The following is a 57,671-nucleotide window of genomic DNA, read 5'->3' on the forward strand; positions in this document are numbered from 1 at the left end:
GAACTCCGCGGTGGTCGTCCAGTTGATCGTCGGCATCAACTTGTCGATGTTGGGCGTCTGGCCGGGCTTCAACGTGCAGAGCTTGGTCAGGGCCGTCTGCAGGTCGTAGACCCGGAGCGTCACCCCCGGTTCCTGGGGCGGAGGGGCAGCCGCCTGAGCGGGCGCGGCGGCGGAGAGGAACGCGGTCGTGAGCAGCGCGGTGGACGATAAGAGCGACCCGGCGGTCCGCAACCACCGGGTCTTCCGGGCAGGGGACGGCATGGCGGTGTTCTCCCTTGGATCAGCGAGTGAGCAGGGACTCGACTCGGCAAGGGGTGGGCGGAGCAGGTGCTCCAGAACCTGATGTTGTTGCGCAGGTCACATCAGCGAGCTGAACGTAAGCCCACTTTTGTACGGAGTCAACGAAAGACTGTTCAAGATAGACAAAAGTGCGCTGAATGGCGGCGCCATCTTAGGACGTTCAGCGCTGTAGCCCTGCGGGACCGGCACCCGGCACTCACGTCCACTGAGGACTTGTCGAAGACACGCGCAAGAGACCGGCATCCCGTTCGATGTCGGTCTCGTCGCAGCTCTTGCCCGGATGATCAGCCCACCGTCCAACCTCCCCTCCCGGTACCGGAACAGCCAACAGATCACTATGGCGAACGGTAAAAACCGTAACGGCGGACGTCAATCAAAAGTCGCACCGATTATGGCGACTTCCGGACATATGGACAGCTCACTCCGGTTGACTGTCGTGCTCGATCCCGAGGGCGCGTGTCGGACAGGTCGCCACGGCCTGTCGCACGGCCTCGTACTACTCCCGAGGTGGGGGTTCGGGGTGCGGGACAGGTCGAACTCGTGTGGCCGGCCGATGGCGGTCTCGAACAGCCGGGCGAGCACGTCTTCCCTGGTGTGGCCGACCAGCTCGGGGTCGTTCCAGCCGGTGCCGACCGCAGCTTCGTGGGCGGCTCGTCGTCAGGTCGGCGGCCGCGTCGAGCAGTTCCACGCGAAGCGTGGAGCGCGACCGTGCGGCGAAGCCCTGTTCCGTCGACTTCGCCCTCCGGTGCGTCGCGGTCGCGGTGACCGGCAAGTGGCCGGCACTCGACCGGGACCGGGTCGCCGTGACCGCCGAGGCGGCGATCCTGCTCGCCGTCAGCAACATGGTGCTGCCCCTGCACCCGGCGGAGCGGGTGGCGGAGCAGACCTCGGCCCTGCTGAGCAAGTTCGTCGAGCGGCCGGCCGTCGAGCGGCCGACCTGAGTCCGCCGTCGACGGCGCCCTGGTCGCGGACGAGGCCGTCCCGGGCGCCGGTGGGAGGCGCCCGGGACGGGTCGAGGCGCGGGAGCGCGCCCAAGGGGTAGGACGACGCGCTCCCGCGCGTTCGGGGTGGACCGACCGTCAGCGGCGGCCGTGTCCCAAGCCGAGGTCCAGGCCGAGGCCCAGCCCCCGGTCCAAGCCGAGGTGGCCGCCCAGGCTGGCGCGGAACGTGCCACAGGCGGCGGGTGACGTCGCTTCCAGCGGCAGGGACGGGTCCAGGTCACTGGGGGCGCTGCCGTCGTAGGCGCCGCTGCCGTTGGGGTCGATGCCGTGCACGACCAGCACCGCCTTGCCGTTGCGGATGTCGCTCGCCACGTCGGCGGTCACCGTGATGCTGCGCCGGTAGTCGTAGGAGGAGCCGTCCGGCGTCGGGAAGCGGTCGATGGCCAGGCCGCTGGCCGGGCTGGTGTCCCCGCTCGTGGTCAGCGAGGTGCCGATGTGACCGTAGAACGGGTGCCCTTCGGTGGTGTTCACGATCCCGTCACCGCTGGTGTCGGCACGCTGTGACGGGCACCGTCCCTGCGCGCCGATGTGGATGTGCTGGGCGTGCGGCGCGTTCGCCAGCACACCGCGCACCCGGAAGGCGATGTCGACCTGGTTGCCGCGCAGGACGAGAGCACCGTGCCCCCGTGCGCCGCTCTGGTTGAGCTGGCGGAGCTCCACGGTGGCCACCGTGGTCCCACCCCCGCCACCGGACCCGGTGCCGTGATCGCCTTCGTGCGCCGATGCCACGCCCGGCGCGGCGAGGGTGATACCGAGAGCGAGGAGTGGAACCGCCGCGCGTGCCGCCTTGGTCTTGAACGTCGTCATCGTTCGTTCCTTCCGGAAGGGTCGAAACGGTGTGGCCTGTACCCGCTGTTCGACGCCGTTCGCCCTCCGGATTGCCCTCTTCCGCAAGTCGTCCACCGACCCGACGCCCGTGGCCGCCACCAGACCGCCGTGTCGGATGGCACCCGCGTGGGGTCGCCGTCGAGGTTCGGCGGAGCGCCAGTCGGCCCTCAACGGCTGCCGCTGAGCACGGCGACGAGTCGTTCGTGCGGCAACGCGTGCGCGACGACTCCGTCACGACCGACCATCGTCCGGCCTGCCAGCAGCGCGTTGAGGATGGCTTCCTCGACCGCTTCCACGACCGCGTCGAACAGCGGTCCGATGTGGCCGTCCGACAGCATCCCCCCGGGCTGCTCGCGCGGCAGGTCGGCGCCGAGCCCACCGGCCTCGATCCGCTGGGCGACCCTGAAGGCGATGACCAGGTCGCCGCTGGTGGGTTCACCGGTGCCCCCGGTGCGCGCGACACCGAAGCCCGCGCGGTGCGCGATGCGGTCGCACCGGTACGGCAGCAACGGCGCGTCGGTGCCGACGACGATGATGATCGACCCGCGCCTTGCACCGGCGCGGAAGTCTCCGGCGGTCCGGGCAGCGGCACTTCGTCCGGGCCGATGAGGCGGCCGGCCGGCACGCCGTTGACACTGAGCCGTTCCCGGCGGCCGTGGTCGGCCTGCACCAGGACACCGACCGCGTGCCCGTCGACGACCCGCGACGCCGTGCCGATGCCGCCCTTGAAGCCGTGGCAGACCACGCCGGTGCCCGAACCCACGGCGCCTTCGACGACAGGACCGCCGGTCGCGGCGGCCAACGCCTCGTGCAGGTGCTCCAGTCTCACGTGGAAACCGTTGACGTCGTTGAGCAGCCCGCCCCAGGTCTCCCCGACCACCGGCAGGCACCAGTACAACTCCCCCGGCCCCCGCACCCCCCACCTCGGCGGCGACGAGGGCGTCACGCACCACCCCGACGCTGTGCGTGTTGGTCAACCCGATCGGAGCGGGCAGCGGGCGGGGCGGGCGCGTACCGACCCCCGACCGACCAGCCCCACCCCAGCCCGCCGACGACCACGGCCGCCGCACCGGCCGTCAGCAGGAACCGGCGGGAAACGCACGGGGAACCGACACCGGTGCACAGTCACATATCGAGTATCAATGTCACAGGGCGATCCGCAGCGATGGCGCGATCGACCGAAAGGGCGTTCAGGCGGCTGCCGTGGCGCGGTCACGTGGCCGCACCGAGGTCAGCGCCGCGATCCCGAGGACCAGCGCCGGCAGCACGAAGGAGATGCCCGGCCCGAGGCCGAGAACCAGCCCCCAACCCGCCATCAGCAGTGCCACCACCGTCGTGACGAACCCGACGGCACGGCCGGCGAGGTCCGCGACCGCGACCGCCGACGCGGCGACCAGCGGAACCCCGAGCAGGACGGCGGTGGCGCCGCCGCTGTCGGACCACGTCTCCGGGAGCAGGGCCACCGAGATCCCGACCGTCGCCGCGACCGCGGTCCACCGCAGCGCCCGGCCGATCGTGCCGGGAACCGCCCACCGACCGCGCAGGCGGACGAGCACGGCGGCCGTCAGGAACAGCGCGAGGCACGCGCCCGCGACGGTGGCGATCATCCCGGCACCCTCCAGTGCGACGAGTCCCGCGGGTCCGCGACCCGTGGCCCAATCCGAAGGTACGGCACCACGGCCGGAACGCCGGTGGGACGAACCGAAGCGGCTCGTCCCACCGGCGTTCGAAGAGCACCACCCGTCAGGTCACGGGTAGTTGACCAGGTTGCTGGGCACGGTGCCCGGCTGCGTCACCCCTCCCACGTCGTTGATCACGCGGTTGATGAGGCCCTGGTAGTTGAGCGAGACGGTCGCCATGTTGTGGAACTTCACGCCGGGCGTGTTGGGCACCTCGAACGCGTGGTACGAGCTCACCGAGGGGTTGACGTTGAAGAAGCAGTAGCTGCCCAACCCCCACGCCTCGTGCGTGGTGACGTTGTTGCCCACCTTGTACGCCGCGTACCCGTTGACGCCCGGCGCGCTCATCCAGGACGCCTGGTTCGGCACGTCGTAGGGCATCTCGTTCTGGTAGAAGATCGTCCTGCCGCCCTGGCCGTTCCAGATCACCTGGTGCTTCTGGTAGTGCTCGACGAACAGGCCGGTCGCCAGGACGTTGTTGCCGTTGACGATGAGGCCCGTGTCGCCCGTCGCCTCCGTCCACCCCCACGTGCCCGCGTTGCCGTGGTCGGCGCGCCAGGCCCAGATGTGGTCGATGACCACGTCGTTGCTGTTGACGATCAGGCTCGTGGTCGCCTTGCCGGCGATCGCGCCGCCGATGCGGAAGAACACGTCCTGCAGCGTCGTCGGGTTGGTCGCGTGACCGGCGTTCGAGCCCGCCGGGCCGACGGTCAGCAGCGCCGCCGAGTTGGTGGTGCCCGCGTCGAACAGGATGCCCTTGATCCGGACGCCGTCGACGTCGGCGACCTGCATGGCGTTGACCCCGTTGTCCGGGATCAGGGTCGGGTAGCCGATGCCGAGGACGACGGTGTTCGCCTTCGTCACGTTGAGCGTCTGGTTGAGGTGGTAGATGCCGGGGGTGAAGAAGAGGTTGCAGCCGGCGGCCAGCGCGGAATTGATGGACGACGCGGTGTCGCCCGCCTTCACCACGTAGAACTGGCTCATCGGCAGCGACGTGCCGGGGGTGCTGCCGTTAGCCCAGCTCGCGCCGGACGCGTTGGTGCGCAGCGAGGGCTGGAACACCCGGTACTTGCCCGCGGCGTCGAGGTAGAGGTAGGGCACGTCACGGGAGACCGGCGTGGTGGCCAGGTTGGTGTGCGGCGGGTTCGGGAACGCGGTCGGCGGGGCGCCGGTCGTGCCCGAGAACACCATGTTCCACACGCCGCCGGCCCAGCTGCCCAGGTTGCTGTCCTTGGTGTACCACTGCTGCTGCGAGACCGACGACGTCTGGCCGGAGACCTTGCTGTCGGCGATGTAGCCGCCGCTGGCGAAGCCGTAACTCGCCGGGTAGAGCTGGAGGTTGCCGCGGATGTCCATCCGGCGGAACGGGGCGGCCTGCGCCACCGCCCAGCGGTTGGAGCCGCTGCTCGGGTTGACGGCCATGTTCTCCGCCGACCGCCAGAAGTTCTGCAGCGCCACGCCCTGGTCGGACTCGTTGAACGCGTCGACCGTGATGTCACCGTTGATCACCACGTCACCGGGGTTGCGGCCCAGGCCCGCGACCGAGGTGTAGTAGCCGACGTCGTCGTGCACGCTGTAGCTGCCCGGCTTGAACAGGTGCGCCACCCGCCGGTTGGCCATCTGCGCGGTGATCGTGTCCTTCTGCGCGTTGAAGTCCGCGTCGAGCTGCGCCTGGATGGTCGCCATGGGCATGCTCGGGTCGAAGATGCGGGTGTTGGGGCCGAAGTCCGGGACGTCGGATTGGGTGGGGCACCCGGCCGAGGTGCCGATCGTGTAACTGGCACTGGCCACCGTCGAGTTCGTCAGGCCCGACTTCAGGGCGATCGCGTTCACGGTCCTGGTGGTGGGCACGCTGATCGGCCCGCTGTACGGCGTGGAGGACGCGGTGGGAGTGGAGCCGTCCACTGTGTACCGGATGGTGGCGCCCGAGGTGGCCGTGGAGATCGTCACCGTCTGCGCCGTCGAGTACGTGCCCGTCCCCGGGCTGAACGTCGGCGTGGCGACCCGGGAGCCGACGCTGCCGTGGGTGTAGCTGAAGTGCGGCGTGTCGTACTGCGGGCCGCTCTTCTCGTAGGTGAACCAGTAGTCCAGCACCGTGCCGGCCGTCAGGGAGCCGACCGTCCGCTGCCACGTCCCGGCGTTGTTCGTCATCCGGAAGTTCTGCTGGCCCGCGCCGGAGGCGATGTAGTGCACGTCGACGTAGAGCGCGGCCGTCGTCGGCCTGAAGTCGATCCGTGCCTGGGAAGCGTCGAGCTGCGTGACGCCCTGGGTGTAGTCGGCCTCTGCCGCGGCGGTGCCCACCACGGTGAGCAGGGCCGTGGACAGGGCCAGGACGAGCGCGGCCAGGCGGGTGCGCCGGCGCGACCGGCGACGTAAGGGATTGTGAGGGCTCCGGATCACTTGGTGCCACCTCCGTGCAGGGGGAACAGCCGATGACCTGCGTGAGAGCGCTCTCACAGCTCGAGACTAATACGGCAGCCCCCTGCCGGGAAGAGGTGCACCGCAGAAACAAGCCGGAATCCGGAAACCCAGGCGCAACCCGGCATTCGCCGTGCCGAACCTCGCATTCGGCCCACCGGCCCGGCGGCCCGGACGCACGTGGCCTGCTTTCGAACCGGCAACCGGGCCGCCCAGTGACCCAGGCCGACCCCGCATCGTTCGCATGCGGAAGATGCCGGAGCGCTCGGCGGTCTCGGTCGGGTAGCACCTTGCTCGCCAGGCGCGCCACGTGCATCGTGATGGCGCCGTCCGCGACGGCGAATTCCGGCCCGCCGGCTTTCCAAGGCAATAGGGAGCTTCCCGCGCACAACGGCACGAAGAACAGGTGCACGACCGGCTCGGCCAGGGTGATCCAGCAGCGTCAGAACGGTGTGCAAGCGGACCACGGGGTTCTCGCTGCGGTCCACGCGCTTCCTGTTCCGCGCGGCGTGCCGGCTCCGGCGAGTCGGGGTGGCGCGCGCTCAGCTGGAGCCGATCAACCTCCCACGAACTCAACCCGTCCACCGCGAGCACCCAGCGATGACCGATTACCGCTTGACATGGGGGATGAATTCCTTCGCACCACCAGCCTCCGACCCACCGTCGAGTGCGCTGGGCGACCGGGAGGTCCGGTCGCCCAGCGCATTCCGGTGACCACCGGTGGCAGCAGATCAGCCCACCGGTACGGGGTCAGAAGCCCCAGAGCCGCCAGGTCTGGTTGCGCGGGATCGACTGACCGGCCGGGTTGCAGGTCCACTGGTGGACCTGGGCGTGTGCCGCCGTGGAGATCTGGCTGATGTCGACGCACTTGCCGCTGTGCCGGGCGACGAGCTGGTAGTCGTGCGGATCGTTGCCCGAGTACGTGACCTTGCGCAGGGTGAACTGCTGGTTCCGCGCGCCGGAGAGGCAGGTCCACTGCTGCACCGCCGCGCCGTCAGCTCCAGACACGCCGTTGACGTCGAGGCACTTGCCGGTCTGCTGGTTGACGACCGTGTAGGTGTCGGCGACCCCGGCCACGGGCCGGAAGTCCCACAGCTGCTGGTCGCCGCCCTCGCAGTAGAACTGCTGCTGCGGGTTGCCGTCGGCGGTGCTGAGGTTCGTGTTGTCCAGGCACTGCTGCGAGTGCTGGGCGACGGCCACGGACGCGACTCCCCTGCTCGACGGCGGGAGCAGCGTGATGGTGAAGGTGTCGTCGGCGTCGGTGTGCGGCAGGTCGACCGTCGTGGCGTTGCCGGACAGCGTCACGACGGAGTTGCGGATGGTCTCGGGTCCCTGGACCGCGCCGCCGCCGTTGTACGGGATGCGCTGGACGACCACGCGCACCTGGTTGTTCTGCACGATCCCGCTCGTGGCGTCGAGTCGCTGGAGCCCGACGCCGATGTTGCCCGTGGTGCCGCCACCGCCGACCAGGATCTTCGCGCCGCCGTTCGCCTTCGTGGCGAACGCGTCGTAGGCCTGGCTGGGCGTCACGGAGACGATCTGCCCCGTCTGCGAGCCGTAGTAGCGGTAGACCCACCACTCGCCCTTGGGCAGGTGCTGTCCCGCCGAGTTGCGCGTCAGGAGGTTGGCCAGGTCGTTGTGCAGGTTCCCCGCGCTGCCCCAGTGCGCGCGCAGACCGTCGGCACCCGCGCGTTCCAGGCGGGCGATGTACCAGGATCCGTCACCGGGGTTCTGCTCGTCGGGCGCTCCGTACTCGTTGATCTGGTACGGGCGCGGGTGCGGGATGCCCCGCGCGTCGAGCGTGGCGTTCGCCGCCGCCACGTTGGCCACCGGGTCGCCGGGCAGGGAGTGCCAGCTGATGATGTCCGGGATCGTGTTGGACGAGCGGATGAAGTCGAGGTACTGGTTCCACCACGCCCCGTTGGTCGTCGGGACGCCCGCGAAGCTCGGGCCGACGATCAGCTGCTGCGGGAACGCGGCCCGGACGCGGTGGTACGTGCGCCGCCACAGCTCGAAGTACTGCGCCTGCGACCGGTTCCAGAACAGCCCCAGGTTCGGCTCGTTCCACAGGTCCCACTGCACCGGGACGCCCGTGGCCCGCACGTCGTTGATCACGCGGGTGAGGAAGTTCTCGTAGTCGGTCCAGTCGCCGTTGTCACCGGGGAAGCGGGAGATCGGGTAACTGTCCGCTCCCCACAGGTCGTGGGGCAGCAGGACGAACTCGCCGCCCAGCGAACGGGTGCGCAGGAGTTGGGCGCGGGTGGCGTTCCACCGGCGGTCGTACTCGCCCGCCACCCAGCCGCCGGGGGCGTCGAGCTGGGCGCCACCGGCACGCATGGACCGGAACTTCAGGTCGCGGTAGAAGTGGTCCGCGGGACCGGCCGCGTCCTCGGTCATGCCGTAGATCCACCCGGACGCCCGGTAGGTCGGGGAACCGCCGGCGACGGCGAAGTTGACGGAGATCGACTCGTCCCCGGCCAGAGCGACCGGTGCGGGCGCTACCACGGCCGATATCGCGGATGCGACGACGGCGATGGCCGCGACGAGACCACGGCCTCGCCGTCGTGCGGGTGTGAGGGTCATGCGTGACTCCTTCGTCGGAAGTGATGGGCGTGCGGGGGTCGGGGACTCGGCGTTGGACACCGGCGTCCCGGGATGGGCTTCGGTCGAACCGGCTCGGCTACTTCGCCGACGTGGTGGGGTGTTCCGGGGTGACGGCCGCTTCGGCCAGTCGGGCCTCGGCCTCCGCGGCGAGGAGCAGGTACGCGCTCGCGGTCCAGGTGTAGGCACGATCGCGCAGGCCTTCCCCGGTGAGCGCGTCGAAGTTCTCGGCGAAGCCGCTCTTCTCGCACACCGCCCGGAAACGGGCGCTGACCTGGTCGGCGAGTTCGACCGCGCCGCCCTGGCGGAGGCCGTCCTCGATGAGCACGGTCGACGGCGCCCACACGGGGCCTCGCCAGTAGCCATCGGCCTCGTAGTGGGGCGAGTCGGGCCGTTCGGTGGCCGGGCCGACGGCGGTCAGGTGCCGGGTGACGCCCTCGGCGAGCTTCGCGTGCACGTCCGGGGGCAGGTCGGCGCCCAGGACGACTGGCATGAGGTCGAGCAGACTGGCGGTGGTGCGTGTCGTGCCGTCGAGGGCACGGCCGGTGAACGCCGTCCCGTTCCACAGCGTCGTCAGCATTGCGTCCAGCATGGTTCCGGCTTCCAGCTCCCACCGCACCGCGGCGGCCGGGTCATCGATCTCCCAGGCCAGCCGGGCCAGTTCCCGCAACTGCACCACGAGGAAGGCCGCGAGGTCCGCGGACTGCACGAGCCGCTGCTCATCGAAGACGGTGGAGTTGTCCCAGCCGCTGTCGTTGCCGTGCTCGTAGTGCGGGAACGGCTCACCCGGCGCGCGGCGGTGGTCGAGCCAGAACGTCGTCCACGCCTCCAGTTGCCGGTACAGCAGCGGCAGTTCGGCGGCCGGGATGCCGCCGGGCAGCTTCGACCGCAGCTTGGCCACCGCCCAGCCGTGGATGGGTGGCTTGACGAAGTTGTGCAGGACCTCCGCGTGCGTGATCGAGTCCGGCAGCGCGCCTTCGGCGGTCTGGTGGTCGAACACCACCTGGAGCTGGTCCCACGCCAGTCCGGGCGCGCCTGGCGCGAGCGCGAGGGCGTTGAAGCAGTGGTCCCAGCTCCAGACCTTGTCCATCCAGTTCTTCGACATCAGCACCGCCGGCCGGCGCACGAAACCGGCCGGGCCGACCGTGGCCGACCACAGCACGTAGCACGCCATCTCGGCGGCCGGGGTGCGGTCGGAGCGCCAGGGCGCGACCTCGTCCACGAACCGGTCGAAGGAGCGCCGCGAGGTGGCCACCACCTCGGAGAACGTCGTGGTGGTGGAGAACCGCCCGCGCGCGGTCGTCATCTCCTCCACCACGAGTTCCCACTCCCCGCCGTCCCCGCCGACGACGACCGCCCGTTCCGCCGTGCCGAGCGCGCAGTCACCCGCTGAGTCCTCGTGTCCCGTCAGCACGGTCACCCGGTAGCGGTGCCCTGTCTCGTAGGAGGTGAAGACGTACGACGAGGTGACGGGGTCGCGGAAGAAGTGCGTTCCGGTGAACGGGGTCAGGGTCTCGTCCGCCGCGGCGATGCGCAGGCCGAGGCCGTTGCCCGAGATCCGGAGCGCCGAGGGTGACTCGAACGCCGCCGCGACCCTCGCCCGGCCGGCGCTCCAGGTGAGCAGCACGGGGCTCGCGTTCACCTCGGCGGAGACCCTTGCCCCGGCGAGCACCGGCACCAGGGACAGCACCGCGTGCATGCCGTTGCGGTGGGACACGAGGTGCAGGTCCTCGGCGTACTCGGCGAGCCCCACGACCGCGGAGACGCCGAACCACGCCCCCGAACAGCTGAACGGGATCTCCCGCACCGAGAAGTCGTCCACAAAGGTCCCTTTCAGTCCTTGACCGCGCCCGACGTGATGCCCGCGGCGACGAAGCGCTGGGCCAGCACGAGCAGCACGGTGGCGGGCACGGAGGCGACCACGGCGGTGGCCATGATCGCGTTCCACTCCTGGTTGTTGTTGCCGATGTAGCGGTAGATGCCGAGCGTCAGCGGCTGCATGGAGCCCCCGCTGTCGAGCGTCGCGGCGAACACAAAGTCCGACCACGCCCACAGGAACGCGAACAGCCCGGCGGTGACCAGCCCGTTGCGGCTGGCGGGCAGCACCACGGACCAGAACGTGCGGAACGCGCCCGCACCGTCGATGCGCGCCGCCTGCACGATCTCGTCGGGCACCGCGGCCATGAACGAGGTCAGGATCAGCACGGCGAACGGCACGGCGATCGTCGAGTCGGCGAAGATCAGGCCCCACACGGTGTTCGTGATGCCGAGCTTGACGTAGATGCCGTACAGCCCCAGCGCCATGATGATCCCGGGGATCATCTGCGCGACCAGCAGCACGAACGTCAGCGGCCCCCGACCTCGCGGGCGCAGCTTCGCCAGCGAGTACGCCGCGGGCGCGGCCAGCACCAGCGTCAGCGCCACGGTTCCCAGCGCGACCACCAGGCTGGTGCCGAAGTAGGGCAGCTGCTCGTCCAGCACCCGCGCGTAGCCGTCGAACGTCGGGTCGCCCGGGAAGAGGTCCGGCGGCGACTTGCGCATCCGTCCCGGCGGCGTGAGCGAGACGTTGACCATCCAGTAGACCGGGAACAGCATCACGGCGGTGAGCAGCAGGCCCACCGCGGTGCGCCACCACGACCGGGTCACGACGCCTCCTGGTGGCGTTGCACCCGCACGTACACCAGGCCGGCGACCACGGCGAGCAGGATGAGCACGTTGCCGACAGCCGAGCTGGGTCCGAAGCGGGGCAGCATGCTGCCGAACCCCAGCTCGTAGGACCAGGTGGCCAGGGTGGTGGACGACCCGCCGGGGCCACCGCGCGTCATGATCCAGATGATGTCGAAGACCTTCAGCGTGTAGACGAGGCCGAGCAGGAGCGTGACCGTGGAGACGGGCCGCAGCATCGGGAAGGTGATGTGCCGGAACGTCTGCCAGGAGCTCGCGCCGTCCAGGGCGGACGCCTCGTGCACCTCCGCGGGGATGTTCTGCAAGCCGCTGTAGAGCACCACGAGGTTGAACGGGATGCCGATCCAGACGTTGGCGACGATCACCGACACCAACGACCAGTCCGGCGAGGTCAACCAGTTCACTCCGTCGAGCCCGGACCACGCGAGGGCCGCGTTCACCACACCGGCCTCGCTGTTGAACATCCACGCCCACGTGGACGCCGACACGATCAGCGGCAGCAGCCACGGCACCAGGAACAGCGCGCGCAGCGTCGCCGACAGCCGGAAGTTGCGGGAGAAGAACACCGCCATCGCCAACCCGATGGTGTACTGGAACACCAGCGACACCACCGTGAACACGATCGTGTTGACCATCGCGGTGCGGAAGACCGGGTCGGCGAACACGGCCGCGTAGTTGTCCAGTCCGATGACCTGCGCACCGCCGTGCACGAAGGTGCGGACGGTGTAGTCGCGAATGCTCAGGTCGACGGTCGTCAGCAGCGGATAGCCGTAGCACAGCAGCAGGTAGGCGACGAGCGGGACGAGGAACGCCCAGCCGACGAGGTTGCGGCGGACCACGGCGCTACTTCGCCGACGCCGCAGCGCTCTGGGCGTCCTCGAGGGCGTCCGCCGCCGGCTTCGACCCGGTCAGCACCGCCTGCACCGCGGTCCACAAAGGCTGTGAGATCCGGGGGTAGCGGGTGCCGAGGCCGTCGCTGGTACGCCCCCTGGCGGCCCGCACGGCATCGACCCAAACCGCGAGTTCCGGCTTGGCCGCGACCTGCTGCTCCTGCACCGATCCGATGGCGGAGACGTAGGTCAGCGCCGTGTCGGTGGCGAGCACGGTGTCCGCGCTGGTCAGGCAGTTGGCGATCGCCGCGGCGGTCGCCTCGCGGCCTGCGGAGCCCTGCACGGGCACGGTGACGAACTCGCCGCCGGTCGGCGCGGGCGCCACGCCGCCGTCACGGGACGGGATCGGCATGACGCCGTGCTCGAAGCCCAGCTCCGCGGCGTTGCCCAGCTGCCACGTGCCGTTCTCGGCGAACGCGTACTCGCCGGTGGCGAACTCCTGCCAGCTGGTGGTCTGGGTGTTGCCCACGACCGAGTTCGGCGCGTACCCCTTGTCCAGCCAGGACTTCCACAGCTCCACCGCCGCCACGGCCTGAGCCGAGGAGAGGTCCGTCAGCTCCGCACCCGCGCCCCAGAACCACGGCAGGAACTGGAACGAACCCTCCTCGGTGCCGATGGCGGAGAACGTGATGCCCTTCTTGCCCGCACCCGCGACCTTGGCCAGGGCCGCGTCCAGCGACGCCCAGTCCGTGAGCGACGCCGGGTCGACGCCGGCCTGCGCCAGCACCGCTTTGTTGTAGTAGAGCGCCAGGGTGTTCGCGCCGATCGGCACCCCGTACGTCTTGCCACCGGCCTCACCGGCGGCCACCAGGTTGGGCGAGGCCGGCGACGCGTCCAGGCCGGTGTCCTCGTTGGCCTTCAGCACCCCGCCCTCCGCGAGCGTGGAGACCACGGGGTTGTCCACGACCAGCACGTTCGGCGCGGTGCCCTGCTGTGCGGCGAGCAGCACCTTGTTGGTCAGGTCGGAGGTGTCGTACGCCTGGCGCTCGACCTCCACACCGGCCTCCACCCCGCACTCCTCGATCACCTTCGCCCACTCCGACGACCCGTCGAACTGCGGGTACGGGTCCCACACCGCGAACGGGCCGGCGGTATCACCACCGGTGTCCCCGGCGGAGGAACACGCGGTCAGGGACAGTCCCGCCGCGACCAGGGCGGTGGTCACGCGTCGACTGAACGGGGAGCGCTTCATAGCGGAGGTCCTTCCAGGCGGCTGCGCCGACGACTGTCGAACCTCCATCGAACCGGTTCGACCACGCAATGTTTCGACAACGTATCCGCAGGGGTCAACCGGCGCAAGACCTGGCTTCCGATACCATCAGGATTCGTCGAACCGGTTGGACGGAGAGCACATGAACATCGGTGAGATCGCCAAGCGCGCCGGCGTGTCCCGCAGCACGGTGTCCTACGCGCTCAGCGGGAAGCGGCCGGTGTCGGCGGCGACCGCACAGCGCATCAACAACGTGATCGCCGAGCTGGGCTACCGGCCCAACGCCAGCGCGCGGGCGCTGGCCGAGGGGCGCACCCGCACGTTGAGCCTGGTGATACCGCCCGCGAGCAGGCGGCTGACCGACGTGCAGCTGGGCTTCGTGGCGAGCGTCGTGGAGGCGGCGGCCACGCACGACCTCGACGTGCTGCTGTCCCCCAGCGGCGGCGACCACGACCGGTCGTTCGAGCGCGTCGTCACCGGCCGCCGGGTGGACGGCGTGATCCTGATGGAGATCCTCCTCGACGACCCGCGCGTGGCCCGCCTGGAGCAGGAAGCGCTGCCGTTCGTGACCATCGGGCACGTCGAGCGCCCCGGCGCGTCGTCGTGGGTCGACGTCGACTACGCGGAACTGATCACCCGCTGCGTGCACCACCTCGCCGACCTCGGCCACCGGAACGTCGTGCTGATCAACCGGTCCGACGAGCTCGTCGCCGCCGGCTACGGGCCCGCCCTGCGCTCCTCCACCGGGTTCCTCACCGCGGCCGAGCAGCGCGGGCTGACCGCGCACACGGTGTGCTGCGCCGACGAACCGGCGGCGGGCCTGGCGTGCTTCGAGGAGATCCGCGGCCGGTGGCCGGAGGTGACGGCGGCGGTGACGATCAACGAAGCGGCGCTGCCCGGCCTCCAACGAGCGCTGCGCCGGGCGGGCCTCGACGTGCCGGGCGACTTCTCGATCACCGGCGTCATCGCCAACCGCCTGGCGGAGGACTTCCACCCCCCGTTGACCGCGGCCGACGTGCCCGCCGAGGAGATGGCCCGACTCGCCGTCGACCTGCTGGTGGAACGGATCGCCGACCCCGACGCTCCGCCCCGCAACGCGCTCCTGCAGCCGGTCATCTCGCTGCGGTCGAGCACCGGGGCCCGCCACCGGTAGCCCGTGGGTCCGACCGGATCGGCACTGAGGTCGGTCATCGCGCGTCGAGTTCCAGTGCCCGTGGTACCGGGACTGATCGAACCGGTTCGACCGGTGTTCCGCGACCTCGGGATGTCGGGTTGACCATGGTCGACCTCCCGGCACGGCACCGGGGCGTCACGACGACCACCACGAGAAACCGGTGTCGACGCGCCCTTCCCCACCGTCCACCGGCGCGTGGCTCGCGGGCCGGTCGTGGTCGATGCCGCTGTGCCGCTGAGGGCCGCCCCGCACCTCCGCCACGGCCTCCGCCACGGTGGATCGCAACCCCAGCAGCGCGTCGACCTCACTCATCCGCATCGGCTGCACCACCGTGCGCTGCCCGGCCGCGACGGCGAACGCCACCTCCAGCTGTTCCGCCCGCTCACGGACCTCGACGAGCACCGCGATGCCCATCGACCCGAGGAACCCCACACCGGTCAGGTCCACCACCAAGGCCGCACAACCGCCGTCCAGGCAGGCGAACAGCTCCTGACGCACCAGCCGGTAGGTGTCGGTGTCGATCTCGCCGTCCACCTCCGCGAAGACCACCCCTCGGCGCCTGGTGACCTTGACCGTCACCTCCGACCGATCCACATCCCTGTCCACAACACTCCCTCGTTCACCGCGAGCACAGCCGGCACCCGGTACGACACCGCCCCGGTCCGACGACGCCCTGGCCCGATGGCGGCAACCGGTGACCGCCGTCCCGGTGCCGCCTCACCCTCACCGGCTCGGCCATCACCGCGGCCGGACTCCGCGGACCAGCCGGCCGATCACCGATGGCACGCTCACGCCCACCCACCGGGGTCGAGCGCCGGAGGGCGACAGTCACCCCTTCCCTTCGAACCTCGCCCGGCCCGACTACCCACCTCTCGCCCGCTCGACACATCGCCCGGCCCCGGGCGGTGCCCGCCGGCCGGGACCACAGGGGAACGGCACGGACCGGGTGGCCGCATCCCACACCGCCCATTCGGCCATCACGCGAGCGAACGAGCCCGCACAGCGCTTGGCCGCGACCCCGGGGCGGGTCGACGTTGTCGGGATCGCGCACAAGGACTACGACGCGATGATCGAGCCGGAGGACCACCGGTGGAGCGAGGGCAACCTCGCCATCAGGGCGCCTGGGCTGAGCGGGCCGTGGCGAGAGCTACGTCGAGATGACCGGCGCGTGGAACTCCTGAGCACCGGCGCAGCCCGACCCGCCTGGCCCGATCCCGGGCGTCTCCGCAGCTCAACGCTTGCATCCGGTACTCGGGTACAGGTTTACCGTGGAGACATGGCAACAACAGAGGCCGGCCAGGGCCAGGCTTGGGTCCCGCAGGCGTGCACGCTGCCGACCGCGCAGCAGCCGCTGCGGGTGGCCGAGTTCGACACCTTGTTCACCACTGCGCTGGGCGCGGTGCACCGCGCCGAACCAACGCGGCTGCGGCTGACGCTGGACGGCGCACCCGAGGTGGAGGTCGCCGCACGGGAGCTGGCCGACCGGGAAACCCGGTGCTGCTCGTTCTTCGTCTTCACCTTCTCCCGTACCGGCGACGGCGGTGCGCTGTACGTGGACGTCGAGGTGCCCAAGGCGCACTTCGACGTGCTGGACGGCTTGGCCGAGCGCGCACAGGCGGCCGTGTCGGCCCCACCCCGCGGAGGGCCGGCGTGATGAACGGCTTGCGCACGGGCCAGGTCGCCGAGGCGGCCGGGGTGAACATCCAAACCCTCCGCTACTACGAGCGGCGCGGTCTGCTCGCCGAACCAGCGCGCAGCCTGGGCGGACACCGGCTCTACCCGCCGGAGGCCGTCGTGACCCTCCGGGTGATCAAGGCAGCCCAGCGGCTCGGCTTCACCCTGGACGAGGTCGCCGACCTGCTCGAAGCCGGTCGACACCGCCATGGCACGGCGGATACCGGGTTGCAGGTGCGGGCCCGGGCGAAGCTCGACGAGGTGGAAGCGCGCATCGCGGACCTGCGGACGATCCAGACGGCGTTGCGGACCGCGCTGGACGCGGGGTGCGATGACCTCGTCGAGTGCGCCGCCAGCCCATGCTGCCCGTTGCCGTTCGTCGAGCCGGCCGGGCACCCCGGAGGATCCCGATGACGAGCACCGGTGGACACGCCCCGCCTACGGTCGGGTCAGGTCCGCCGCGCAGCAGCCGCATCAGCGCGGCGCTCGCCGCCGCAGCATGCTGCGCGGCTCCCCCGCTCATCGGCGCCGGAGTCCTGACCGGCGTGGGCGCGGCACTGCCCACCAATGTCTCCATAGGACTGGCTGTCGGCCCGCGTCGGCCGACCGTCGGGTGTCGTCGGTAGGTGTCGATAGGCTGCCGGGGTGGAGGACGGCAGCCGGCAGGGCTCGGGTGTGGACGGCAGGGCTGCCAGGTGGGCCGGTCATCGGGAGAAGCGGCGCGCGGAGATAGTGGCCGTTGCCCTGTCCGCCCTCGCCGAGCACGGTCCGTGGGCGTCCACCGAGCAGATCGCGGACCGCGCGGGGGTTTCCCGCCCGCAGTTGTACCGGCACTTCGCCGACGCCGACGACCTGCACGAGGCTGTCGCGCACCGCGTGGCGGAGGTGTTCGCGGCGGCGATCACGCCGGAGTTGGCCCGTCCGAGCGGCAGTGCCCGGCAGATCATCACCCGGATCGTGGGCACCTTCGTGTCGTGGATGGCCGACAACCTCGCGCTGTACGACTACATGGTCGCCCGCGCGGTCGGGCTCGCGCCCGGTCGTCGTGGGCAGGCGGCCGACCTGCGGGTCCAGGTCGCGGAGCGGGTCCGCGAGCTCCTGACCGCGTACACGGAACTGCTCGGAGCGGACCAGCGGCCCGTGGACACCTTGGCGTTCGGGGTGGCCGGGATGGTGGAGTCCGCGACGGTGCGGTGGTTGGCGGTGCCCGGCGAGCTGGACCGGGACCAGCTCGTGCAGCGGCTGACGTCCGCCACCTGGGCGCTGATCGACGACGTGCTGACCGACGCCGGGATCGAACTCGACCCCGATGTCCCGCTGCCCGGACTGCCCGGCGACCTGGCGTAATCCCATCGGGTGATGTCATCCGAGAGGCGTGGAGTCCGCGACACCGCCCGCGGGACCGCATCGTTCGAGGACACGGCACTTCGTCCCGCCCCGGACCCCTGCACACGCTGCGCCACGTCTCAGAGCTGTCAGTATCCGACGCCACCAGGTAGCTGATACGTTGCCGTACCTGCTACATCACTGTCCGCGACGCTGCGGTCGCCTGTCGACGACATCGGCGCGAGAGCGCCGGCCACTGCGGCGGAAGGAGTCCCCGTGACCGAGTTGACCGCTCCGGCGGATCACCCGGTCCGGGCCCGGCACCCCTCCGATGCCAGGGCGGCGGCCGTGACCGTCGCGGACCGTCACCACGGCCACCTGTCCCCGCGACAGAGGGAAGTGCTGGAGATGGTCCCCGCGGGCATGACGTCGGCGGCCATCGCCGAGGCGCTCGTGCTGTCGCCCGAGACGGTCCGCACCCACGTGGAAGCCGTCCTGCGCCGACTCGGGCCCAACGGCCGCGCGCACGCGGTCCCACTCGCCTACCGCAAGGGTCTGCTGTCACGAATCCCGACCACTGCCTGATGCGCGTTCCTCGCCGTGCGCGGACGCGATCCGCCTGAACCTGAAAAGCACCGCCCGAGAGACTCGTGATGACGGACCTCAAGCCTTGGCAACACCAGCAGCCGAACGAGGAACGCGCCCAGTTCCTGAGCCGCTTGGCGCACTCCTGCTACCGCTGCGGTCGTCGCGAGAACGACCTCGGCGCGTTGGCCGAGCATGAAGACCGGTGCACGGGCGGGGACACGCCGTCAGGACCCGCCGAGATCACCAACGGCGTGGTGACGCCGGCCGACTGTGCTCCGTGACCTGAGAGCATCGACCAGTTCATGCCGGGGCAGGAAGAACGGCAGCGCGCCTGAACACGCACACCCGCCGCCGGACCCGGTGGCCGCCACCGGATGGAGATCATCATGGACGGCGCCGACCAGCACTGCTTCACCGCGGCGTCGAAAGTCGCCTGCGCCGCACGGGCCGCGGTGAAGCGGTCCACCCGAGTTGCGATCAGGCCGCTGCACAGGTTCCGCAGCACGTACTGCGTGCCGCTCCGCCGGAGTTGTCGCACTGCTGGTTGCGGCCAGTTCGGCCTCGTCATCGGCGACCGAATCGCGGACGTAGGGGTGGCCGGGCCGGATCAGGGCCGGGCACCCGGCCGGGCCTTGGAAGGCCGCGATGCCGCGCGCCGCTTCACGGTCGGACTGTGCCGCTGCGGCGTGGCGTTCGGCGGGTACCGCTCCTCGATCGCGGCCCACGCTCGGGCGGGCGCGTCGCAGACGTTCTGCCGGAAGTCGAGGTACGACACCTTGATCAGCGGTTCAAGCTTGATCCAGCTCGCTTTCTCCGACCACGGGTGCCAACCGGCGGACAGCGCCAGGTAGCCGGGCCGGTCGCCCTGGTCCACGCTGGTGACCTTGAGGACGTACGCGTGCCGGCCGAACGTGCTGACCACCACGCACGGCCGGTCCTTGGCCCGTTGCCCGCCCTCGTCACAAGACCCCTCCTCGAACGGCACCAGCGCAGACCAGATTTCGCCGCGCGCCGGCCGGGCGGGTTCGCCCTGCCAGACCACCCCGCCGCCGCGCCGCGCCGGGGCGGGCGCGCCCAGTGCCCGATCCAGCAGCCGCGAGCCGATGATCCACGCCCACAGGAACACCACCACCACCGCGATCCGGAACGGATCCACCTCGCGGACGCCGACGTGCATGGGGTCCACCGCGAACCACGTCACCGCGCCCGACAGCGCCAACAGCACGACCACCCGCGCGGCGGCCCACCGGAGCCGCAGTCGGACCCGCCGGTGCCGCAGCACGACCCACACCGCTGCCACCGGCGCAGCACACGCGTTGACCAGCAGGAAGTGGTTGCCCGCCACTCGTCCGGGGTCGTTCTGCGACAGCCACAGGTACACCGCGGGCAACGACAGGTACCCGGCGGCGAGCCACTGGGCGACGAACTTCCCGATCAACCGCACCACGTGCTCCTCTCGCGGCAACCGCCCTCGCGGCAAGCCGTACGCCGTCGTGTCGCTCCGCCCGGGAGGCGCGTTACCGCTCCGGTCTGCGCGCCGCGTGCCGCAGGCGAGGTCCGTCCCGCGTCACGGCCCGCTCCGCAGTGATCATGCTGGTGGACTCCCCGCACCCGGCGGGAACCCGTCGTGCCGAAGTGTTGCGTGACCTGAACAGCGCAGCGGCCCAGCCCGCACCGGCCACCGCTGAGCCAACTGGACCGCGCGGTGGCCGACCGCTCAACAGCCTGGTCACCGACAACGGAGTCGTCGTCAACGCGTTGGAGCGGTGACCACCCTGGGTGGAACGCCCATGCTGGTGTGGCTGCTGACCGTGGGCACGGCCTGGCTGCCGATCCGGCGCCAACCGCTGTCAGCGGTCTAACGCGGTGGTCACCGAACTGGGCGCGTTCGTGAGCCCTGGAACCGGATCAACACCCGCACCCGCGCACGTTGTCGCACCCCTGGCGAGGTGTCACCGAACTGCTGACCGCCTGGGTCATGCTCCTCGGCCTGCTCTACGGGACCGGACAGCTCGTCAGCGTGGGGCGGACGGCGGTCCGGCACTGGCGTGGGACCAAGCGCTGACGCACTGGGTGATCGACCAGCGCTCACCGCTGCTGAACACCATCGCCGGGGTGGCCGGGCAGTTCGGCGACCACACTGGGTCCTGCCGCCGTCCTGGCGGTCGCGCCGCTCGCGCTCGCCCCCACCCGCGATCGGCGACCGGTGCTGTTCGTCGGCGTCGTCCTGGCCGGCGAGATCACCCTGTTCCTGGCGTCGTCGTCGGCTGTCGACCGGCTCCGCCCCGACGTCGCGCAGCTCACTCCCACCTCCCGCCCTCCCCTCCGGTCACGTGGCGGCGTCCTGCGGCCTCTGCACCGCCACCGCGCTCGTGGTCGTGACCGGCACACGTCGGTGGTGGCGGTGGCCTGCCGTGGGGATGGCGGTCGTGCTGGTCGTGGCGGTGGCGCGTGGTGCGACTGTCGCATGCCGCAACGCTTCCCGATGTGAGCCACCATCTGTGTCCACATCGGACAACGTGGAGCAGGTCGACGTGCCGCTGTTCCACCCCGACCGGCCCCTGGTCGCACGGGTGCGCGTGCCCTCACCCCGGTGCGACTCCTGACGACGTCCTCGCGGCCAAGGCGATCTGCGCGGCCTCGGGCACGGTGGCGCGGACTTCCAGCAGGTCGATGACGCCGGTTTCGGTCAGTGGCGCCAGCACGACGCGTTGATCGGTCACCACGGCGAAGCCCGCGCCGCACCGCTGGGCGCGGTGTCGGGCTTCGATCAGCAGCGACAGGCCGATCGAGCCGAAGACCACCACGCCGCTCAGGTCGAGCACCAGCGCCCCGGGCCGGCGGTCCAGCCCGTCGACCACCCACCTCCGCAGCTCATCGCAGGTGTCCATGTCGACGTCACCGTGCACGGTGACGACCACCACACCGTGGCGCGAGGTCGTCTCGACCCTGATCACCGCGCCCAAGTCCACCCGACTGTCCATGACACGCGCCTCCCGCAGGACACCGGCGATTCCGCACTGGGCAGGATATCGCTCTGATCGGCCGTGATGGCACGCGGTCGCGCACGAGCGCCCGGTTGGCCCAACCGGTTCACGGCACCGGGACGACGGACCAGTGAGCCCGCCGCACGTCATCCGGCTCGCAGGACGGCGAGCAGAACACCCCAGGAGTGAACGTTGGTCGGTGGGACATCCCACCGACTCGGGTCGACGGCAGTGGTGCTGGCGGTCGACGCCGTCGACGCCGAAGCCGGCCGCTCCACTGTGGACGGTCTGGAGGCGCGGCGTGCGTCGCCCGGAGGCGCTCCGGAACGACTCCGGCGTCGGCGGTCACCGGCTCGTTCCAACCAGAGGTCAGCGTTCGCATGGATCCGCAACCGGGGTACACGGCGGACGGGGTGGCGCGATGGACGAGCGGTCGCGTCGCGGCATGGGGACGCGGTGGACGGTGGGGGTGTGCGAGCGGCGTTCGGTGAGGAGGACTTCGACGGCTTTCGCGCCCAGCTCGTAGCGCGGGAGAGCGATGGTGGTCAGCTTCGGACGCATCCAGCCGGCGAAGGGGTGGTCGTCGAAGGAGACGACGGAAACGTCGATCGGCACGGTGAGACGGGCATCCGCCAGGGCTTGGTACGCACCGAACGCGATCCGGTCGTCGAAGCAGATCAGGGCGCGAGGCCGTGCGCGTTTCAGCAGGTCTCTGGTGGCGGCGAAGCCGTACTCCGGCAGCCACCAGCGGCACACCCGCGCGCCGGCGATCTCCACGCCCGCCGCACCGAGCACCTCGCGGATGCCGACGAGGCGCTGGGCGGCCGTGACCGAGCCGGGTGGCACGTCGTCCGGGCCGACGCCCGCGCCGACCAGGTGGATGCCGTCGCGGTGCCCGGCGTCCAGCAGCGCGCGTGCCGCGGTCCGGCCCGCCTCGACCTCGTCGGGCACGACGACGGACAACGAGGACGGCCGGTCGGGCAGGGCGTTGAGCAGCACGGCGCGGCCGGTCTCGATCCGGTCGGGCACGGAGACGAGCCTGGTCTGCATCGCCGCGTACACGATCCCGTCGACCTGGCGGTCGAGCATGGCCTCGATGAGGCCGCGCTCGGACTCGACGTCGCCGTCCGTCTCCCCGACGAACAGCAGGACGCCGAGTTCACGGGCCGCGGCGAGAGCGCCCCGGACCATGTCCGCGACCGGACCGGACGTGGACAACGTGTCGGAGATGAACCCGACCGTATGAGTGCCGCCGGTGCGCGGTCCGACGGACAGGACCTTGCGCCGGTAGCCCACCGCCTTCGCGGCCTTCCGCACGCGCAGTTCGGCGTCTGTGGAGATCCTCAGGTCGCGACCCCGCCCGGACAGCACGAGTGACGCGGTCGTGATCGAGACGCCGGCCGTCTTGGCCACGTCGGCCAGCGTGACCCGTTGCCGGTTCACCGGGACCTCCCGCACACGAAGATCCGAACGGCCTGTTCGGAACATGGACGTACAGGCAGACGACCCAGCGGGTTCGGATGAATGTTTTGGTGTTGACGCCTGAACTTTCGGGCCAATGTAACGGTGCTCTCGTAGCGCGTCAACGCCGCGCCGACGGTCGAGCATGAGCGCTGCCGGTTCCACGCAGCTCAAGGTGTCCACGGCCATACGGGCGAGTCCAGCGCTCTGAGCTGCTCCGTCTACCTTCGGGTAGACCGTTCGACCTGACATCGCCGACTTGCCGACCCGGTCGGCTTGCGAGACCGAACGTCAGGCGAAGTGGCACCGGTTGTTTCGGCGTTTCGACCGGTGGCCCGGCGCGGGCAAGGTCACCGACGAGGGGCGGACGTGCTGGCGCGGACGACGAGTTCGGTGGACAGCACCAGGCGGTGCTGCGGCAGCGGCTTGCCGTGCGCGAGGTCGATCACCATGCCGGTGGCGGTGGCGGCCATCTCGCCCAACGGCTGCCGGATGGTGGTCAGGGCGGGGATCATCCACTGGGCGGGCGGGAGGTCGTCGAACCCCACCACGCTCAGGTCGTCGGGAATGCGCAACCCCGCCTCGTAGACGGCTTGGTAGACCCCGAGCGCCTCGCCGTCGTTGCCGGTGACCACCGCGGTCGGCGGATCAGGGAGGCGCAGCAGCTCACGGGTGTGCTCAAGGCCGTCCACGATCTGGAAGTCGCCCTCACGAACCAGTTCCGGGTCCACGGGCACGCCGGCGGAGTCCATCGCCGCGCGGTAACCGTCCAGCCGCGCCCGACCCGACAACATCCGGGTGGCACCGGTGATCACCGCGATCCGCCGGTGACCCAGCTCCAGGAGGTGGCGGGTCGCCGCCAGTCCGCCGCTCCAGTTGTCCGCGCCGACGGACGGCATCCCGTGCGCGGGTTCACCGGTCGGGTCGACCAGCACCACGGGGATGTCACGGCTGCGCAGCTGCCGGTGCTGCTCGGGCGTCGGTCCGGAGAAGACCGCGACGACACCGGTCGGCCGTCGCGCCAGCACGCTGTCGACCCAATTCCGGTCAGGGATGTGCCGACCGTGGAGCTCGCTGAGGGAGATGGTCAGCCCGTGTTCGGAGACGACGCGCTCCACCCCCTTGACCACCTCGACGGGGTACGTACCCGCCAACTCGTGGAACAGCACCTCGACCAGCGGCGACTTGCTCACCTTCTTCTGCCGCCGGTAGCCCTGCTCCCGGAGCAACCCCTCCACCAGGGCGCGGGTCTCCGCGGCGACCTCGACGTGTCCGTTGACCACCTTGGACACCGTCGCCGCCGACACGCCCGCCAACTCGGCGATCCGCGCAATGGTGATCCCGCTGTTGCCGGCGGAACCCGAGCCGGACCTGGGGGTGGAGACCATGGCGCGAGTCTAGCCACCAGACCGGAAAGGCCAGGTCAACGAGGCGCGCCGCCGGGCGCGCCGTGGACGCGCGGCCGGCGTGTCCACCGAACTCGCCGGTCAGGCCCGAGGATGGCGTCACGCGGGTGCATCCGGTCGGTCGCGGCGGCGACGGCCTGAAGGCGGTTCGCCACAGGAAGGGGTAGTCCGCCTCGCCGTGGGCGCCGACGCTGAGCACGGTGTCGGGGGTTCTCGGGGTCACTGGGACGCAGGGCGGAGGCCGCCGCGTTCAGGCGGCTCGTGAAAGCGCTTACCGCCGATCGGCGCAACGGCAACGATCCAGCCTCGTCAACGTGTTGGCCATCCACGGCAAGCGCTTCGCGTTCCCTTGCCCGTGCGCCCGCGACCAGCTGCGCCACAAGGGCGACCAAGGCCACCCCGACTGACATGCTGTGAGCGCTAACAGGACCGACTCATCCGCGCTCGCCGACTTGCCGGCACGGGGACAGTCCCCCATACTCCGCCAGATTCGCGAAACTGGTAGCGACCTCGCCGCCTGCGGCGATCCCTCTTCCCTGCCTCCCGTTACTCCCTGTTATCGCTAACATTGCCTGCTCCCGGAGTATTGCCGCGCCCCGGTGCCGGGGTTACGGTTCGGGACGCCGCTCCTCCACGCCCGGAATCCGGCCGGGCCTCGGAGCACGCTGGGACCAGCTCGCAAGGAGGCGAGGCATGGCTGTGCGCGCATCACGTGGCCGGGCGGTAGCCGTCGAGCGGAACCGCCCGACGCGTCGAACCGGCAGAAGACCGGCGCGGGCTCTCGAATAGCCCTTCTCCACCGAGTCCGGTCCCGACACGGACCGGCGTGCGCCGTCGAGCCCGGCCTCCCCCTGCCCGATCCGGCTGGCCGTCCGTCGTCTGATCACCCCGCCCTGCGACGGGTGGCCGGTGGCCCGCCGAGGTCGTTCCGCAGTGGGCCCCGGGTGCGGTGGCACGGCCCTCACCGTCATTCCGCCCTCCTTCAACACCCTTGGAGCTCTCTCGTGTCCCCTTCGCTGAGCCGTCGTGCTCTGTTGCAGGCCGCAGGTGTGACCGCCGTGGCGTCCGCGCTCCCCGCCGCCATCGGCAGCGGCACGGCGTCGGCCGCCGTGGTGCCGCCCGTCCGGGGTGACATCGGCGTCTCGGCGCACCCGTTCGACTTCGGCCAGGTGCGCCTGACCGCGAGCCGGTGGCTGGACAACCAGAACCGCACCATGGCGTACCTGCGGTTCGTCGATGTCGACCGGCTGCTCTACAACTTCCGCGCCAACCACCGCCTGTCCACCAACGGCGCGGCGGCGCTGGGCGGCTGGGAGGCGCCGAACTTCGAGTTCCGCACCCACAGCCAGGGCCACTTCCTGACCGCGTGGGCGCAGGCGTGGGCGGTGCTGGGCGACACCGCCTGCCGCGACAAGGCCAACTACATGGTCGCGGAGCTGGCCAAGTGCCAGGCGAACAACGCCGCCGCCGGGTTCAACGCCGGTTACCTGTCCGGGTTCCCCGAGTCGGACTTCACCACCGTCGAGCAGGGCACGCGCAAGGGCGTGCCGTACTACTGCCTGCACAAGACCCTCGCGGGTCTGCTGGACGTGTGGCGGCTGATCGGCAGCACGCAGGCGCGCGACGTGCTCCTGCGGTTCGCCGGCTGGGTGGACTGGCGGACCGGCCGGTTGAGCTACAGCCAGATGCAGATCACGCTGCGCACCGAGTTCGGCGGTATGAACGAGGTCCTGGCCGATTTGTACCAGCAGACGGGCGACGCCCGGTGGCTGCGCGTGGCGCAGCGGTTCGACCACGCCGCCGTTTTCGACCCGCTGGCGGCCAACCAGGACCGGCTCGACGGGCTGCACGCCAACACCCAGGTGCCCAAGTGGGTCGGCGCGGCACGGGAGTACAAGGCCACCGGCACCACCCGCTACCGCGACATCGCCACCAACGCCTGGAACATCACCGTCGCCGCGCACACCTACGTCATCGGCGGCAACAGCCAGGCCGAGCACTTCCGCCCGCCGCACGCCATCGCCCGGTACCTGCTGCCCGACACCGCCGAGGCGTGCAACACCTACAACATGCTCAAGCTGACCCGCGAGCTGTGGCAGCTGCAACCGGACAACGCCGCGTACTTCGACTACTACGAACAGGCGTTGCTCAACCACCTCATCGGCCAGCAGAACCCCGCCTCCGCCCACGGCCACGTCTGCTACTTCACCGCGCTCAACCCGGGCGGACGCCGAGGCCAGGCCGGTCCCGTGGTCGGCGGCGGCAGCTACAGCACCGACTACGGCACGTTCTGGTGCTGCCAGGGCACCGGCATCGAGACCAACACCAAGCTGATGGACTCGATCTACTTCCACAACAGCACCACCCTGACGGTGAACCTGTTCCTGCCATCGGTGCTGACCTGGTCGCAGCGCGGGATCACGGTCACCCAGACCACCACCTACCCCGCGAGCGACACCTCCACCCTCACCGTCACCGGCAACGTGGCCGGCTCGTGGACCATGCGCGTGCGCATCCCGGCGTGGAGCGAGGGCGCGACCATCAGCGTCAACGGCGTCGCGCAGGGCATCACCACCACGCCCGGCACCTACGCCTCCCTCACCCGGAACTGGACGTCCGGCGACACCGTCACCGTCCGCCTGCCCATGCGGGTCATCATGCGCGCCGCCAACGACGACGCCGGCGTCTCCGCGATCACCTACGGCCCGGTCGTGCTGTCGGGCAACTACGGCAACACCTCGTTCACCACCCTGCCCACGCTCGACACCGCGTCGATCACCCGCACCAGCACCACCGCGCTGGCGTTCACCGCTGTCGCCAACGGGTCCAGGGTGAACCTCGGACCGTTCTACGACGCCCACGGCCACAACTACACCGTCTACTGGCGCGCCGCCGGCCAAGGCGGCACGACCACCGCCGGTTACCGACTGGTCAACGCCGCCAGCGGCCTCGTGCTCGGTGTGCAGGACATGTCCACCGCGGACGGCGCACCGGCGCTGCAGTGGAACGACACAGGCACCCCCGACCACAACTGGGCGCTGGTCGTCGACGGCTCCGCGGTGCGGTTCCGCAACGGCAACAGCGGCAAGGTGCTCGGCGTGCAGGACATGTCGACCGCCGACAACGCCCGCGTGCTCCAGTGGGCCGACACCGGCACCGCCGACCACCGCTGGACGATCCTGGACAACGGCGACGGCACCCACCGCATCCGCAACGCCAACAGCGCCAAGCTGCTGGGCATCCTGGGTGGCTCCACCGCAGCCGGCGCGGTGGCGGCCCAGGACCCCGACAACGGCAGCCCGGACAACCGGTGGCGCTTCGTCCCCAACGGCGCTCGCCGCATCCAGAACCTCAACAGCGGCCTCGTGCTCGGCGTGCGCGACATGTCCACGGCGGACGGCGGCCTGGTCGTCCAGTGGGACGACAACGGCACCGCCGACCACCTGTGGACCGCGATCCCGGACACGGGCGGCTACCTCAAGCTGCGCAACTCGCACAGCGGCAAGGTCCTCGGCGTCGAGAACGCCGCGACCGCCAACGGTTCCCGCGTCCTCCAGTGGGCCGACAACGGCACCAACGACCACCTCTGGCGACTCCGCTACGGCGCGAACGGCTACTTCCGCATCCAGGGCGCCAACGGCGGTCGCATCCTCGGCGTCACCGGCGCCTCGGCCACGGCCGGCGCGCAGGTCGTCATCTGGGATGACAACGGCACCAACGACCACCTCTGGCGCTTCATCTAGAACCGGTCCGGTCGGGTGCCGGTCCACAACCGGCACCCGGCCGGTCGAACCAGCTCCGCATTCCGAGAGGAACACCATGCGAGTGCCCTTGAAGAGGAAGAGCACCAGCCTGCGCTCGCGGTTGCGAGCCGCGTGGGTGGTGCCGCTGTCGATAGTCGGCATCGCGGTCCCGGTCCCGGCCGCGTCGGCGGCGGTGGTGGACACCAGCGCCTCCTACGTGCTGGTCAACCGCAACAGCGGCAAGGCACTGGACGTCTACAACCGCGCCACCGACGACGGGGCGCGGATCTCGCAGTACACGCGCAACGACGGCGCGTGGCAGCAGTGGCAGTTCGTGGACTCCGGCGGCGGCTACTACCGGCTCAAGTCCCGGCACAGCGGCAAGGTCCTGGACTTCCCGTCCACCGGGGACCGGGCCGGGCTGATCCAGCGGGCCGACAACAACGGGGCCGGCCAGCAGTTCCGGCCGGCCGACTCCGCCGGCGGGTTCGTGCGACTGCTCAACCGCGCCAGCGGCAAGGCGGTCGACGTGCTCGACTTCTCCACCGCCAACGGCGCGCAGCTCATCCAGTGGCCGGACACCGGCGGCGTCAACCAGCAGTGGCAGCTCGTGAAGCTCGGCGCCGACACCACCTCGCCGACCGCGCCCGCCAACCCCCGCACCTCGAACCTCACCTGCACCTCGGTGACGTTGTCGTGGTCGGCGTCGACCGATGACGTCGGCGTGGCGGCCTACGACATCTACCACGACGGCCAGCACATGACCTCGGTGCCGGGCATGGCGCTGTCGGCGAGCCTGACCGTCGTGCCGGGAGCCACCTGGGGCCTGTACGTCAACGCCCGCGACGCCGCCGGCAACGTCTCCCAGGCCAGCCCCACCGTGACCATCACCGTGCCGCAGTGCCAGGCCGACACCCAGCCGCCCACCACCCCCACCGGCGTGACCGCCACCGCCGCCGGCACCACGGTCACCGTGCGCTGGGCTGCGTCCACCGACAACGTGGGCGTCACCGGCTACGACGTCCTGCGCGACGGCACGCAGGTCGGCTCCGTCACGGGCGCGACGGCCGGCTCGTTCACCGACAGCGGCCTGGCCGTGCGCACGCGGTACGAGTACCAGGTGCGGGCACGCGACGCGCAGGGCAACCGGTCGGCCGCGAGCGCGCCGGTCGCGGTCACCACCGGCGACGCCTGCAGCACGGCGCTGTGCTCGGTCACCAGGGTCGCCACCGACACCGACCTGCCGTGGGGCCTGACCACCCTGCCCGACGGACAGGTCCTCTACAGCCGCCGCGACGCCTTCGACCTCGTCCGCCTCGACCCCGTCACCGGCGCGAAGACCAGCATCGGACGCGTGCCGGGCGTGGCGGGGACCGACGGCGAGGGCGGCGTCATGGGCATCGCCGTCGCGGCCGACTTCGCGACCAACCCCTGGGTGTACGTCATGCACACCAGCCCCACCGACAACCGTGTGGTGCGCATCCGCTACACCGGCGGCGTGCTCACGGGATCGCCGCAGGTGCTGCTCACCGGCATCCCCCGCAACAAGTACCACAACGGCGGCCGGCTGCGGTTCGGGCCGGACGGCAAGCTCTACGTCGCCACCGGCGACGGCCAGAACGCCAACTGGGCCCAGGACCGCGACAACCTCGCCGGCAAGGTGCTGCGCATCAACGCCGACGGGAGCGTCCCCGCCGACAACCCGTTCGGCAACTCGGTGTGGAGCTACGGCCACCGCAACCCCCAGGGCCTCGCCTTCGACTCCCAGGGCCGGTTGTGGGAGCAGGAGTTCGGCAACAGCGTCATGGACGAGACCAACCTGATCGTGCGCGGCGGCAACTACGGCTGGCCCCGCTGCGAAGGCACCTCCGGCAGCTGCGGCGAACCAGGGTTCATCGCCCCGAAGCACACCTACCCCGTGGCCGCCGGGTCGTGCAGCGGCATCACCGTCGTCCGCGACACCCTCTACATCGCCTGCCTGCGCGGGGCGCGGCTCTACCGGGCCGACATCAGCGGCGACAACCTGACCAACGTCCAACAACACCTCAACGGCACCTACGGGCGGCTGCGCACCGTCGAGCCGTCAGCCGATGGCGGGCTGTGGGTGACCACCAGCAATTCCGGCGACAAGGACAGCATCCCCGACAACAGCAACGAAAGCATCCTCAAAGTCACCCTCGGACGGTGAACCGACCGCGGGGCGGGTCGACCGACCCGCCCCGCGGCCCGGCGTCCGCATCGCGAAAGGCGGTCGTCAGGACCCACCACCGAACGCCACACCGTCGCCGGACACGAGTGCTGACCGCAGCGGCGCTCCTCGCTGCGACCGCGGTGACACCCGCGGTGGCCAACGCCGCACCGGCCACACCGTGCACATCAGGAGCGACCTACGGTCCGCCGTTACCCGCCGTGGCCGTGACCGCCCGGCTCATCCGCGGTGGGTTCGACTTCCTGGAAGGACTCACCTGGAACCACCGGACGGGCACCCTGCTGCTGTCGAACATGCAGAACCCCGCCGGTCCGCAACGCGTGGAGCCGTCCGCGGTGCTTCGGCACACCCCGCCGGCCACTTTCCAGACGTTCATCGCCGATGCCGGCAGCAACGGCCTGGCGATCAGCCCCGACTGAGCGCACCTGCTCGCCGCCACCCATGACGACCGGACCATCTCGTCCTACCGGCTGGCCGACCGCGGCCGCACGACCATCGCGGCCGACCACCTCGGTCGGGCGTTCAACTCCCCCAACGACCTGACCACCCGCCACGACGGAACCACCTACTTCACCGACCCGTCCTTCCAGCGCGGCAGCCGCGTCGACGAGCAAGGCGGTCGGACCGGTGTCTTCCGCGTCCGCGACGGCGTGGTCACGCTCGTCGACGGCACGCTGGCGCAGCCCAACGGCATCGTCCTGTCCCCCCGACGGCACGACGCTCTACGTCGGGGCATTCGGCAACCACGCGATCGTGAAGTACACCGTCGCACCGGACGGCACGCCCGGCAGCCGCACGACGTTCGCCGGCGTCCGCACTCCCGACGGCGCGACCGTCAACTGCGCGGGCAACGTGTACTGGGCCTCCTACGAAGACGGCCTCGTGCACGTCTTCTCCCCCGCCGGGGTCGAGCTGGGCACGATCCCGGCCGGTCGCAACACCACCAACGCGGCGTTCGGCGGGCCCGACGGACGAACCCTCTACATCACCTCAGGCATCGCGGGCGGCGGGTTCGGCCTGTACCAGGTGCCTCAACCTGCCGGGCAACCACTACTGACCGGATCGCCCGGCTTCACCCGTTTCGGTCAGGATCCCGGTGCCCTGGACGATGCAACCGCTCCGTACGCGCCGCCTAGGTGCTCCCCACCCCGAGAGCTGGGGTGGGGAGCACCTGGGCGGACCATGCGACCCGCCCGGTGCTCACGGTCGGGGGTGTTCGCCGGTCAGGTGGTCGTCAGCCGACGATCCACTGCTGGTTGGCCGCGCCGGTGCAGGTCCACTGGCGCACCTCGGAACCGGGGGCGGTGCCGAAGTTGTAGTTGTCCAGGCACAGGCCGCTGTGCCGGTTGACCAGCGTGGTGGTGCCGTTGGTGGTGGTCATCCGCCACTGCTGGACCGCCAGGCCGTTGCACGTCCACTGCTGCACCACCGAACCCGCCGTGGTGGCGAAGTCCTTGTTGTCCAGGCACAGTCCGCTGTGTCCGTTGGCGACGGTGTAGTAGCCGTCGCCGACCGGGGTCAGGTACCAGTCCTGCACCGGGAGGTCGTTGCACGTCCACTGCCGCACCTCCGCACCCGGTGTGGTGACGAAGTTGTAGTCGTCCAGGCACAGGTTGCTGTGCCGGTTGCGCAGGTGCGCCTGCCTGGTGTTGTTCACCTCACCGGAGGGACCGGCCAGCACGGTGGAGGTGGAGACGGGCACACCGAGGTTCGGGGTGCCGTCGGCGTTCCACGAGATCTTCTGCACGCGCGTGGTGCGGGTGGTGCCGCACCCCTGGGACGCGGAGGAGTTGGCGTGGTAGGCGATCCAGGTCTCCGTGCCGTCGGGCGAGGTGAAGAAGGAGTGGTGGCCGGGGCCGAACACGCCGTTGGCGTCGCTGCGCTGGAAGATCGGGTTCGGGAACTTGTACCAGGACGCCGCCGACAACGGGTCCCCGCCGCGGTACTCCAGCATGCCGACCTTGTAGTTGGGACCGTTGCAGTGGCTGCCCGAGTACGTCAGGAACGTCCGGCCGCCCCGCTGCAACGCGAACGACCCCTCGTTCACCGCGCCGTCCTGCCGCTCCCACGCCAAGGTCGGCGCGGAGATCCGGGTCCCGAACGCGGAGGCGGTGTAGGGGTTGGACATCGGCGCGATGTAGAGCGACTGCAACCCGTCGGCGTGGAACGCCGAGAAGTGGAAGTACAGCGCGCCGTTGAGCTTGAGCACCGCACCGTCGATCGCCCACCCGTTGTTCGGCATCAGGTTCAGGATGCCCCGGTAGGTGTAGGGGCCGGCAGGGTCGTTGCCGGCGCTCTCCAGCACGTGGGTGCGGCGCGGAGCACCGGCCAGCTCCACCGAGTAGTACAGGTACCAGCGGTTGTTGATCTGCTCCAGGTGCGGCGCCCACATCACCGTCCCGCCGGAGCGGAACACCAACTGCTCCGGCGCGCTGCGCAACCCGGCGATCGTGGACGCCTTGCGCATCACGATGTCGGAGGTCCAGGTGGTGGCGACGTAGTAGTAGTTCCCGTTGAACTGCACCAACGTCGGGTCCGCGCTGTTGGGCGCGGGCACGACCGGGTTGGTGAACGACGGACCGGGTGCGGCTTCGGCTTGTTGCTGGCTGATCGGGCTCAGGATCAGCCCGGCGACGACGGCGGCGACGAACGACATCGCCCGCCAGACCGTTCCTCGACGTTGAGCGAACAGCACAATCACTCCTCAGGGTGTACGTGGAACAGGGGGTTCGGTGGCCGCGGTGCGGCTCCAGGCGGCGCTCCAGTCGTGCGCGGCGAGGCCGTTGCGGGCCCATTGCAGGACCTCGGCGCACGGGGCGTCGCAGTCGTCGCCAGGGACGGGTCGGGCGCTTCGTCCGGGTGTGGTGCCGAGCCGCATCGGTGGTTCGCGGTGTGGGGTTGTCGACGGCTCAGAGGAGAAGGACCAAGCGGAGTGGTGATGACGTCTCACCGATCGACCTCACGGCTTCCTCCTTGAAGCGGTGACTCACATCACGTCCTGGTGTTAACGCTAACAGGGTTGGGTGGGCAACTCAAGAGCCACCGGTGACCGATCACACCGCAGGCCAAGCGGCCGAAGGCCGGCAGCACTGAGCCGCGAATCTCTTCCATGGGAGGCGAACTCGATGGTGGGCCCAAGGTCGCCATCGCGACAACGAGCCGTGGGCCGCGTGATCTCCCAGCGGTCACAGGCGCGCCGCAATGTTAGCGCCAACATTTGCGCAAGCCGTCGTGGACCAGCACAGATACGTGCGTTCCTCCGCCTTCCCGGCGAAGCACTCAAGCGGAACCGCCGGCTGCAACCCTGCCTACGTCAGCCGGCACCGACCTCGTCCTGATCCTCACCGGCTTGCACGCGATCCGTCACGCCGCCATCGACTTCGCCCGTTCGTCTGGGGTCGAAGCCTGGTCCTGGCTGGGAGTGGCGGGTGGTGACTCCGGGCACCGTCCTGCGATCGAGTCGGCGTCGGGTCGCGAACAAGTCGACCTACCGAACGCTCCGGGCCCCCCGGCCGACGTCACCGTGGTGGCACTGATCGCGAGACCGAGCGAACGGTGCCCGACGGCCACGCCCTTGGGACGTCCGGTCGACCCGAACGTGTAGATCACGTAGGCGATGTCGGACTCGTGGCGGCGCGCGCCGGACGGGTTGCCCGCGGGGCAGTCCGCGATCGCTTCGAGCCCGTCCGGCTCGTCGACTCGTCGACACCGAAGAAGTACCGCCCTTGGTCCAACTCGCCGATCGGGAAGACCCCCTTCCCGATCAGCCTGTTCCACAGGCCGAACCTGTCGTCCTCGCCGAGAGCGAGCAACGGGTCGAGTTCGACCGCCTCACGCGCCTCGTGATCCCGTCACCGCCGTGACGGAAGACGAGGCCGCCGAACTCGGCGAGGAACGCCTCGGCCGCGTCGTGGTAGGCGAAGCCGGACTCCACCAGTGGCTCGCGCCAACCCGACGTGTCCCCCTTCCGGCCGGGCTCCCACCCGGCGTAGCACAGGACCTGCTCCAGCCCTCCGGGATGGTCGATCACGCTGTCTGCCCCCGCCAGGAAGTCGAGCAGGAAGTGTGCCTCCGGTGCAGCGCAGCTCCTGCGCGTCCCCACCGGATCTCGGGAGGGCTCACTCCGTGAGGCGGAGTGACCATGGGGTGGCGCCGCGGGTGTGGCCGTGTACGACCAACGCCAGGAGCACTGCCAGACCTGCGGCAGTCCAGTGCGTCGCAGGTCCCGGGTAGCCGGTGACAGGCAGGACGGCGTCTGCGTTCGGCACCAGGTGGTTCACCACCGCGCACCCGAGGTAGAGCACCAGTGTGGTTCCGCCGGCCAGTGCCGGTCCCAGCAGGGGGCTGAGGCAGAACGCGATCCCGGCGAAGACGAGGTAGTTGGAGACCTGCCACGCCCAGGGCACGTCCGCTGGTACCCGTGTCGATCCGAGCACGAGGATCACCAGGGGCAGCAGGATGCCGGACAGCGCGCAGAGGACCGAGACCAGTGACGCGCGGTGGGAACCCACTCGGTCCCACTCCCACAGGCGTGGTCGCAGCACCGCCGCGGTGGCGACGGCTCCCACCACGGCGCACAGTTCCGGGAAGGGCAGGCGGTTCTGCGGCACGGCCGCGGACAGGTGGACGACCACGGCACGGGCGCCCAGGAGGACGCTCAGCAGGCTGAGCGCGACTGTGAGGGCCACGGCGACGTGGAACGACCGCGATGCCAGAACGACGCGGATCACCGGCCGGTGAGCGTTTCGGGTGTGAGCCCGCAGCCGGCGATCCGGTCCCCGTTCGCGGCGATCCACCGCTGGATGGAGGAATCGGGCACACCGGTGAAGACGTTGCCCGGTCCGGCCGTCCCGTCGAGCCAACGGCCGAGGTCGGCGGCCAGACGGACCGATTCGGGGTCGGCCGCGCCGCGGAGTTGGTGGCAGGCCCCGAGACCGGAGAGGACTCCGACCGCCTGGACCGGTCGGGTCTCCGAGGGGTTGTGCGGTTGGACCGGGACCCAGAGGACGGTGTCGCGCGCCTGTTCCCGCCACACGTCCGTTCCGTTGACGGGCCGTCCACGCAGGGCCTCGTCGTAGACCCTGGTGAACGGCGCGGGGCCACCGTGGCGTGTCAGGGCGGCGTCCGTGGCGGCGATCATGATTTCCAGCCGCGAGCGGTGTCCCTCGTGCACGCAGTACTCGACCCCGTTGACCGCTCGGCACACCGAAGGGTTCTCTGCTTCGTAGACGAACAGGGCGGGTTTGGACAGCAACGGCGGCACGACCAACACGGCGGGAAGCAGAAGCGGCAGCAACGCCATGCCGCTTCCGCGGAACCGGCGGTTCGCGCGGTGTCGGCGCACGAGTCCGGCGGTGGCCCACACGACCGCGACGATGGAGGCCGTCAGGAACGCCAGGCGGTAGACGACGAAGGGAGTGGACTGCACCACGCCGAGCACGGGCTTGATGTGCAAAACCGGCGCCAGTGCCGAGAACGTGTCCCCGCCGCTGCCCAGCGCGGTGGCGCCGAACAGGAGCACGAAGGACAGCGGCGCGGTCATGGCGGTTCTGGTCACCGCGCCGACCAGGTAGCCGATGGCGGTCGCCAGCACCAGCCCGAGCACCCCGGTGAGCATCGCCCCGAGGTCGGGGCCGCCGTGCTCGGCGCCGGACATCGTGACCACGACCAGTGGCAGGAGCCCCAGCAGGTAGGCGCCCACGAACACACCGATGAGCAGACCCAGGTGTCGCGCGACCGTCTGCCTGCCCGCACGCGTGGCCGAGGGCAGGGCGAAGATCCGTGACGGCGGTAGCAGACGCCCGGCGAAGTAGGTGGCCGCCGCCGCCGCGATCGGTGCGGTCAAGGCGTTCTGCTGGTGGAACTCGGCCGAGGTCTGCACCCACTCCTGATAAGGCCACGCCCGCATGGGGCCGGTGGCGGCGAGCACGACGCCGGTGATCGCCGATGCCGGCAGCAGGACGGGCCAGATCCCCAACGGAGACCGCAGGCGGACCCGAGGGACGACGGCGGCGCCGTCCGGTCGCGTCGGGCTGGACGTGCGCAGGTCAGTCACGGTCCGCTCCCAGTTTCGCGACCAATGCGTGGTAGGCCCGCTCGAACGGCGAGCCCAACACCCCTGAAGAGGGCGTGCTGTCGACGAGTTCGGTCAACTCCGCTTCGGTGCCGTCGAAGGCCAGTCGGCCCTCCGCGAGAACACCGACCCGTTGGCACAGATGGGAGATGTCCTCGATCAGGTGCGTGGACAGCAGCACCGTCCTGGTGCGCCCGATGTCGGCGATGACTTCGCGCAACCGCATCCGCTGAGCCGGGTCGAGCCCCACCGTCGGCTCGTCCAGCACGAGCAGGTCCGGATCGTGGGCGAGCGCTGCCGCGACGCCCAGCCGCTGGCGCTGTCCACCGGACAACGTCCGCACGCGCGCTGCCGCCAAGTCGTCCAGTCGTACCGCTGCCAGCGCCCGGAGCGCCGCGTCGGCGCATCCACGCCGGTCGACGCCGTTGACCCATGCCGCGTACGCGACGGTGTCCACCACCCGCATCCCGCCGACGAGCGAGAACCGCTGTGGCACGAATCCGATCGTGCCCGAGGAGGAGCCCTGGAACCGGACCGCGCCGGAAGCCGGCTTCTCCAAGCCGACCAGCAGGTTGAGCAGCGTGGTCTTGCCCGCGCCGTTGGGACCGAGCAGTCCCGTCACCCCGGTGTCGATCGTCCAGTCCACTCCCGACAACACCGGTTTCCTGCCATATCGAAATTGCACGTCATCGATGACTATTCGCACGTGATAGCGCCGATCCTGCCCGATTGCCCCGTTCGGAAGCTTGTCACCCTAGCAGGTGCGGATCAAGCCGATCAGATCTCATTTCCCGCCGAACTGATCGTCCAAGTGCACTGGCAGTCGCATCCGGTGCGCCCCAGGAGGGAGCGGCTCACCGATCTGCGCACCGCCAAGCGACTTGAGCAGCGCAACGCAGAAACCATGCAAGGGATTCACACGATCGGCGCGCAATGTAGGAGCCAAAGCAACGCGAAATGGAGGAAATAGCATGATCACGAAGACACGGACACCCCGACTCATCACCGCAGTCCTCTGTGGCGTGATCGTCGATGTCCGTGGTTCAGCCGATGCCGGTTGAGCGGACGTGAGCAGCGCCAACAGGCCCGACGCCGACGAACTTGTGCGCGACCGGTTCGGTGGTTTCGCTCGCCGACAGGCTGCCGATCCGCGAGCTGCCCAGGGTGAATGCCGAACTCAAGTACGTGACGAGCAAGGGAGAAAGGTCACCCCGGCGACGTGGTGGAGCGGGCGCGGTCACAACTTCCTGATCGGCGCGAACTACGCATCTACAACCAGAATCCAGTACGACAACGGCACGTGGTCTCCGTGGGCCGGCCTCGGCGGCACGGCCAGGAGTGGCGTGTACGCCGTGAGCACCTCCTCTTCGATCACGGCCAAGGTCATCGGCACCGATGGCGACTGGTGGTGCAAGACCCTTCCGTACGGGAGGAGTCGGGGCAGTTGGCACAGGTGCTGATCAAGCGGGTGGTGGTGACGCCATGGGGGAAGGCCTCCTCGGAGGCTGACAGGGGGCACCGTCTTCCGGTGAGGCTCACCACCACCCTCCAGCGGGTCGGCCGGCAACGTGGCCGACCCGCTGGAGCACTTGGTCTGATCACCAGCCCGGTGTAGGTGTGGAACGACCTCTTGGTGTCCGACGACAGGCCGTTGACGTCGGGGGTGGGCGTGCGACTGGTGACTGGTGACTCGCAGTGCGCCTCCCGTCGCGGGGAAGGTCAACCCTGCAGCGGCTGCTTCAGCTGCGGCACCCGCTCCGCGCCGTAGAGCGTGCCGAGCGTCGTGTCGACGAGCTGCTCCACGGTCACGCCACGCTCCCCGGCAACGGCCTCCAGCGCCTTGTACCGGCGGCCATCAGCGGCCGGAGGTCGAACCGCCAGGAGCCGTCCTCCTTGTGGAACGGCAACTCCACGCCGGCGGACTCGCCGCGCGAGGTCATGTCCGCCTGCGCTGTGCCGCCGTCCACGACCACCGTTCCCAGGTCGACGTTGTCGAGGCTGTTCTCGCTGATCAAGCCCTTGTCCACGGCGGCGGACACCAGCTGCTCGGCCGACATCCCGCGCAGTTCGACCGCGTCGAACTCGGCGCGCAGCACGTAAACCATGGCGACGCCGTCCTTGGCCCGGGCAGCCTCCTGGTAGTCGTCGAAGGCCTTGCGGACCGCCTTCTCCTCGACCGCAGCATCGCAGCCGTGCCGACCACCGTGGCGGTGCCCTGGTTCGACCGCGTCGCGGCTACGAAATGTGCGGTTCCGCGCTCGTGGGCGCATACGGAAAGTGTCATCGCATTTCGCCCGTTCGGCACATCACAGCGCGATTACAGTGTGGGTCTGGCCAAGTCCCGGACGTGGGGGTGCTTCGATGAGGACGATGGGGATCGGGGAACTGTTGTCCGCGGCGCGGCGATCCCTCGCGGGCGTCGTCGTCGCGATGTCGGTGGCGGTCGGGGTGGTGGCCGCCGCTCCCGCGGCCCAAGCCGCAGAGGTCGAGTTGCTGTCGTGCGTGGGCAACGGCGCCAACGCCTACCAGCCGGGGGTGACCGCGCAGCCCAGGGTCGTCTCCATCACCTCCAGCGCGGACTACAGCTCCTGCGTCTCCAGCGGGTCGCCCGTGATCAGCTCCGGTGGGTACGCGATCACCGCGAACGGTCTGGTGTCGTGCCTGGGCGGCGGCGTCTCCATCACGGTGACCATCACCTGGAACACCGGTGAGACCACCACCGTGGCCGCGGTCGGGCTGGTGGTGCTGCGCCCGGCCAACGAGGTCGTCGTGGTCTACCAGGGCACGGTGACCGCGGGCAGGTTCACCGGAGCCGCCGTGGTGATGACCGCCGCGCTGCTCAACGCCACACCGGCCCAGTGCTTCACCCCCGAAGGCGTCACCGGCAACAGCGGCCCCGCCAACATCACCATCACCCAGCTCGCCTGACTCGACTGCCATTGCAGGTCGATTCCCACGCCGACGGCACGCTGACCGGCTGCGTGTCCCCAGTCATCCCGACGGTCCTGTTCCCCCGGCCTGCCGACCACGCGTCGACCCGTGGACGTGAGCGTGCGCGGCGTCCTCTCGTGCACCGACGTGGACCGCATGTGGTGGATCTTCGGCGAGCACGGGGTTCACCGGTCGCCCGGGTCGGTCATCGTGCCGTGCTCGGTGGGCTCGTGGGCGGAGAAGCGGCGCAGCGTCGGGTTGAGGGTCGCGAACAGGCTGAGGAGCGCGATCCCCGCCGCGCACGCGAGGATCGCCTGGTCGCCGGGGAGCACTTCGACGATCAGGCCGCCCAGCGCCGGTCCGGCGACGGCGGCCGTGCCGAGGGCCACGCTCATGACGCTGCTCAACCTGCCGCGCAGCTCGTCGGGGGTCAGCAGCAGCTGGTAGGTGGTGATGGTGGTGTTCGCGGTCGGTGCGACGAACGCCATGGCGGCGAACAGGGCGCCCATCAGGTAGCCGTTGTCAGCGAAGATCGCCAGCGGGATCAGGCAGGTGATCACCCAGAAGACCCCGACGACGGACACGTACGGCCTGACCACCCGGTGCAGCGTCGGCGCGGCGAGGGCGCCGAGGATGCCTCCCGCGCCGAACATCGCGGCCATCACGCCGATCTGCCCCGTCGGGACGCCCCGCTGCTGCGCCAGCGCGATGACGAGCAGGTAGAAGGCCTGGAAGAACAGGTTGAGGCCGATGGCGCACACCGCGATCACCCGGATCAGGGGTTGTCCCCCGATCCAGCGCAGGCCGTCCAGCACCTCGCGGTGGAAGTTGCCCTTCGGCGCGGGCTTGCGCTTCCGCGCCGGCAGCCGGACGAAGATCAGTGCGATGAACGCCGCCACGTGCGCCACGGCCTCCGCCGCGAACGGGAGCCAGCGGCGTGCCGCGAACAGGAAGCCGCCGAGCGCGGTGCCCAGCAGCTGCCCCAGGTAACCGCGGGCCGAGTTCATCGCCACCGCGGCGGCCAACTGGTCGGCGGGCACGATCGCGGGCAGGCTCGCCTCCTCGGCGGGTTCGCACAACGATCGGCAGACGCCGAGGACGACCACGACCGCGATGATGTAGGGCACGCTCGCGAAGTCCCACCACAGGGCCAGGACGACACTGCCCACCGCGAAGGCTTGTACCGCCTCGCAGATCAGCATCACCTTCTTGCGGTCCCACCGGTCGACCAGGGCTCCGGCGGGCAGCCCGGCGAGCAGTTGCGCCGCGGCGCCGGCGGACAGCACGAGCCCGGACAGCACCGGAGATCCGGTCAGCACCAGCACCAGCAGCGGGAACGCGATCGTGGACGCGCTGGAGCCCGCCTCCGACAGGGCCTGGCCGATCCACACGAGCCGGTAGTCGCGGTTGCGCGACAGCGGGACCGTCGGAGCGGTCACGACGAGTCCCGGCAGTCCTGCGCGATGCGCTGGAGGGCGTCGAGGAAGTCACCCGCGACCCGCTCCACCGTGGACTGCTCGTGCCGGTCCGGCTGGTAGTCCCAGGAGAACCGGAGCTGCCCGGCCGAGACACCTCCCACGAGCTCCAGCAGGTGCGAGCCCCGGTCTGCGGGATCGCCCTCCTGCCCGATGGAATCGCGCGCGGCCCGGTACAGGCCGCCGTCCGCCTGCCCGGTGGCGCTGTCCCACTGCCCGAGGTAGTTGAACACGACCTCCGGGCGGCCGCACTCGGCGTCCAGCCGCGCCCGCGCCTGCGGTGAGCCGAGGTAGCGCAGCGCTCCGAACCCGAGGCCGTTGCCGGGGATCGTGCGCGTCTGCCTGCGCACCGCCTTCACCAGGTCGCGCCACGAGGGCTCGCCGTCTGGCACGGTGAGCGCGACGGGGTACATGGTGGTGAACCAGCCGACCGTGCGGGACAGGTCGACGCCGAGGATCTCCTCCCGGCCGTGGCCCTCCATGTCCAGCGATACCGTCCGCCGTCCGGTGAACCGGGACAACGCCCAGGCCAGCGCGGCCAGCAGGACGTCGTTGACCCTGGTGCGGTAGGCGGTCGGAGCGTCGTGCAGCAGCGCGTCGGTGTCCTCCGGGCTCAACACGACCTGCAACGTCCGCGGCGCGGTCCCCGGCCGCGGTTCGTCGTGGTCCACCGGCAGCGCGGCCCCTTCCAGCGCGGCGGTCCAGTGGTCCAGCTCGTGGTCGAGCCCGCCGTCGGCGACGTACCGGCTCAGCCGTCCCGCCCAGTCCTGGAACGAGGTGGTCTTCGCGCCCAGGTCGACGGCGTCACCGCGCACCGCCTGGCGGTAGGCGCTGTCCAGGTCGTCCAGCAGGATGCGCCAGGACACGCCGTCGATCACCAGGTGGTGGGCGGCGAGGAACAGCAGCGGCGGCCGTCCGTCGCCGGACCGGAACAGCACCGCCTTGAACAGCAGCCCGCTGTCGAGGTCGAAGCCGGCCTGCACGTCGTCGGCGACCTCCTCCATCTCCGCCTGCCGGTCCGGCTCGTCGCCCTCGGACAGGTCGTGCCGGTCGAGCACGACGGTCCGGTCGACCGGCGCGTTGTCCTGGTGCCACTCGCCGTCGACCCGGCGGAACCGCATCCGCAGCGCGTCGTGGTGCACCGGCAACGCGCCCAGTGCCCGTTCCAGCGCGCCCTCGTCCAGGTCCTCGGTCAGTTCCAGCAGCATGGACTGGTTGAAGTGGTGGGGCTTGGCGGTGTGCGTCTCGAAGAACCACTGCTGGATGGGCGTGAGCGGCACCGGGCCGACGACCGCGCCCGGGTCGACCGGTCCGACGTCCACCGACGTGACGACGGGGGCGAGGGTCTCGATCGTCTGGTGCAGGAAGATGTCCTTGGTCGTCAGGCCGATACCGGCCTTCCTGGCCCTGGAGACGACCTGGATGATGAGGATTGAGTCGCCACCCAGCTCGAAGAAGTTCTCCCGCACGCCGATCCCGCCGACACCGAGCACGTCCGCCCAGATCCCGGCGAGCGCGGTCTCCAGCGGTGTGCGCGGCGGCACGTGCGGGGACCGGTCGTCCTGGACGACCTCCGGGTCGGGCAGCGCCTCGCGGTCGAGCTTGCCGTTCGCGGTGGTCGGCAGGGCCCGCACGGCCACGAAGGCCGACGGCACCAGGTAGGCGGGCAGCACCCCGCCCAGCGACTCCCGCAGGTTCTCGGCGCTCGGCGTGGCGCCGGTGGCCGGGACGAAGTAGGCGACCAGCCGGGTGCGTCCGTGCTCCCCGTCCTTGGCCAGGACTGCGGCCTCGGCCACGTCCGGGTGGCGGAGCAGCGCCGACTCCACCTCACCGGGTTCGACGCGGAAGCCGCGGATCTTGACCTGGTCGTCGGCGCGGCCCACGAACTCGACGGTCCCGTCGACCCGCCACCGCGCCACGTCCCCGGTGCGGTACATCCTCTCGCCCGATCCGGTGAACGGGTCGGGCAGGAACCGCTGCGCGGTCGGGCCCGGTCGGTTCAGGTAGCCGCGGGCGACGCCGGCCCCGGCGATGAACAGCTCGCCGGCGACGCCGACCGGCACCGGCCGGAGAGCGCCGTCCAGCACGTAGACCCGCGTGCCGTCCAACGGCCGCCCGATCGGCACCACGTCCGGCACGGCCGCCGCCTCCGACATCGCGAACGACGTCGCGAACGTGGTGGTCTCCGTGGGTCCGTAGCCGTCCACCGCGGTCAGGCCGGGTGACGCTTCGAGGACCCGCCGGACGGCCGCGGCCGGGACGACGTCGCCGCCGGTCCACACCTCGCGCAGACCGGCCAGGCAGCCGGGGTCCTCCTGGGCGATCGCCCGGAACAACCCCGCCGTCAGCCACAACGCCGTCACGCCGTGCTCGGCGATCACGCGTCGCAGCACCTCGGCGTCCACCTCGCCCGGTGGGGCGACGACCACGCGGCCGCCGTTGAGGAGCGGCGTCCACAGCTCGTAGGTCGAGGCGTCGAACGCCTGCGCCGAGTGCACCAGCACCCGGTCGTGCGCGCCGCCGCGGAAACGCCCGTCCGCGGCGAGCGCGACCACGTCCCGGTGCCGCACCGCCACGCCCTTGGGCATCCCGGTCGACCCCGACGTGTACATGACGTACGCGAGGTTGTCCGGGTGTGCCACCACGTCGGGACGGGTGTCGGGCTCGTCGTACAGCCCCGCGGCGTCCAGCACGAGCACGTGCCCGTCGTGGACGTCGGCGGCGGTGGCCTGCCACGCCCGGTCGGTCAGCACGACCCGTGCTCCGGTGTCGGCCAACAGCACCCGCAACCGCTCGGCGGGCGCCCTGGCGTCCAGCGGCACGTACGCGCCACCGGCCTTGACCACGGCCAGCTCGGCGACCACCAGGTCGACCGAGCGCTCCACCAGCAACGCCACCGGGTCCTCGACCCGCGTGCCGAGCCGGATGAGCCGGTGTGCGAGCCGGTTGGCCCTGGCGTCCAGCTCGGCGTAGGTCAGCACCACCTCGCCGGCCACCGCCGCGGTCTCCCCCGGCGTCCGTTCCACCCACTCGGCGAACGCGTCCGCGACCGTGGCCGCCGGCGCTTCGCCGGTGTCGTTCCACTCCCGCACCACCAACCGGTGCTCGTCGGGCCGCAGCAACGGCAGCTCGCCCAACGCCCGATCCGGGTCCGCCGCCGCCGCCGCGGCGAGCAACACCCCCAGGTGCCCCGCCATCCGCTCCACCGTCGTCGCGTCGAACAGGTCGGTGCTGTACTCGACCGCCCCGTGCAGGACGTCGTCGCCTTCCCGGAAGTGCAGGGTCAGGTCGAAGTTCGCGGCGGTGGTCGGCAGCTCCAGGTCCTCGACCCGCAGGCCGGGCAGGTCGGGTGTCCCGTCGAGGTTGTTCTGCAGGACCACCATCGCCTGGAACAGCGGCGTGCGACTGGTGTCCCGGACGGGCCGCAGCTCGTCCACCACGCGTTCGAACGGCACGTCCTGGTGCGCGAACGCGTCGAGCACGGTGTCGCGCACCTCGCCCAGGAAGTCGCGGAACGACCGCGATCCGTCCACTGTGGAGCGCAGCACCAGCGTGTTGACGAAGAACCCGACCAGGGACTCCAGCTCGGGCCGGTCCCGACCGGAGGCGACGGTGCCGACCGCGATGTCCTCCTCCCCCGACCAGCGGGAGAACAGCACCTGGCAGGCGGCGACGAGGGCGGTGAACAACGTGCCGTCCTGCTGCCGCGAGAGCGCCTTCACCCGGTCGACCACGTCCACCGGCACCGTGAAGGCGTGCACCGCGCCGCGGTTCGTGCGGATCGCGGGCCTCGGCCGGTCGGTGGGCAGCTCCAGCGGTCGCACCCCGTCGAGCTGCTTGCGCCAGTACCCGAGTTGTTCGTCCAGCACGGGGCCGGTCACGCGGTCCCGCTGCCAGACGGCGAAGTCGGCGTACTGCACCGGCAGTTCGGGGAGGGCGGCGTCCGCACCGGTCAGCGCCGCCCGGTAGCAGGCGCTCAGGTCGCCGGTGAGCACGCCGTTGGACCAGCCGTCGGTGATGATGTGGTGCATCATCAGCAGCAGCACGTGGTCGTCGTCGGCGAGCCGCAGCAGGCTCGGGCGCAGCAACGGCCCCCGGCCGAGGTCGAACGGCCGCCCGCTCTCCCGCGCCAGGACCTCGGCCAACTCCGCCTCGCCACCCGGCACGTCCCGCAACGGCACGTGCACGTCGTGCGGCGGGTGCACCACCTGCACGCCGTGCCCTTCGACCGTCTCGAAGGTGGTGCGCAGCGACTCGTGCCGCGCGACCAGCGCGGTCAGCGCCGCGTCGAGCGCCGCCGTGTCCAGCTCGCCGCGCAGCCTCAGGATCGACGGCGACAGGTAGTCGGTGCTGTCGGGCTCGAACTCGTCCAGGAACCACAACCGCTGTTGGGCGAACGACAGCGGCAGCGCACCGGTCCGCGGCACCACCGGGATGTCGGGGTCCTCCTCGCCGGTCCGCGCCGAGACGAGCCGAGCCAGGCGTTCGACCGTCGGCTCGCTGAACACCGCTCGCGGGGAGACGGCCACGCCGAACTCGGCGCGCAGCCGGGACACGACCCGGATGCTCAGGATCGAGTCGCCGCCGAGTTCGAAGAAGTTGTCGTCGACGCCCACCCGCGGCACGCCCAGCACCTCGGACCAGATCCGGCAGACCTGCTCCTCCGCCGGCGTGCGCGGCGCCCGGTGGACCGAGCCCGGTTGCGCGTCCGGCGCCGGCAACGCGCGCCGGTCCACCTTGCCGTTGACGGTCGTGGGCAACGCGTCCAGCGCCACGAACGCCGAAGGGACCATGTAGTCGGGCAGCCGGTCGGTCAGCCACGACCTCAACTCGACGGGGCTCGTCCCGCCCGGGACCACGTAGGCGACGAGCCGGTCGCGGTCGTCCTCCCGCCGTGCGACCACGACCGCCTCGGCGACCTGGGGGTGCCGCACCAGGGCGGCTTCGACCTCGCCCGGTTCGATCCGGAAACCGCGGATCTTGACCTGGTCGTCGGTGCGGCCCAGGTACTCCAGCCGGCCGTCTGCCCGCCTGCGGACCCGGTCGCCGGTGCGGTACATCCGCGACCCCGCAGGAGCGCCGGACGCGGCGGCGAACGGGTCGGCGACGAACCGCTCGGCGGTCAGGCCGGGTCGGCCCAGGTAGCCGCGCGCGACCTGGGCGCCGGCGAGGTGCAGCTCGCCCGGCACGCCCGGCGGTACCGGGTTCAGGTCGTCGTCCAGCACGTAGGCGCGGACGTTGTGCAGCGGCCACCCCACCGCCGGACTGCCGGCCTCCACGCGGCACGACAGCGCGTCGACCGTGCACTCGGTCGGGCCGTAGAAGTTGTAGGTGGTGGTGTCCGGTGCGGCGGCGAGCGTGGTCCAGAGCGACCCGGTCAACGCCTCGCCGCCGAGCATGAGCACGCGCGGGCGGTGCCGGTCGTTGTCGAGCAGGCCCGCCGGCAGGAGTTGCCGCACGTAGGCCGGTGTGACGTCGAGGAAGTCGATCCCGCGCCCGGCCACGTACTCCACCAGGGCCTCCGGGTCGAGGCGGGTGTCGTCGTCCAGCACGTGCAGCTCGTGGCCGGCGGCCATGAGCACCGGTCCCTCCAGCGACGTGTCGAAGGAGAGCACGGCGCTCAGCGCGACCCGCATCCGCTCACCGCCCGCGAACCCCTCGCGGTGGCTGTGCAGCAGGTTGACCAGGTTGCGGTGCTCGACCAGCACCCCCTTGGGCCGCCCGGTCGACCCGGACGTGTAGATCAGGTAGGCCGAGCTGTCCGGCCGCAGCGGCGTCGTCCGCTCGGCGTCGGTCAGATCGCCGTCGCCGTGGCAGGCCACGTCCGGGACCTCGGTGAGCACCACCGCCGGCGCCGCGTCACCCATCAGGAACGTGACCCGCTCCGGTGGCAGCGCCAGGTCGAGCGGCAGGTACACCGCACCGGCCTTGAACACCGCCAGCACGGCCACGACCGCGTCCGCCGACCTCGGCAGGGCGAGTGCCACGACCCGCTCCGGACCCGCGCCGAGCGACACGAGGTGCCGGGCCAGCCTGTTCGCCCGTGCGTTCACCTCGGCGTAGCTCAGGGCCTCGTCGCGGAACACCAGAGCGGTCGCGTCCGGTGTGCGCCTGGCCTGCGCCTCGAACACCTCCGGGAACGTCAGGTCGGGCACGTCCAGGGCGGTCCGGTTCCACTCCACCAGTTCGAGGCGGGCGTCGTCCTCGGTCAGCAGCGGCAGCTCGCGCCCGTCGGCCACGGCCTCCAGCAGCGCGACCAGGTACGCCGCCATGCGCTCGACCGTCGCCGCGTCGAACAGCGTCCGGTCGTAGTCCAGCTCCAGCCGCAGCCGATCGCCGATGTGCGCGCTCAGGGTCAGCGGGAAGTTCGTGCTGTCCAGGCCTTGGACGTCGAGGACGCGGACCTGCTGCGTGGCGTTCGCCAGCTCGTCGACCGGGTAGTTCTCGAACACCACGGCGCTGTCGAACAGGTTCGCGCCGGCCGGCAGGTCGCTCCACGCCTGGAGCTCCGCCAGCGACACGAAGTCGAACGAACGCGACCCGCTCTGCGCCTCCTGGAGGTCCCGCAGCCAGGACAGCACGTCCCGGCCCCGGTCGACGCGCACCCTGGTGGGCACGGTGTTGATGAACATGCCGACCATCGACTCGACACCGGGCAGGTCCGCCGGCCGGCCGGACACCGTGGTGCCGAACACGACGTCGGGCTCACCGCTGTAGCGCGACAGCAGCCGCGCCCACATGCCCTGCACGATCGTGCTGACGGTGAGACCGGCACGCCGGGCGACCCGGTCCAGCCGCGCCGACCGGTCGGCCGACAGCTCGACCGGGACGGACTCGCTCGACTCCGTCCGGTGCGCTTCGACGGGAGGGCGGTCGTAGGGCAGCGGTGTCGGCGCCTCCAAACCGGCGAGCACTCCGCGCCAGTGCCGTTCGGCACCCACCCGGTCCCGCTCGCCCAACCACCGCAGGTAGTCGCGGAACGGGCGGCGGGACACCGGTTCCGGCCGCCGTCCACCGACCTCGACCGCGTACTGCTCGCACACCTCGGCGAGCACCTGGGCCAGGCTCCACCCGTCCAGCAGCACGTGGTGCGCGGTCCAGACGACCAGCACCTCGTCGTCCGCGGTCCGGGCGACGACCAGCCGCAACAGGGGCGGGCGGGTCAGGTCCAGGCCGGCCGCCAGGTCGTCGGCGAGCACCCGGTCCAGCGCGTCCGCGCGTTCCCGCTCGGACAGCCGCCGCCAGTCGAGGTGCCGCACGGGCAGCTCGACCCGGCGGTGCACCACCTGCACGGCCTCGTCGACGCCCTCCCACACCACGCTGCTGCGGAGCACCGGGGTCCGGTCGACCACGCGTTGGCACGCCGCGCCGAACGCGTGCGCGTCCGCCACGCCGGACAGCAGGAACCGCAGCTGGTCGAAGTACGCCGTGGAGTCGCGGTCGAGCAGGCTGTGGAACACCATCCCGGCCTGCAACGGCGTCAACGGGTAGACGTCCTGCACCGACCGGCCGTCGCCGGCGATCCGGTCCACGGCCGCCTGGTCGAGGCGGGCCAGCGGGAAGTCCGAGGGCGTGCGCCCGCCGGCGTCGGGCCGCGCGCAGTGCGCGACGATCTCGCGCAGCGAGCGGACCATGCCCTCGGCGAGGTCGCGCACCGTCGCCTCGTCGTGGACTCCGCCGGAGTACTCCCAGGACAGGTGCAGCTCGCCGTCCTCCACCGCGCCGACGACGTCGATCAGGTAGGGGCGGGTGCTCTCCGCGGGCGCGTCCTGGCCGAGCGCGGGTCCGCGGCCTCGGATCAGCCCCTTGTCATCGGTGCCCACGTCCCACTGCCCGTGGTAGTTGAAGCTGATCGGAGGCAACGCGGTGTCGCTCAACGCGCCGGTCGTGCCCAGGTAGCGCAGCGCCTCGTAACCGAGGCCGCGGCGCGGCACGGCGCGCAGTTGCTCCTTGACCGACTTGAGGAGGTCGCCCCAGTCCGCGTCGGCCGGAACGTCCAGGCCGACGGGGAACTGCGAGGTGAACCAGCCGACCGTGCGGGACAGGTCGACACCGCGCAGGACGTCCTCCCGGCCGTGGCCCTCCATCGTGACCGAGGCCCGCGCACGGCCGGTCCACCGCGTCAGCACGCGGCCCAGGGCGGCCAGCAGCACGTCGTTGGCCTGCGTCCGGTACACGTCCGGCACCCGGTGCAGCAACGCGTCGGTGTCGTCCCGGCCGAGCCGGACCGTGACGGACCGGGTGGAGCCGACCGTGTTGGGGCCGTGGCGGTCGACCGGCAGGTCGAGGTCCTCGCCCTCGGTGAGAGCGGTCCAGAACGGGAGGTCGTCGTCCAGTCCCCCGTCGCGCACGTGCTCGGCCAGCAGGTGCGCCCACTGCGTGAACGCCGTGCCGACCGGCTCCGGGTCCTCGCCCCGGTACGCCGCCTCCAGGTCGCCGAGCAGGACCCGCCAGGACACCCCGTCCACCACCAGGTGGTGCGCGGTGATGAACAGCCGCGGCAGGCCGGTCGCCCCGCCGGTGAACAGCACGACCCGCACCAGCGGGCCATTGGCGATGTCCAGCGAGCCCCGCGCCTCGGTCGCCACCCGCTCCATCTCGTGGTGTCGCTCGTCGGAGCCCGCGGCGGACAGGTCGTGGGTGCTGAAGACGTCGTGCGGTTCGACCGACGCCACTTCCTGGTGGCCGTCGCGGAACCGCAGGCGAAGGCTGTCGTGGTGCGCCACGACCGCGTCGACGGCTCGGGCCAGTGCCGCCGCGTCGACGTCCTCGGCCAGCTCCAGGAGCACCGACATGGTGAGGTGGTGCGGGTCGTCCGGGCGGGTGCCGAAGAACCACCGCTGGATCGGCGTCAGCGGCGCGGGCCCGGTGATCACCGGTCGGGTCGACTCGGCCGGCGCCCGCGTCCCCACGACGGTGGCCAGCTCGGCGACGGTCTGGTGGGTGAACACGTCCTTCGCGGAGAGGTCGAGGCCGGCCTGTCGACACCGGGACACCACCTGGATGCTCACGATGGAGTCGCCGCCGAGCCCGAAGAAGTTGTCGTGCACCCCGACCCGCTCGACTCGCAGCACCTGCGACCAGACGCGGGCCAGTTCGCGTTCGACGGGGGTGCGTGGCGGCACGTACGCCGACTCCGGTCGCGCGTCCGGTGCGGGCAGCGCGGCGCGGTCCAGCTTCCCGTTGGCGCTCAACGGCAGCGCGTCCAGCGCCACGAACGCGGCGGGCACCATGTGCGCGGGCAGGACGCGGCCGAGCGACTCGCGCAGCTCCTCGGCGCTCGGCTCCTCCGACACCGGGACGACGTAGGCCACCAGCACGGCGTGGCCGCGGCCGTCGTCCCGGGCCACCACGGCGGCTTCGGCGACGTCCGGGTGGCGCAGCAACGCCGACTCGACCTCGCCCGGTTCGATGCGGAACCCCCGCACCTTCACCTGCTCGTCGATGCGGCCCAGGTACTCCATCGTGCCGTCCCCGCGCCACCGCACCAGGTCACCCGTGCGGTACATCCGCTCGCCCGGCTCGCCGAACGGGCAGGCCACGAAGCTCGACGCGGTCAGACCGGGCCGGTTCAGGTAGCCCCTGGCCAGGCCGGCACCGGCGACGCACAGCTCACCGGCGACCCCCACGGGCACCAGCCGCAACCCGCGGTCCACCACGTGCAGACGGGTGTTCCAGGCCGCCCGGCCGATGGGCACCGGCCCCGGCGCCAGGGGCTCGCCCGGTTCGATCCGGTGCTCCATGCACCCGACGGTCGCCTCGGTCGGGCCGTACTCGTTGATCACAGCCGCGGTCGGGTTCACCCGCCGCCACTCGTCGACCACCTCGCCGAGCAGCTGCTCACCGCCGACGACCAGGTCACCGGTGGGCGACAGGTCGGCGGGCACGGTACCCAGCAACGGCAGGTGGCTGGGCGTGGCCTTGAGGAACGTGGCCGGCGCTCCCCCGCCGGCGTCCTCGGCCAGCTCGCTCACCCGGATGCGGCCACCCGCCAGCAGCGGCCCGAACAACGTCGTCACCGTCAGGTCGAACGTCACCGGCGAGTGCAGCACCGCCACCCCGCCCAGACCGGGGTAGACCTCGGTCGCCCACGTCAGGTAGTTCACCGCCGACCGGTGCCCGACCACCACGCCCTTCGGCCGGCCGGTCGAACCCGAGGTGTAGATGACGTAGGCCGGGTTGTCCGGCGACAACGGCCCCCTGCGGTCCACATCGGACGGATTCGTGTCCGGGTAGCTTCCAGTGCCGCGCAACGAGTCCACGCCGTCGAGCACCACGACAGGCTCGGCGTCCTCCAGCGTCGCCGCCACCCGTGCCGCCGGGTAGGCCGGGTCGATCGGCAAGTACGCCCCACCCGTCTTCACCACCGCCAGGACCGCCACGACCAGCTCGACCGATCGCGGCAGCACCAGCGCCACCAGCCGCTCCGGCCCCGCGCCCCGCTCGATCAGCCGGTGCGCGAGCCGGTTGGCCCGCGCGTTCAGCTCCGCGTAGTCCAGCTCCACGCCCGCACAGGTCAGGGCGATCCGAGCGGGACCACGGGCGACCTGCGCCTCGAACAACCCGGGCAGGGTGGCCGCCGGCACGTCGACCACCGGCCCGTTCCAGTCCACCAGCAGCCGCCGCCGCTCCTCCTCCGACACCCACGGCAGCCGGGACAACGGCTCGTCGGGGTCCGCCGCTATGCCTTCCAGCAGCACGTGCAGCCAGCCGACCACGCGGTCGATGGTGGCGGCGTCGAACAGGTCGCTGTTGTAGGTCACCACGCCGGGCAGGCCGCCGTCGTGCTCCTGGAACTGGATCAGCACGTCCACGCCGGCCGTCACCACCGGCGGCGTCAGCTCCTCGACCGCGAGGCCGGGCAGGTCGACCACCGGCTCGGAATTGTTCTGCAGGATCACCATGGCTTGGAACAGCGGGGTGCGGCTGGTGTCCCGGACGGGCTGCAACTCGTCGACGACCCGCTCGAACGGCACGTCCTGGTGGGCGAGCGCGGTCAGGACGGTGTCCCTCACCTCCGCCAGCAGGTCGGCGAACCCGCGTTCCTGGTCCACCGCGGAGCGCAGGACCAGCGTGTTGACGAAGAAGCCGACCAGTCCTTCGAGTTCGGCGCGCTCACGGCCGGAGGCGACCGTGCCCACGGCGATGTCGTCCTGCCCGGACCAGCGGGCGAACAGCACCTGGCACGCGGCCACCAGGGTCGTGAACAGGGTGCTGTCGTGCCGCCGGGACAACGCCTTGAGCCGCGCGGTCACCTCGTCCGACACGCGGAACTCCACCAGGGCGCCGTTGCTCGTGCGCACCGCGGGCCGAGGCCGGTCGGTGGGCAGCTCCAGCACCGGGACGCCGTCGAGCCGGCGGCGCCAGTAGTCCAACCGCTCGTCCAGGCCCGCGAGGTTGTCGCGCTGCCACACGGCGAAGTCGGCGTACTGCAACGGCAGGGGCGGCAGGGTGTCGCCGCGGTAGAGCGCGCTCAGCTCCTCGGTGAGCACGCCGGTCGACCAGCCGTCGGTCACGATGTGGTGCAGGACCAGCACGAGCACGTGGTCCCGGTCGGCCGTCCGCAGCAGCCGCACCCTCATCAGCGGACCCTCGCGCAGGTCGAACGGGCGCCTGCCCTCCTGGGCCAGGACCTCGGCCAGCTCGGCCCCGGGCACGTCCTCGGCCCGCACCCGCACCTCGCTCGGCGGGTGCACGACCTGCACGCCGTGGCCGTCCACCGCGTCGAACGTCGTGCGCAACGACTCGTGACGGGCCACCAAGCCGGTGAGCGCGGCGTTCAACGCTTCCACGTCCAGCTCGCCGCGCAGCCGCAGGATCAGCGGGGACAGGTACTCGGTGCTGTCCGGGTCGAACTCGTGCAGGAACCACAACCGCTGCTGCGACAGCGACAGCGGCAGTCCGCCTTCCCTCGCCGCCACGGGAACGGGCCCGCGTCCCGGCTCCGCGCCCGTCGAACCCGGCACCGTCGAACCCGGCACCGTCGAGACCAGCCCGGCCAGGCCCGCCACGGTCGGCGCGGTGAACAGGGCGCGCGGCGACAGCTCCACGCCGAACGCGGCCCGCAGCCGGGACACCACCCGGATGCTCAGGATCGAGTCGCCGCCGAGCTCGAAGAAGTTGTCCTCGACGCCGATGCCGGGGACGCCCAGCACCTCGGTCCAGATGTCCGCCACCTGCCGCTCCCGGTCGGTGCGGGGCGCGACGTGGTCGGTGCGGGACGCGGTCCAGTCGGGGGCGGGCAGCGCACGTCGGTCGACCTTGCCGTTGGACGTCTGCGGCAGCGCGCCCAGCGCGACGAACGCGGCGGGGACCATGTAGTCGGGCAAGGTCCCGGCCAGCCACGACCGCAGGTCCGCCACGTCGGGCGCGGCCGTCCCGGTCGGCACGAGGTAGGCCACCAGCCGCTTGACCTCGCCCGCGCCGTCCTGCCGCGCGACCACGACGGCCTGGTCCACCCCGGCGTGGCGCACGAGCGCGGCCTCGACCTCGCCGGGCTCGATCCGGAACCCCCGGATCTTCACCTGGTCGTCGGTGCGCCCCAGGTACTCGACCCGGCCGTCCGCCCGCCACCGCGCCCGGTCCCCGGTCCGGTACATCCGCGAGCCCGGTGCGCCGAACGGGTCGGCCACGAACCGCTGCGCGGTCAGACCGGGCCGGCTCAGGTACCCGCGCGCCACCTGCGCGCCCGCCAGGTACAGCTCACCCGCCACCCCGACCGGCACCGGCCGCAACGACCCGTCCAGCAGGTAGGCCCGCACGTCCCGCAGCGGCCGGCCGACCGCCGGGCGACCGCCTTCCACCCGGCAGGACAGCGCGTCGACCGTGTTCTCGGTCGGGCCGTAGAAGTTGTAGCTCACCGTGGCCGGTGCGTCGGCCAGCCGCCGCCACAGCGACTCCGTGATCGCCTCGCCGCCCAGCATCAGCACCCGCGGCGCGCGTTCACCGGTCAACAGTCCGGCGTCCACGAGCTGGTGCGCGTAGGACGGGGTGAGGTCGAGGAAGTCGATGCCGTGCCGGGTCACGTAGTCGACGAACGCGGTCGGGTCGAGCCGCACGTCGTCGTCGATCAGGTGCAGTTCATGCCCGTCCGCCATCAACACGGGCCCTTCCAACGACGTGTCGAAGGAGAACACGGCCGACAGCCCGACGCGCAGCCGCCCGCCCCCAGCGGCGGCCACGAAGCCCTCGCGGTGGTTGAGCAGCAGGTTGACCAGGCTGCGGTGCTCCACCACGACGCCCTTGGGCCGGCCCGTGGAACCCGAGGTGTAGATCACGTACGCGGCGTGGTCCGGCCGCAGCGGCGAGAGCCGGTCCGCGTCGGTCAGGTCACCCGAGTCCTGACGCGCCACGGCGGCTCGCGTCTCCGGCGCGTCCAGGACGGCGTCGGTGACCACCAGCACCGGGGCCGCGTCGGCCAGCACGAACTCCAGCCGGTCCGCGGGCGAGTCCGGGTCGACCGGCAGGTAGGCCGCACCCGCCTTCCACACCGCCGCCATCGCCACCACCATGTCGACCGACCGGGGCAGCGCCAGGGCGACGACGCGCTCCGGCCCCGCGCCCGAGGCCACGAGGTGCCGGGCCAGCCTGTTGGCGCGCCCGTTCAGCTCGGCGAAGGTCAGGCGTTCGTCCCGGAACACCAGAGCCGTCGCGTCCGGCGTCCGCCGCACCTGCGCCTCGAAGAGTTCCGGGAACGCCTTGCCGGGCGCGGCGGCGGCCGTGTCGTTCCACTCCACGACCACCCGCCGCCGCTCGTCGTCGGTCAGCCAGGGAAGTTCGGCCAACGGCCGGTCGGCGTCGGTGGCGATCGCGTCCACGAGCAGCCGGAGGCGGTCGACCATCCCCCGGGCGGTGTCCCGGTCGAACAGGTCCGGGTCGTAGGCCAGGTCGAGGTGCAGCCGGTCGTCCAGGTTGGCGCTCAGGGTCAGCGGGAGGCTCGTGCTGTCGCGCGCCGTCACCTCCGCCACCCGGATGCCGCCGACCTCGACGACGTCGTTGAGCGGGAAGTTCTCGAACACGACCACGCTGTCGAACAGGCTCGCGCCGGCGGGCAGGTCGCTGCACGACCGCACGGCGGCCAGCGACACGAAGTCGAACCGCCTGGACTCGGTCTGACCGGACTGGAGGCCGCGCAGCCACGCGAGGGCGTTCTCGTCGTCGCGCACCAGCGCCCTGGTCGGCACCGTGTTGATGAACATGCCGACCATCGACTCGACGCCCGCCAGCTCGGCGGGGCGCCCGGAAACGGTGGTGCCGAAGACGACGTCCTGCTCGCCGCTGTAGCGGGACAGCAGCAGCGCCCAGGCCCCCTGCAGGACCGTGTTGACCGTCAGGCCGTTGCCGCGGGCGGCCCGCAGCAGCCGTCGCGACTGCTCGACCGACAGCTCCAGCCGCACCGCGTCCGACGACTCGGTGGCGTGGGACTCGGTGGGTTGCCGGTCGTAGGGCAGCGCGGTCGGCGCGGAGAAGCCCGCCAGCACCTCCCGCCAGTGCCGCTCCGCCTCCCGCCCGTCCTGGGCGTCCAACCAGCGCAGGTAGTCGCGGAACGGTCGTCGGGACACCGGTTCGGGCGGCGTGCCGCCGACGATCGCCGCGTACCGCTCGCAGACCTCGGCGAACACCTGGCTCAGGCTCCAGCCGTCCATCAGCACGTGGTGGAAGGTCCAGGCGAACAGCACCTCGTCGTCGGAGAGCCGGGCGATGGCGATCCGCATCAGCGGCGCCTCGGTCAGGTCGAGGGTCGCGGAGGCGATCAGCTCCGCCTTCCGGTCGCGCTCCTCGACGGACAACGCGCGCCAGTCGTGCAGGGTCGTCGGCAGGGTGACGTCGCCGTGGACGACCTGCAACGGCTGCTCCACGCCGTCCCACACCAGGGCGCCGCGCAACACCGGCGTGCGGTCCAGGACCTGCTTGCAGGCCGCGGCGAGGGCCTGCTCGTCGCGGACCCCGGACAGCCGCAGCCGGACGTGGTCGAGGTAGGCCGTGGAGGCGGTGTCGACCAGGCTGTGGAACAGCATGCCCGCCTGCATCGGCGTGAGCGGGTGGATGTCCTCGACCGACCGGCCGGTGCCGACGAGGCAGTCCACGGTCGCCTGGTCCAGGCGTGCCAGGGGGAAGTCCGACGGGGTGCGGCCACCGGCGTCGGGGCGGGCGCAGTGCTCGACGATCTCCCGCAGGGCCGCCAGCACGTCCTCCGCCAGCCGCCGCACGACCGCCTCGTCGTGCACCTGCTCGGAGTACAGCCAGGTCAGCTCCAGCTCACCGGCGGCCACCACGCCGACGACGTCCAGCAGGTGGGCACGGGCGTTGCCGGGCGCGGACTCCCGGCCCACCGGGGCGCACCTGGCCCGGTACAGCCCCATGTCGTCCGCGTCCGACGCCACGTCCCACTGGCCGTGGTAGTTGAAGCTGACGCGCGGCCACGGGTCCTCGCGCAGCGCGGCGGCGGGCGAGTCCGACGCGCTCAGGTAGCGCAGCGCCCCGTAACCGGCACCGCGCCGCGGGACCGCGCGCACCTGCTCCTTCACCGACTTCAGCACCGCGCCCCACCCACCGGGCACCCGGTCGTCCGCGGGCACGTGCAGAGCGAACGGGAACTGGCTGGTGAACCAGCCGACGGTGCGGGACAGGTCGAGGTCGTCGGGGACGTCCTCGCGGCCGTGCCCCTCCAGGGTGATCAGCACGCGGTCACGGCCGGTCCACGTGGTGAGCGCGCGGCCCAGCGCGCTCAGCAGCACGTCGTTGACCTGCGTGCGGTAGACCCCCGGCACCTGGTGCAGCAGCGCGTCGGTCTCCCGGCGCGGCAACCGGACGGTCACCTCGCGGACCGACTCGGCCGCGTTGTCGCCGTCGTGGTCGACCGGCAGCTCGGCCGGCGCGGACCGGGCGACCTCCGTCCAGTAGTCCAGGTCCTCGTCCAGCTCGCCGGCGCGGACGCGCTCGACCAGCCGGTGCGCCCAGCGGGTGAACCCGGTGTCCACCGGGTCGAGCGCGACCGGTTCACCCGCCAGCACCTGGTGGTAGGCCACGTCGAGGTCGCCGAGCAGGATGCGCCAGGAGACGCCGTCGGTCACGAGGTGGTGGATGGTGACGAACAGGCGTGGGCACCGGTCGTCGCCCAAGTGGAACAGCAGGGCGCGGATCAGCGGTCCGCGCTCGATGTGCAGTCCCGACTGGGCGGCCGACGCCGCGGCCTCCATCGCCTCCCGCTGCGCGGGAGCGTCCGAAGTGGACAGGTCGATGACTCCCAGCACGCCCTCGGACGGCGTGGGCAGCACTTCCTGCACCCACCGGTCCCCGACTGCGGAGAACCGCGTGCGCAGCGCCTCGTGGTGCGCCACGACGGCGTCGAGCGCGGTGCCCAGCGCCCGCTCGTCGAGGTCCGGCGTCAGCTCCACGAAGGTGGACTGGGTGAAGTGGTGCGGGTCGGCCGGGCTGGTGTCGAAGAACCACTCCTGGATGGGGGTCAACGGCGCGGGGCCGATGAGCGGCGCGTCCACCGCGGCCTCGCGGACGGGCCGCACGTCGGAGGCCAGCTCGGCGATCGTCGGGTGCAGGAAGACGTCCTTGGACGTCAGCCGCAGGCCGGCCTGGCGGGCTCGGGCGACCACCTGGATGCTGAGGATCGAGTCGCCGCCGAGTTCGAAGAAGTTGTCCTCGACGCCGACCCGTTCCACGCCCAGCACCCCGGCCCACACGCGGGCCAGCTCCTGTTCCACCGGCGTGCTGGGAGCGACGTGGCGGGACGCGTCCGGCCGGGTCCGCGGCGCGGGCAGCGCGCGGCGGTCGGCCTTGCCGTTGGGGGTCAGCGGCACCTCGTCCAGCGCGACGAAGAGCGCGGGCACCATGTACTCCGGGAGGTCGCGCTTGAGCCAGGCCCGCAGGTCGGCGTCGTCCGGCGCGGCGCCGCCCGAGGGCACCACGTAGGAGATCAGGCGGTTGCGGCCGGCGTCGTCGGGCCGTGCGACGGTGACCGCCTCGGCAACCCCGTCGTGCCGCATGAGGACGGCGTC

The 57,671-nt window shown here is 71.3% G+C and carries 37 protein-coding genes and 2 pseudogenes (2 of these 39 cut by a window edge); 13 read left to right on the forward strand and 26 right to left on the reverse strand.

What is annotated here, in order from left to right; genetic code table 11:
• Window positions 1–261 (reverse strand): annotated as a pseudogene (locus ACRAKI_RS19535) (PA14 domain-containing protein); its annotated part reaches 1,744 nt to the left of the window's first position; the annotation flags it as partial.
• A 734-nt stretch (window positions 262–995) separates the two neighbouring features.
• On the opposite strand from ACRAKI_RS19535, the gene ACRAKI_RS19540 reads away from it, so the two are divergent.
• Window positions 996–1,241, forward strand: coding sequence for a hypothetical protein (locus tag ACRAKI_RS19540; protein WP_447001941.1), 246 nt, complete (start codon window positions 996–998; stop codon window positions 1,239–1,241).
• A 138-nt stretch (window positions 1,242–1,379) separates the two neighbouring features.
• Here the strand turns inward: ACRAKI_RS19540 and ACRAKI_RS19545 are convergent, their stop codons facing one another.
• From ACRAKI_RS19545 to ACRAKI_RS19590, 10 genes and pseudogenes are all read right to left on the reverse strand, one after another.
• Window positions 1,380–2,108, reverse strand: a complete 729-nt coding sequence (locus ACRAKI_RS19545; protein ID WP_447001942.1) for a hypothetical protein — start codon at window positions 2,106–2,108, stop codon at window positions 1,380–1,382.
• Window positions 2,109–2,296: 188 nt separating this feature from the next.
• The gene (locus ACRAKI_RS19550) at window positions 2,297–2,869 is read right to left on the reverse strand and encodes a P1 family peptidase (protein WP_447008459.1); all 573 of its coding nucleotides are present in this window, start codon (window positions 2,867–2,869) and stop codon (window positions 2,297–2,299) included.
• Window positions 2,785–3,075, reverse strand: a pseudogene (locus ACRAKI_RS19555) (P1 family peptidase); the annotation flags it as partial. The pseudogene ACRAKI_RS19555 and the gene ACRAKI_RS19550, both read right to left, overlap by 85 nt.
• 244 nt (window positions 3,076–3,319) lie before the next feature.
• On the reverse strand, window positions 3,320–3,736 hold the full coding sequence (locus ACRAKI_RS19560) for a hypothetical protein (protein ID WP_447001943.1): 417 nt from the start codon (window positions 3,734–3,736) through the stop codon (window positions 3,320–3,322).
• A gap of 141 nt (window positions 3,737–3,877) precedes the next feature.
• Window positions 3,878–6,208 carry a chitobiase/beta-hexosaminidase C-terminal domain-containing protein gene (locus ACRAKI_RS19565; protein ID WP_447001944.1) on the reverse strand — a complete coding sequence of 777 codons (2,331 nt, stop codon included), beginning with the start codon at window positions 6,206–6,208 and terminating at the stop codon, window positions 3,878–3,880.
• A 768-nt stretch (window positions 6,209–6,976) separates the two neighbouring features.
• On the reverse strand, window positions 6,977–8,809 hold the full coding sequence (locus ACRAKI_RS19570; RefSeq protein WP_447001945.1) for an RICIN domain-containing protein: 1,833 nt from the start codon (window positions 8,807–8,809) through the stop codon (window positions 6,977–6,979).
• Window positions 8,810–8,906: 97 nt separating this feature from the next.
• Window positions 8,907–10,649: an amylo-alpha-1,6-glucosidase gene (locus tag ACRAKI_RS19575; RefSeq protein ID WP_447001946.1), complete on the reverse strand. Its 1,743-nt coding sequence runs from the start codon at window positions 10,647–10,649 to the stop codon at window positions 8,907–8,909.
• An 11-nt stretch (window positions 10,650–10,660) separates the two neighbouring features.
• Complete coding sequence (locus tag ACRAKI_RS19580) at window positions 10,661–11,422, reverse strand: carbohydrate ABC transporter permease (RefSeq protein WP_447008460.1); 762 nt, start codon at window positions 11,420–11,422, stop codon at window positions 10,661–10,663.
• A 47-nt stretch (window positions 11,423–11,469) separates the two neighbouring features.
• A complete protein-coding gene (locus ACRAKI_RS19585; RefSeq protein WP_447001947.1) occupies window positions 11,470–12,351 on the reverse strand; it encodes a carbohydrate ABC transporter permease in 882 nt (293 codons plus the stop codon).
• Window positions 12,352–12,355: 4 nt separating this feature from the next.
• The gene (locus ACRAKI_RS19590) at window positions 12,356–13,567 is read right to left on the reverse strand and encodes a sugar ABC transporter substrate-binding protein (RefSeq protein WP_447001948.1); all 1,212 of its coding nucleotides are present in this window, start codon (window positions 13,565–13,567) and stop codon (window positions 12,356–12,358) included.
• 187 nt (window positions 13,568–13,754) lie between these two features.
• Between ACRAKI_RS19590 and ACRAKI_RS19595 the strand changes: the two genes are divergently transcribed.
• Entirely contained in the window at window positions 13,755–14,765 is a 1,011-nt protein-coding gene (locus ACRAKI_RS19595; protein WP_447001949.1) for a LacI family DNA-binding transcriptional regulator, read from the forward strand.
• 156 nt (window positions 14,766–14,921) lie between these two features.
• Here the strand turns inward: ACRAKI_RS19595 and ACRAKI_RS19600 are convergent, their stop codons facing one another.
• On the reverse strand, window positions 14,922–15,392 hold the full coding sequence (locus ACRAKI_RS19600) for an STAS domain-containing protein (RefSeq protein WP_447001950.1): 471 nt from the start codon (window positions 15,390–15,392) through the stop codon (window positions 14,922–14,924).
• 670 nt (window positions 15,393–16,062) lie between these two features.
• On the opposite strand from ACRAKI_RS19600, the gene ACRAKI_RS19605 reads away from it, so the two are divergent.
• The 5 genes from ACRAKI_RS19605 to ACRAKI_RS19625 all read left to right on the forward strand — a co-directional run bounded on the left by ACRAKI_RS19605 (window position 16,063) and on the right by ACRAKI_RS19625 (window position 18,655).
• Window positions 16,063–16,440 carry a hypothetical protein gene (locus ACRAKI_RS19605; RefSeq protein ID WP_447001951.1) on the forward strand — a complete coding sequence of 126 codons (378 nt, stop codon included), beginning with the start codon at window positions 16,063–16,065 and terminating at the stop codon, window positions 16,438–16,440.
• Window positions 16,440–16,874: a MerR family transcriptional regulator gene (locus ACRAKI_RS19610; RefSeq protein ID WP_447001952.1), complete on the forward strand. Its 435-nt coding sequence runs from the start codon at window positions 16,440–16,442 to the stop codon at window positions 16,872–16,874. Before ACRAKI_RS19605 ends, ACRAKI_RS19610 begins: the two co-directional genes overlap by 1 nt.
• A gap of 231 nt (window positions 16,875–17,105) precedes the next feature.
• Window positions 17,106–17,807 carry a TetR/AcrR family transcriptional regulator gene (locus ACRAKI_RS19615; RefSeq protein ID WP_447001953.1) on the forward strand — a complete coding sequence of 234 codons (702 nt, stop codon included), beginning with the start codon at window positions 17,106–17,108 and terminating at the stop codon, window positions 17,805–17,807.
• 255 nt (window positions 17,808–18,062) lie between these two features.
• Window positions 18,063–18,371, forward strand: coding sequence for a response regulator transcription factor (locus ACRAKI_RS19620; protein ID WP_447001954.1), 309 nt, complete (start codon window positions 18,063–18,065; stop codon window positions 18,369–18,371).
• Window positions 18,372–18,439: 68 nt separating this feature from the next.
• Window positions 18,440–18,655, forward strand: coding sequence for a hypothetical protein (locus ACRAKI_RS19625; RefSeq protein WP_447001955.1), 216 nt, complete (start codon window positions 18,440–18,442; stop codon window positions 18,653–18,655).
• Between the two features lie 326 nt (window positions 18,656–18,981).
• Here the strand turns inward: ACRAKI_RS19625 and ACRAKI_RS19630 are convergent, their stop codons facing one another.
• From ACRAKI_RS19630 to ACRAKI_RS19645, 4 genes are all read right to left on the reverse strand, one after another.
• Window positions 18,982–19,818, reverse strand: a complete 837-nt coding sequence (locus tag ACRAKI_RS19630; RefSeq protein WP_447001956.1) for a type II toxin-antitoxin system PemK/MazF family toxin — start codon at window positions 19,816–19,818, stop codon at window positions 18,982–18,984.
• Window positions 19,819–20,959: 1,141 nt separating this feature from the next.
• The gene (locus ACRAKI_RS19635) at window positions 20,960–21,358 is read right to left on the reverse strand and encodes an STAS domain-containing protein (protein WP_447001957.1); all 399 of its coding nucleotides are present in this window, start codon (window positions 21,356–21,358) and stop codon (window positions 20,960–20,962) included.
• 372 nt (window positions 21,359–21,730) lie between these two features.
• Window positions 21,731–22,804 carry a LacI family DNA-binding transcriptional regulator gene (locus ACRAKI_RS19640; RefSeq protein ID WP_447001958.1) on the reverse strand — a complete coding sequence of 358 codons (1,074 nt, stop codon included), beginning with the start codon at window positions 22,802–22,804 and terminating at the stop codon, window positions 21,731–21,733.
• Between the two features lie 368 nt (window positions 22,805–23,172).
• Complete coding sequence (locus ACRAKI_RS19645; RefSeq protein ID WP_447001959.1) at window positions 23,173–24,210, reverse strand: LacI family DNA-binding transcriptional regulator; 1,038 nt, start codon at window positions 24,208–24,210, stop codon at window positions 23,173–23,175.
• A 1,022-nt stretch (window positions 24,211–25,232) separates the two neighbouring features.
• Between ACRAKI_RS19645 and ACRAKI_RS19650 the strand changes: the two genes are divergently transcribed.
• The 4 genes from ACRAKI_RS19650 to ACRAKI_RS19665 all read left to right on the forward strand — a co-directional run bounded on the left by ACRAKI_RS19650 (window position 25,233) and on the right by ACRAKI_RS19665 (window position 31,530).
• The gene (locus ACRAKI_RS19650) at window positions 25,233–27,971 is read left to right on the forward strand and encodes a beta-L-arabinofuranosidase domain-containing protein (protein WP_447001960.1); all 2,739 of its coding nucleotides are present in this window, start codon (window positions 25,233–25,235) and stop codon (window positions 27,969–27,971) included.
• A gap of 76 nt (window positions 27,972–28,047) precedes the next feature.
• Window positions 28,048–30,159 (forward strand): PQQ-dependent sugar dehydrogenase, encoded by a 2,112-nt coding sequence (locus ACRAKI_RS19655; protein WP_447001961.1) that lies wholly within the window; start codon window positions 28,048–28,050, stop codon window positions 30,157–30,159.
• 227 nt (window positions 30,160–30,386) lie between these two features.
• The gene (locus tag ACRAKI_RS19660) at window positions 30,387–30,599 is read left to right on the forward strand and encodes a hypothetical protein (protein ID WP_447001962.1); all 213 of its coding nucleotides are present in this window, start codon (window positions 30,387–30,389) and stop codon (window positions 30,597–30,599) included.
• A gap of 208 nt (window positions 30,600–30,807) precedes the next feature.
• On the forward strand, window positions 30,808–31,530 hold the full coding sequence (locus ACRAKI_RS19665) for an SMP-30/gluconolactonase/LRE family protein (protein WP_447001963.1): 723 nt from the start codon (window positions 30,808–30,810) through the stop codon (window positions 31,528–31,530).
• Here the strand turns inward: ACRAKI_RS19665 and ACRAKI_RS19670 are convergent.
• The 6 genes from ACRAKI_RS19670 to ACRAKI_RS19695 all read right to left on the reverse strand — a co-directional run bounded on the left by ACRAKI_RS19670 (window position 31,415) and on the right by ACRAKI_RS19695 (window position 36,911).
• On the reverse strand, window positions 31,415–32,875 hold the full coding sequence (locus tag ACRAKI_RS19670) for a family 43 glycosylhydrolase (RefSeq protein ID WP_447001964.1): 1,461 nt from the start codon (window positions 32,873–32,875) through the stop codon (window positions 31,415–31,417). The two genes, ACRAKI_RS19665 and ACRAKI_RS19670, sit on opposite strands and share 116 nt — an antisense overlap.
• Window positions 32,876–33,543: 668 nt before the next feature.
• Entirely contained in the window at window positions 33,544–33,957 is a 414-nt protein-coding gene (locus tag ACRAKI_RS19675; protein WP_447001965.1) for an AMP-binding protein, read from the reverse strand.
• The gene (locus tag ACRAKI_RS19680) at window positions 33,944–34,210 is read right to left on the reverse strand and encodes an SUKH-3 domain-containing protein (protein ID WP_447001966.1); all 267 of its coding nucleotides are present in this window, start codon (window positions 34,208–34,210) and stop codon (window positions 33,944–33,946) included. The genes ACRAKI_RS19675 and ACRAKI_RS19680 overlap by 14 nt, the downstream gene beginning before the upstream one ends.
• A gap of 88 nt (window positions 34,211–34,298) precedes the next feature.
• A complete protein-coding gene (locus tag ACRAKI_RS19685) occupies window positions 34,299–34,910 on the reverse strand; it encodes a hypothetical protein (RefSeq protein ID WP_447001967.1) in 612 nt (203 codons plus the stop codon).
• Window positions 34,907–36,235, reverse strand: coding sequence for a hypothetical protein (locus tag ACRAKI_RS19690; protein ID WP_447001968.1), 1,329 nt, complete (start codon window positions 36,233–36,235; stop codon window positions 34,907–34,909). The genes ACRAKI_RS19685 and ACRAKI_RS19690 overlap by 4 nt, the downstream gene beginning before the upstream one ends.
• Window positions 36,228–36,911 carry an ATP-binding cassette domain-containing protein gene (locus ACRAKI_RS19695; RefSeq protein WP_447001969.1) on the reverse strand — a complete coding sequence of 228 codons (684 nt, stop codon included), beginning with the start codon at window positions 36,909–36,911 and terminating at the stop codon, window positions 36,228–36,230. Before ACRAKI_RS19695 ends, ACRAKI_RS19690 begins: the two co-directional genes overlap by 8 nt.
• A gap of 21 nt (window positions 36,912–36,932) precedes the next feature.
• Between ACRAKI_RS19695 and ACRAKI_RS19700 the strand changes: the two genes are divergently transcribed.
• Window positions 36,933–37,223 (forward strand): hypothetical protein, encoded by a 291-nt coding sequence (locus ACRAKI_RS19700; RefSeq protein ID WP_447001970.1) that lies wholly within the window; start codon window positions 36,933–36,935, stop codon window positions 37,221–37,223.
• 73 nt (window positions 37,224–37,296) lie between these two features.
• Here the strand turns inward: ACRAKI_RS19700 and ACRAKI_RS19705 are convergent, their stop codons facing one another.
• Entirely contained in the window at window positions 37,297–37,449 is a 153-nt protein-coding gene (locus tag ACRAKI_RS19705; protein ID WP_447001971.1) for a hypothetical protein, read from the reverse strand.
• 609 nt (window positions 37,450–38,058) lie between these two features.
• A complete protein-coding gene (locus tag ACRAKI_RS19710) occupies window positions 38,059–38,523 on the reverse strand; it encodes a hypothetical protein (RefSeq protein WP_447001972.1) in 465 nt (154 codons plus the stop codon).
• Window positions 38,524–38,623: 100 nt separating this feature from the next.
• Here ACRAKI_RS19710 and ACRAKI_RS19715 point away from each other — a divergent pair, with 100 nt between their 5' ends.
• Window positions 38,624–39,181 carry a hypothetical protein gene (locus ACRAKI_RS19715; protein WP_447001973.1) on the forward strand — a complete coding sequence of 186 codons (558 nt, stop codon included), beginning with the start codon at window positions 38,624–38,626 and terminating at the stop codon, window positions 39,179–39,181.
• 188 nt (window positions 39,182–39,369) lie between these two features.
• Here the strand turns inward: ACRAKI_RS19715 and ACRAKI_RS19720 are convergent, their stop codons facing one another.
• Both ACRAKI_RS19720 and ACRAKI_RS19725 read right to left on the reverse strand, forming a co-directional pair.
• On the reverse strand, window positions 39,370–40,623 hold the full coding sequence (locus ACRAKI_RS19720; RefSeq protein WP_447001974.1) for an MFS transporter: 1,254 nt from the start codon (window positions 40,621–40,623) through the stop codon (window positions 39,370–39,372).
• A protein-coding gene (locus ACRAKI_RS19725) for a non-ribosomal peptide synthase/polyketide synthase (protein WP_447001975.1) crosses the window boundary here: on the reverse strand, window positions 40,620–57,671 show its 3' portion. Its footprint extends 2,658 nt past the window's final position; 17,052 of the gene's 19,710 nt are visible here — the last part of the coding sequence; its start codon lies off the right edge, out of view; its stop codon occupies window positions 40,620–40,622. Before ACRAKI_RS19725 ends, ACRAKI_RS19720 begins: the two co-directional genes overlap by 4 nt.

The organism is Saccharothrix isguenensis, assembly GCF_052936305.1.

Coding starts and splice junctions, on each gene's coding strand:
- ACRAKI_RS19625 (WP_447001955.1), top strand. CDS start 18,440: ATGACGGACCTCAAGCCTTGGCAACACCAGCAGCCGAACGAGGAACGC.
- ACRAKI_RS19570 (WP_447001945.1), bottom strand. CDS start 8,809: ATGACCCTCACACCCGCACGACGGCGAGGCCGTGGTCTCGTCGCGGCC.
- ACRAKI_RS19645 (WP_447001959.1), bottom strand. CDS start 24,210: ATGGTCTCCACCCCCAGGTCCGGCTCGGGTTCCGCCGGCAACAGCGGG.
- ACRAKI_RS19715 (WP_447001973.1), top strand. CDS start 38,624: ATGGGGATCGGGGAACTGTTGTCCGCGGCGCGGCGATCCCTCGCGGGC.
- ACRAKI_RS19655 (WP_447001961.1), top strand. CDS start 28,048: ATGCGAGTGCCCTTGAAGAGGAAGAGCACCAGCCTGCGCTCGCGGTTG.
- ACRAKI_RS19605 (WP_447001951.1), top strand. CDS start 16,063: ATGGCAACAACAGAGGCCGGCCAGGGCCAGGCTTGGGTCCCGCAGGCG.
- ACRAKI_RS19580 (WP_447008460.1), bottom strand. CDS start 11,422: ATGCTGTTCCCGGTCTACTGGATGGTCAACGTCTCGCTCACGCCGCCG.
- ACRAKI_RS19595 (WP_447001949.1), top strand. CDS start 13,755: ATGAACATCGGTGAGATCGCCAAGCGCGCCGGCGTGTCCCGCAGCACG.
- ACRAKI_RS19710 (WP_447001972.1), bottom strand. CDS start 38,523: ATGCGCCCACGAGCGCGGAACCGCACATTTCGTAGCCGCGACGCGGTC.
- ACRAKI_RS19560 (WP_447001943.1), bottom strand. CDS start 3,736: ATGATCGCCACCGTCGCGGGCGCGTGCCTCGCGCTGTTCCTGACGGCC.
- ACRAKI_RS19610 (WP_447001952.1), top strand. CDS start 16,440: ATGAACGGCTTGCGCACGGGCCAGGTCGCCGAGGCGGCCGGGGTGAAC.
- ACRAKI_RS19545 (WP_447001942.1), bottom strand. CDS start 2,108: ATGACGACGTTCAAGACCAAGGCGGCACGCGCGGCGGTTCCACTCCTC.
- ACRAKI_RS19635 (WP_447001957.1), bottom strand. CDS start 21,358: ATGGACAGTCGGGTGGACTTGGGCGCGGTGATCAGGGTCGAGACGACC.